The following is a 56306-nucleotide window of genomic DNA, read 5'->3' as shown; positions in this document are numbered from 1 at the left end:
CGCGGAGCTGCAAAGAACCTATGAAGCGCTCACCCGACTTGCCGAGCTTCCAGAAATCATCCGCACCGAGATGGAAGACGAGTTGAACGGTCTACTCGACCAGGAGTTCGGGGACATCCTCGCCACGATTGAGGCGATCAAGACTGGGGATTTCTCCGGCCTGTCCGGTTCTGGCGCAGGCGAGATCGAAACCCAGATGGATCGGGTGCTGGCCGATCTCGGATTTGACGATGACACCCTCTCGGAAATGGCCACGAGCGGCAATCCCGGGGCCAACCGCGTGGCGACGCAGGCCACCACCGGTGCCCTTGTCTCGGCGGCGGCCCAGAACAGCTATGAGGATGCCGGCCAATCGCTCGAGCGGGTAGACCGCCTTGTCGGGCTCATTGACGACATGGAAGAGCTCAAGCAAAGCGTCGATCTCAACACGCGCGTGACAGCTGAATTGGCCATCGCTCTCGTGGCGATGTGGCAGCTGGAAGCGATTCAAACGGTGGGCGATGGCACCGGCGGCGTGATCGATGCCGCCACCATCGCCGAAGAGCAGCGCTTCATGGATTTCACGCTACCGGACCTCCGGGCAGACTGATCGTGGGGGCATGAATGGTGGCGACTGAACAAGAAATCATCGAGGAAGAACTGGTCTATGGTGCCTTACGCCGCGAACGGCTCTGGCAACGCCTTGGCCTGATGGGCCTTGTCTTCGGTATCATCGGCTGTCTGAGTGCCGCGGCTGTCTCGATCCTCGATGTCGACCCGCCCCCCGTCGTTGTTCCCTATGATCCCGCCACCGGCTTTGCACTCCCCGAGGCCTCGGTGGGCGCTTCCTCGGTGACCGCCAACCAGGCGATCATCGAGGCGGAGGTCTTCCGCTATGTGACCGACCGGGAGGTCTATAACCAGCTCGACAACGATCTGCGCATCCGCAGCGTTCTGCGCCGCTCGGACGGGGCCGCCGAGAGCGGGTTGCGCCAGATCTGGAACAGCGCCAACGAGAATTACCCGCCGACCGTCTATGGCCCCAACGCCAGGCTCGACGTGGAAATCCTCAGCATCAACCGGATCGGATCCAACCGCGCCACCGTGCGCTTGCGCAAGCGGCTGACCTCCATCAACGGCACCCAGACCGGGCTCTTCACCGCCACGCTTCTCTTCGAGTTCCGCCCCGAAACCCGTCGCTCCATCGATGAGGTCTGGACCAATCCCTTCGGCTTCACCGTCCTCGAATATTCCATCCGCTCCGACAGATTGGAGAATTAGTTTGATCAATAGGGTCTTTGTTGCTGCCATGTTTGTCTTGCTGCCCAGCCTTGCCTTTGCCGAAGCCATCCCGCGCGGTGGCCCAAATGACAGCCGCGTGCGCTTGGCCACCTACCAGGAGGGTCAGGTCTACCGTCTCAGCGTGTCGCTCACCCATGTGACCAGCATCGAGTTCGGCGAGGGCGAAAGCATCCGCTCGATCATCGCGGGCGACACCGAGGGCTTCGAGATCGACGGCGTCCCGGGCGGTCAGGCCTTCGCGATCAAGCCTGTGGCGCGCGGTGTGCATACCAATGTGACAGTCTATACGAACCGCCGGAGCTACTATTTCAACGTCGAGGAGGTCCGCAGCCCGACCTTCTATGTGGTGCAGTTCCGCTATCCTGATGACGCTGCGCGCCCGACCCGGGCCATCGCCGCCCAAGCACCAAACTACAATTACGGTGCCAGCGCGCGGACCGAGTTCACGCCAACCCGCATCTGGGATGACGGGACGTTCACGTATTTCGCCTTTCCAAGAAACGCGCCTGTGCCCGCGATCTTCCGCTACGCGGGCGGCCGCGAGCGCACGGTCAACACGCAAACTCCTGAAGACGGCGTGATCCGCGTCAGCGGCGTGAACCGCCAATGGGTCCTGCGACTGGGCGAAGAGGTGGTCTGCATCGAGGCGATCCCGCCCGCGGAGGCCACCTCATGAGCGATACCGGGAACACCGAGCTGGAAAAACGCCTCGCCGCCCTTGAGAAAGGCAGTGCCCGCGCCCCCACGGCGGCGCAGCGCCGGTCGCCCCTTCTCGCGCTGATCGTGGTCCTCGTCATCGGCGCGGGTGGTGCCCTGCTTTATCTCCTCTCACAGCCCGACGAAGAGGTAGCCTTGCCGACGGCCACCCCGGACGTCTTCCAAAACGAGGGGGACGGCTTTGGCGCCATCGAGACCTTGGCCCCGCCCGAGCCCGAGGTTGTGTTCGTCGGACCAGACCCCGTTGAGCCCAATGCCGAACTTCTGGCGCAGATCACCGCCCTGCAGGCCCAGATCGAGGAGTTGCGCAACGCCCCCGAACCGGTCGTCGAGGAAGACACCGCCGCCGCAGAGGCGATCGACGCGCTGACCGCTCAGATCGCTGCGCTACAAGCCGCCTCGGAAGCCGCACAGCAACGATTCCAGGACGAACTGACGGCGCGGGATCGCAGCCTTGAGCAACTCCGCATGGATCTGGAATTGGCCCAACTCGAGGCCAGCCGACCCCAACCCGCCCCAGCGGGCCCCACGGAGGATGAGCTGCGCGCACGCGAGCAAGAGCGACTGCGCCGCGAGGAAGAAGCCCGGCGCATGGCCGAGCTGGAGCGCCGCGCCGCGGAGGAACGCGCCTTCCAGGAGCGGCGCATCACCTCGCCCACCATCGCTTTTGGCGGTGCCTCCGGAGCGAATGAAACGGCTCTGACCGAACGCACTTTTGGCGAGGTGACGGATTTCGTGCTGAACGGGGCGCTGCCCTCGACGGTGACGCAGGCCGAGGTGATCGCCAATCCCTCCAACACGATTCTACAGGGCACCATGATCCAAGCCGTCATGGAAACTGCCCTTGACAGCTCGCTACCCGGCCAGACCCGTGCCGTGGTGTCCGAGGATGTCTACAGCGTCGATGGCGTGCGCCTCTTGATCCCCCGCGGATCCCGTCTCGTCGGGCGCTACCGCGCTGGCGTCGATATCGCGCAGCGCCGCGTCACGATCGCCTGGGACCGGATCATCCTGCCCGACAACCAGACCGTTCAGATCAGCTCCTTCGGAGGTGATGAACTGGGCCGTTCTGGCGTCACCGGTTTCGTGGACACACGCTTCGCCGAGCGTTTCGGGTCGGCCGCCCTGATCTCGCTGATTTCGGCAGCACCCAGTGCCGCCGCCTCCGAGGTCCAGGATGAGACTGCCGCCGACGTTCTCGAAGACGTTGGCGATGATCTGGCAGATGCCACGGACAGCGTCATAGGCGATTACCTCTCCATCGGCCCCGTCATCTATGTCGACCAGGGCGCGCGCGTCACTGTCATGGTCGACCGCGATCTGGAGATATTCTGAGCCCATGTCGCTGAGCTATCTTGAAACCTCGCTCGACCGGATCGACGCCGCCGCCCGCGACGATGTCATCGAGATTTGCATCAACCCTGACGGCACCTGCTGGGGCGAATTCCAGGGTGATCACTTCATGCGCGCGCTGGACCAGAGGCTGACGGGCGTTCAGGTCAGGGACCTCGGCAACCAGATCGCCTCCTCGGCCAATACCACGATGAGCAAGGACCGCCCCATCGTCTCGGTCTCGATCACCTACAAGGGGCGCCCGATCCGCGCACAGGTCATCACCCCGCCCGCCGTGCTCTCGGCCATGTCGATCAGCCTGCGGTTCTTCTCAAGCCTGCCACTCGAGGGCATTGCGCTCAATTTCCTCTACGGAAAAGAGCGCAAGCTCGAAGACCTGCGCGTCGAAAAAAAGCGCGCCTTGCGCGCGGTGGTGGCCGCGGGTTTGATCGATGATGCGCTGGCCTTCTGCGTCGAGAACAAACTCAACATGATCGTCTCGGGTGGCACCTCCACCGGCAAGACCGTGGCCGCGCGCAAAATCCTCTCTCACGTACCGTCCGAGGAACGCATCGTGACCATCGAGGAAGCCGCCGAGCTTCTGCCGACCCAGCCGAATGCCGTGACCCTCATCGCCAATCGCGACGCGGAATTCCAGACCGCCGATGTGCTTCTCACCGCCACGCTGCGCATGCGCCCCGACCGGATCATCCTGGGCGAGGTGCGCGGCAAGGAGGCCATGACCTTTCTGGAAGCCATCAACACCGGCCATGGCGGCTCGATGACCACGCTGCATGCCGAAACCCCGCAACTGGCCGTGCAGCGGCTCGCGATCGCGGCACTCAAGACCGAAATCCCGATGACCTATGCCGACATGATCCAGTACATCGAAAATTCCATCGATGTGATCATCCAGGCCGGTCGCCATGACGGCAAACGCGGCATCACCGAATTCTACCTCCCCGGCGCAACTGAGATTGGAATTTCCCAATGAAGACCTTTGAATACGTTATCTTGTCCTTTCCCATGACCCGCAAGACCAGCCTCTCCGACATGCAGGCCAGCCTGAACGAGAAGGGCGCAGACGGGTGGGAGGTGGTGTCGATCAGCACTTCGGAGTTCGCCAATATCGGGCACACCGTTTTCCTGAAGCGCGAAACCACACCCGCTGGAGCCACGGCATGAGGCAGGCGGGCTGTACCCTCGTACTGACCGCGCTGGTCTTGGGCCTGACGTCGGCACCCGGCTTCGCTGAGCGCAACCTAGTGCCAACCCTCGATCGCAGCTTTGACGTCTGTCCGGACCGGCCCGCCGAGCCCGTCTGGATGCAGGAGATCCCCCTGCGCCAAGCCTATCAGCGGGTTCTGGTTCAGGACATCTATCGCGCCCAGAATCTCGAGCGGGTCGTCGAGATCGGCAACTGCGACTGCGCGACCCGGTTCCCGTCCTGGGACGCAGCCGAGGCCGTGTTTCGGGAGAGCTACGCGAGCGACGAACGATGGGAAATGCTCGAAGCCTCGGACGCCTACAACCGCCGCGCCAACGCCGCCCGCCCTGCCGCCCAGGCCATCTGCGACGCCGCAGGCAATTGGTAAGGCAGCGCCGCGATGAGTGTCGTCACCTACTTCGTTGAAACTTCCCAGGGCTACCTCGACACCGCCGCGGAATCCCAGTTCGGGTCCGTCGCTGCGACCGTGGGCACACTTTTGGTTGTGGGTACAACATTGGTGGTGATCCTCGTCTTCCTGAACATGATCTACCAATACAAGGCGATGGACGGCAGAACGGCCTTTTGGCTGGCAGTCAAGATCGGCCTCATCGGGATATTCGCGACCAACTGGGTGCAGTTCAACGCGCTCTCATCTGCCATCCTGGCCGGCATCGACAGGATTGCGGGCGCGCTTGTAGCCTCGGTCGGTGGCGGCACCCCGGGTCCCTCTGGGACCTTTGCCGAAGAGTTTGACCGGCTGATCGCGGAACTCGGCGACTACCTCAATGCAGCCGGATCAGAGCTGAACTGGATGGCCGGGGCCATGCTCGACATCGTCGGGGTGCTTCTGCTCTCGATACTCGGCGGGCTGGCCGCTTTCATCCTCGTGGCCTCTCGACTGATGATCGCACTCCTGATTGGGATCGCTCCGGTGATGATCTTCCTCACCCTCTTCGAAGTGACCAAGGACTATTTCGCGCGCTGGCTGTCCGCGCTGATTTCCTTTGCACTATACCCCATCGTCGTCGCAGGCGTGTTCGCAACGATCACAGGCGTTTCCTCCGCGCTCATCGGTGAACTAGGCGATCCCGAAGGGGCCTCAAACATCGGCGCGCTCATTCCCTTCTTCATGATGGTGCTCATGGCCAAGGGCTTCATTATCGCCACGCCCTTCATCGTCCGCGCGATCTCCGGCAACATCATGATGCCCGCCCTCTCCGGAGGTCTCGGCGGCGGCTACAGCTTTGCCCGCGCCGCCATGGGAAGCCAGCAGGCCTACAATCGCTACCTCATCGGCGGGGCCAGTGGCGCAGAATACGCAGCCCTCAGGGCGCGGCAGTTCTTTGGCGTGCAGCAGATGCCAGCGAGGCAAGGCATGGGTCAGACGGGTTCCACAGGCGGCACAGGATCCACTGACGCAGGGTCAAAAATGCTGGCACAGCTGGCGAGACTGGGCCGGCTTGGGCGACGGTAACGGCCCTAATCGGGCACTGGGAACGGTTCTCTCATGCTCCGCTTGGAGCTCTAACCGCCGCCATTCGTAGCAAGTTCACTTTCCAAAACTGCTTGTAAAAAAGACAGGCGTTTGGTTCGGCATAGCCGTTGAAAATCAGTCTTAAAATGGACATCTTGTAGTTGTGGGATTGTGAACAAGAGGTTTGATATGAATGTGAGCGCGGGCGTAGGATATGGGTATAATGTTGCAATTGAGAAACTTGCGGAAGAATTGGCAGTGCCGCAAGATCGCTTCGATCAAGCCGAAAGGCGCTACAAGGATCTTGGCGAGTTTTTGCATCGAGATGACTCCAAGGTTCGTGATTATGATCCCGATGTCTATATCCAAGGCTCTTTCGCGCTCGGCACACCGATCAAGCCGACATCCAAGGACGAAGACTACGATCTCGACATCGTTGTCTCGTTCCGGTCTCTGACGAAAGCGCAAATTTCGCAAGCTGATCTGCGCGCTCTTCTGCTGGCTGAGCTCAAGGCGTATCGCGATGCGCGAGGGATCAAGAATGAGGTAAGTGATGAGCCTAGAAGATGCTGCACCTTGATCTACGCAGATGGTGCGCAATTCCACATGGACGTATTGCCGGCTGTGCCGAACGAGGCAAACATGCGTGCCGTTCTTTCTTCTTACCTCGCGGATCAGGCGCTTGCGGAAGGTGCGATTGCCATCACCGATAAAGACAAGACTAGCACATACCGTATCATCACGGATGATTGGCCCCGAAGCAATCCTAGGGGCTTTGCCGCCTGGTTCAAGTCAAGGCAGATCGAACAGCTGAATGAGCGTCGCAGGGCATTCCTCGACGCCCAAGGCAAAGTGACAGCGAGTGTGGAGGACGTCCCGGTATTTCGGGTGCGAACACCTCTCCAGTCAGCCATCATGATCTTGAAGCGTCACAGGGATGAGTGGTTCGCGGAGCGGGATCCGGAGCTGAAGGTTATCAGTGTGATCCTCACGACGCTCTCGGCCCATGCCTACGCAGGCGAAGCAAGGGTGTCAGATGCAATTGCCAAAATCCTGAAGGACATGCATCTCGAAGTCAAAGAACGAAATGGTGAGTCATGGATCGCCAACCCGACTGACCCTTCTGAGAATTTTGCGGATCGGTGGAAGGACTTTCCCGATCGTCGAAAATCCTTCTTTGAGTGGCTTGAAACCGCTCGATCAGATTTTGGCGCCGTTCAAAAGTTCAGTGATACGAATATTGTTTTGAATGAACTGTCACGAAATCTTGGCAGCACCCTTGTTGAAGGTGTTCGCTCGAGGGTAGCGGCATCCGCGGGTTCACGTGCGGCGTCCGTGGCTCCTGCCGCTGCGGCCGGGGCTTCTGCGCCGGGTCTCGTTTTTGGTGGTGAGGATCGGAGGCCGACGGAGCCAAAAGGTTTTGGTTGATGGAGTTCACAGCCGGCGAGGCGAGGCTAATCCGTGAGTGTGAAGAGCTCGCTAGCCTAGCCGCGGCATCAGCTTGGCTAGAAGAACCCCAATTCGGCAAGAACGCCGATGGCCTGCTGACGTGGTCGTTTGTTCTGCTCGCCGGTGATCGTCGCATTCCATTGCGGCTGGTTTTCCCAGCACTCTTTCCAGATCTGCCACCATTCGTACTTCCAGCCGACAGCTCCGTCCGTTTATCGCAGCACCAATACGGCGAGGGTGGTGAACTATGCCTCCAGTATAGACCGGATAACTGGCATCCCGACTGCAAGAGCGCCGATGTGGTAAGGAGTGCCAAAGCACTTCTCGAAGCAACCCCAAAGGACGATGGTTTCTCGGACGTGGAAAGCGCTCATCCTACCGACTTACCCTCGCTGCTCTCGGGGTGTTCCCGACGCTTCATGCTACCGCCTGACACCGCCCGCCTGTTAAGGTTGCGCCTTGCCGGACACGCAACCGATATTCATATAACTTTGGAGCGCCGGGTTGGGGCTTCCGAAGTCCTTGTTGCTCGCATTGCGAGCATCGGGTTGGACTCTGGCTTGCGCGTGCCGATTGATGGTGCGGGATTTGGGGGAAGGGTGGTCCCTGGGGTCCTATATCGATTGCCCGACATTCGGCATATTCCAGATCTGCAGCCCGAGGAACTGAAGGGGCTCTTGTACCAGTACCTGCCTTCATGGCTCCGTAAATGGGTAGAAGGCGCCGGCGACATGTTGGTCGTCATTTCAAATGGCAAGCAAGAGGTATTGCTGCGCGTTCTCCACAACGGGTCGAAACGAAGGATTGACCTGTTTCATACCTTTGAGCCACCAACGGCAAAAGAACGCCGGGTTCACGGGAAGATGTTCCGAGAATCTAGCATCTGCATCATCGGTGCAGGCTCGCTGGGATCAAAGGTGGCCGCCAGTCTTGCGCGCGAAGGCGTCGGTCAATTCATTTTGTTCGACAATGACGTTCTTTGGTCCGACAACTTGGTTCGAAACGAACTCGATGAAATGGATGTGGGGCATCACAAGGCGGTTTCGCTTAGGCACAGATTGCTACGAATAAATCCGGCAGTGAAAGTCGGTGCCTTGGGAATGAGTCTGACGTCTCAATCCGCTGTCCAGCATATTGCTCAGTTGAGCGAGATCATCAGCACTTGTGATCTCGTCATAGATACGACGGCTGATAGCGGAGTGTTTCGAATGGCAGCGGCCATTTGCACGCAGAAGCGTAAACCTCTCGTTTGGGGACGAGTCTACGCCGGAGGACTCGGAGGACTGATTGCACGAAGTATCCCGTCTGAAGATCCGCCACCACTGACCGCTGCATCTCAATTGCGAGCATGGTGCGAGGAGAAAGGCATGGCACCGCCAGAGGGCCGCGAACACAATTACGGGGTGCAAGGTGATGACGACGATGAGCCCTTATTCGCCTCTGACGGCGACGTAGGGGTCATTGCCAACAGGCTGGTTCGTCATGCCCTAGACGCCCTTTCAACAACGGAGATTAGAGTTCATCCGGAACCTGCATACTTTATCGGCCTTCGCAAAGGCTGGATCTTTGATCATCCCTTTGACACCCATCCGGTCATTTTCGGTCCTACCGACGGATGGGTAATAGACAGCACAAGTTGTGCAGAAGAGGGCGTTGAACGCGTCATGACTCACCTTGGAGTACAAGATGACGCTTAGCCTCACAGTCCCACGCTCGCAGCTTGCGAAACTGCAGATCCACCTTAAGCAAGGCGGCAACCGCGAGATCGGCGGGTGGTTGGTTGCAGAACAGACAGCTCCGGGAAAATTTGAACTCGTCGGTTTCACCGTCGATCTTGAGGCGGGGTCACGAGATCGTTTCGATAGTTTGCCTGAGCCGCACTCACAACAGATGGATCGGATCTTGCTGGAAAATAGTGGTCGCGCTGGTCGGGTTGACTATCTTGGCGAATGGCACTCGCACCCGACATTCCCACCAATACCTAGCGAGATCGACGTGGCCTCGATGACGGATATGGTCGAAAACAGCGGACCTTCGTTTGCAGCGTTGGTCATTGTCCGTCTAATGGGCAACGCCTCGATTCAGGCGACTATCACTACGTTTCAACGTGGCCAATTGCCCGAGACCGGCCAGCTGATAATTGCGAATGCAGTTCCCGAAGCTGGACTTGGCGAAGGTTGGAAACCGTCGGAACACTAGCATCATTCGATAGCCGGAAATCGGTTGACTACTCGTCTGACCATCCAATCGCAACTCGCTGTGGTAGCGCTAATCAAAATGGAGCAAAAAATTGTCTAGTTCAAATATCCCGGCCAAGATTCAGACCCAATTATGGGCTTTGGCGGCGGGTCGATGTGAATTTTCAGGATGCAACAAGCTCCTTGTCGGGGATCTAATCGCTGGCAAGGAAGACGGAAAGTTCGGTTTCATCGCGCATATTGTGGCAGATAGCGATAATGGTCCAAGGGGTGATAAAGTCCGTTCGCCACTCCTCGCCCGCGACATCAGCAACCTGATGCTGATGTGCCCCGTCCATCACAAGGAAATCGACGTAGACCACGTGGACGACTATCCGGAAGAAACGCTCGTGGCAATGAAGCGCGAGCACGAAGAGCGGATCGAGACTGTTACAGATATGGACGCTGACCGCGCGGCGCATGTGCTCCGTTTCGCGGCGAATATCGGCCAAATGGACTCTTTGGTTTCCACCAAAGCCATTTTTGCCGCTATGCCGCCCGACAGGCATCCGGCGGAGCGACGAACCATCGACATCGAGCTGAATTCAGAAATCAAGGATGATGAACCGGAGTTTTGGGGCATGCAAAGCGCGCATTTACACCGCCAATTCCAACGCAAGGTGAAAGAGCGGATAGAACAGAAGGAGATTCTACAGTTGAGTGTGTTTGCGCTTGCGCCACAGCCGCTTCTCATCGAACTGGGTACATTACTTGGTGACATCATGCCTGTATCTGTTCACCAAAAGCACCGCGAGCCATCTACTTGGAAATGGCAACTCCACCAGCCGTCGATAAATTTCAAAGTTGGCGAGTATTCTGGGCCGAAAGACGTACCAGTCGCCCTCAAGCTGGCGCTCAGTGCGACCGTCGATGATCAGAGAATTCGCTCGGTTCTCGGCGACAACACGGCCATCTGGTCAATCACGGCAGAGGATCCTCACAACGACATCATGCGAAGACAGGACGATCTTGCAATCTACAAGGCCCACCTTCGCAGGCTTTTTGATCAGATCAAAGCCCATCACGGCGAGGATGCGATTATTAACATGTTTCCGGTTCTTCCCGTTTCCGCAGCGGTCGAAACTGGCCGCACACGAATGCCTAAAGCCGATTTGCCGCTAGTCATCTACGACCAAAAGCCGGGGAAGGGATTCGAGCCGATAATCACGGTAAGTGCTTAGGCCCTCATAAATCGTCAGCCGAAGGTTCGTCATTCCAACGCGCTATTGGCCGCTGACCTCCCAACCTTAAGGATTTTCTAGCTAGCACGGCAAGTGTTTGCTCATCGCCCAGCCAGACAAGCCATCCTCGCCACCCTATCGCGCAACCAGCCTTTCACCATCCTCCTCTCTCAGCATCGCTTCCATTTCGTCCAAGCCATCGACTGCAGAGCGCATCTGCGCCTCATCAGCTACGCTCGCAGCTTCAGAATCCACGACGCTGCTGCCAAAATCCATCTCCATCTGGCGCTGTTCCTCGGCGATGACGGCTTGAACGACAGGCGCGGTCTTCTTTGGAGCGGCGTCGGCTTGGCCTGACGGTTGACCATCGCCAGCCTGGCTCGCCCTCTCCATATCGGCTTCTGTTCCCCCTGGCCCATCCGACGGCGGCGTCATCGGCATGGCGCGCACACTGAGCGGCAGGTTCCCCTGCAGCCCCCCTCCCCCCGGCTCCGGAAACGGCAACTCGCCCGTCTGTGCCGCGTGGATCGCCTTGAACAGCCGATCATCAAAATACTGGATCCGCTTTGCCCGGACCGGCATCTGGGCATCGATCACCATGACAATCTCGTCGAGGGGCAGACGGCGCGCCTCATCTTCAGGGAGCAAGGAACTCTCTTCGGTCCGTGTGGATTGGCTGCGGCCCTCAAAGGGGTTCTTGCCGATGGACTGTGAGCGCGTGACCACGGTCTTTGTGGTCTTGCCGACCGCCTTGCTCAGCTCCTCGACGGTCTTCTCATCCGAGGGCGTCAGGTAGAGCTTCACGCCGGCATTGCCCTGCAGGGCGCGGCGGGTGTTCTCGCCATAGATTTCATCGAGGGCGGGGATGGTTTGCGTGACCACAGCCAGGTGGCCGCGATAGGTGCGCAGGGTCTCGATGCTCTCGACCACGATGGGCATTTTTCCGAGGCGATTGAACTCGTCGAGCATGATCATCACGGGCCACGGCTCGTCTGGCCCGGGATCCTTTTCCTGCATGGCGGAGAGCAGGTCGGAGAAAAACAGCCGGATCAGCGGCGCGAGCGGCTTCACCATCAGCGGCTGGACCACGAGATACACTGAAAAGGGCTTCTTGCGGATCGTGCGGAAATCAAAGTCCGACACCGCCGTCGCCTCATCGATCGCGGGGTTCTGCCATTGATCGAGCCCCGAGGTCATCAGGAGCGAAACGTAAGACGTCAGCGTATCGTTGTTGGTCGAAGCCAGCCGCGTGAAGATCAGCTTGGCCGCCCTGTTGTCGACCTCGTGGCCCCGCGCGAAATACTCCTTCTGCTTGTTCCCGCCCGAGGCCGCGATGCGGTAGATCTCGCCCAAGGTCGGGCGCTTGCGCTGGAAGGCCAACAGGCCTGCTGCCACGAAGAGATCGATCCCGCCTTTGAGCAGCCCCTGCACCCGGTCATTGTCGCTTTGCAGGAAGAGCGTCGCAAGAAGCTGCAATTCCATCTGCTGGCGCGCGGGATCTTTCAACTCATAGATGCGCAGGAGCGGGTTGTAACGATGCGTGCGCTTGCCCTCCCAATCGGTGGGGGCAAAGCGATAGACCTTGTCGCCTTGGGCGGCGCGGTGCCGGGCCGTGGCCTCGAAACATTCGCCCTTCACATCGAGCGTCACGGCGGAGCCTTGCCAGGTCAGCAGGTTCGGAATGACAAAGCCCGTGGTCTTGCCGCGGCCCGTGGGGGCCACGATCAGCGCATGGGGGAAGACCTTGGAGCAGATGTAGTTGGCGCGGGAGCCCGGCGGCCCCAGCTTGCCGAGGATGAACCCGGTCCCGGGCGCCCCGAAGAAGCCATTGGCCTTCATCTCTCGCGCGGTCTGCCAATGGGTCTGGCCAAAGCGTGTCAGAGCGGACCCCGAGAGGGCGAGGCTCAGCATCAGGCCGGCGGCGGCGAAGCTGCCGACGATCAGGTGAATAAGTTGGGCGTCCTCCGGGCGGCGATCGAGGATCGCCAGATAGTTCTGCGCGATATAGGCAAAGTCGATCTCGGCGCCGAAGCCGAGATCCTGGTAAGTCAGCACCGCCGAGGCGATGGTATAGCCCATGGCCCCGGTCACCAGCGTCACAAGCAGGACGCCCGTGGCGATCCGCGCTTTTCCCATGGCGGCGCTCAATGGACCTGACCCCGCTCGGTCTCGCCATCCACGTCTGTCGCGCGGTGTTTTTCGTATTCGGTGTCGGCAAGATCATCGACTACCTGGCGCAAGGCCTCCGTATTGGCCGTCGCGGCATCGGATTGCAGATAGACCTTGGCGACATAGAGCCGGTCGAGGCGGTCCTCGAGAACCTTTTCCAGCGCATCGGCATCACCGGATGTGAGCCGCTCAAGTTGACGGTCATCCAGCACCCGCGCGATCTCGGTTCGGAAAGCGTCCCGCTCCGCCTCGGTCTCGAAAGGCGCGGACAACTCCCCCGCCCGCTCATGGTCCAGAACACGCGCAATCTCGTCTGCGAGGCGGTCGGTACGGTCAGACTGCGGCGCAGTTTCACCGCGGGCTGCGAGGAGTGCGTCGCGCGGGCCAACCCCAAGCCCCTCGCGCATCTCGGTTTCGCGGCGGACCTGATTGATGACCTCCGTGTCGCGTATCTCGACGACGGCCGCATAGGTCGCGCCGAGCCCACGGGCGAGATGGGACGGCATGTCCGGATAGCGCGCTCGTAAGTCATCCGTGACAGCATCTGCAACAGGCGTGCGGAGGTCGCGTCCCTCCATGATCCGGTCGACCTCGCGGGTGATCTCGCTGGCGCGGGCCGCATCGGTGATGGTCTCCCTGTAGGGTTCAGACCGGTCGATCACATCGCCGGGGCGTGCGAGCAGGTCCCGGTGTGCTTCGAGATACGTGCGCTGCTCCGTCTCGATCCGGCGCTCCGCCCGTGAGACAACCTCCCAGTCCCGGTCCTCGATCTGCTGCGCAGTCAGGCCGTCTGCGCGCATCTCCTGACGGATTGTCCCTTCCATCTCCCGCACCGCGCCCTCATGATAATGGAACCGCTCGCTGACCGGTTCCGCTTCCATGACACCATCCCGGCGCAGCACGGTCTCCCGCTCCAAGAGCGTGCCAAGTTCGACGTGCACATCGTTGAGAATGTCGCGCGCCTGTTCCAGATCGGCGCGGCGTTCGAGGTTCAGATCGCGCGCCTCAGCCACTTTGGAGAGATCATTGGCGATCCATTGATGCTCGAGCGCTGCATTTGAGGCGCCCGTCTCGATCCGGGCCACCACTTCCGATGTGCTGATCCCGGTGCCCCGTAGTGCCGCGTCAATGCGCGATCTCAGGTCGGGCTCGGCCAGTCGCTCGCGCTGGCTGGCGTCAATATTGGCTTCGGAATAGATCCCGCCCTCCGAGGGGGTCTCTGACAGCGTGGATGATCGCAAACCGAGAGGCTGCATGTGCTGGACCTGCGTCTGGATCTCGATGAGACGTTTTTCCAGCACGGGACGTTCCGCGTCAGACTTCTCGGCGATCATGCCCTGCACCCGCGCGAGCTTTTCCGCATAGAGGCTTCTCAGATCCTCGAAGCTTTGATCCTCGGCCATATACACATCTCCTGTTCGGTCCATCTGTCCGCCATGCGCCAGCACCTCGCCCGCGCGGAAGAGTGCCGCGGCGATGTCTTCCCGGGCCTCCCGGGAGGCCTCTGCGGCAAGCGAATGGTAGACGGTTCTGGTGTTGGCGATCTCCGCCAGAGTCCGGGTCAGGTCGGCCCCCACACGTTCCCGCTCGCGGGGTGCCCGCCCCTCTTCTTTCGCGGCGTAGACCTCGCTGGTCCGGGCTGGGTAATGTACAGCCCCGCGATCCACCCGGCGCGTGGCCTCCAGGCGCACGCCATACTTCTCGGCCTCCTCGACCATGGCGAGGCGGAAGTCGTCATAGTTGAAGCGGTGATTGCGGCCGAGGAAGAAGAACTCGCCTTCTTGCGAGCGGCGGTTCAGCACCAGATGCGCATGCGGGTGATCGCGGTCCTCATGCACCGCGATGATGTAATCGAAATGCCCCTCGTCGGTCTGGAAGAACCGCTCGGCCACATCCGTCGCAATGTCGCGCACATCCTCCCCGCGCGTGCCGATGGGGAAGGACATGAGCATGTGTGTGGTCTGGCCCAGCTTGGGCTTGAAGCCCGCATCCCACCGTTTGGCAAAGCGCTCGGTCAGGTCCTTGATGTCACCCGCCTCGAGCTTCGCTTTGCCATCCAGGAACCCGCTACTGTCAACGATATGGGTGGACTTGGTCGTGAGGTAATCGAGCTGGTTTGCGAGCTGCGATTTCGTGTGCGTGCCCCCGCTTCGGATTGCCTTGAAGACCGCCGGCCGATGCCCTGCTGCCGCGCGCACAAGCTGGGTCTGCTTGGCCACGTGCAGCCCTTGCATCGAGCCCCGGACGCGGCTCCAGCCATCCCGAAAGACCTCGCCCGTGACGGCATGGACAGCATCATTCAGCCGCATGGGCAAACTCCCTCAGCGCGGCCGTGGCCTCCAGCTGCATGACGTCGCGCCGACGCCGCAGCAGCAGGTCGATCTCGTCAGCGGAATCCAGAATGAACCGCGCCAGCCCGCGCATCTGTGCAAGGCGCAATTCGGTGAACTCGGCACTCGTGCCGCCCCCTGCCCCCTGCCCCCGCCGGTTGGCCTGCGTCATCTGCTTGGCGATCTGCGCGACCCCATTGCCGACCTCGTGCAGCGAGGCGCGATAGCGCGCCATCTCAGCCGCCATCTGCGCGTCCGGGACAAACACGCCACCTGCCGCCTGGATGAGCCGCCGCAACCCCTCGGCCCGGCTCTCGATCCCCGCCTTCGCCAACACCTCGTCGAGCGCCGCCAGCTCCGCAGCCGTGACCTTCACACTGACTGCTGAGACCGGGATCGCGGCATCGGCCTGGCGCTCGGCATCAGCTTTCAGGACGTAGCGCACGGCCCGCGATGTGACCTCGAAACGCTCAGCCAGCTCGGACGTCGACACACCCTCCGCGGCCTCGCGGACGATCTGCATCTTCTCGATCTCTGTCAGGCGTTTTGTTCGGGACATGCGGAAGAAAGACCCCCTATTTCCTGCCACCTTCCACCAAGGCTGCCCCTACCTTACGATAATATACCAAGCTGTCAATTATATACTTACGTCGCATTCAGGCTCAGGCAGCCTTGGTGTCCGCTTCCCCCGCGGCCCGCAGGGACGCGGCTCTGCCGCCCTCACCACCGGGCGACCCACCTGTCCAATGGGTCCTCTTCCCCAGCACCGCCCGAGGCTCTGGCCGAACACGCATGTGTTCGGACGGAACCGCGGGCGGGCGCAAACCCCTCCGACAGGGCGGACAGGCAGGGTCAAGGAGGGCCAGATTTGGCTTGCCAAATCTCTGCCGCAAAAACCGGGAGGCCTTGGCCGATAGGTTTTTGCGGATGGCCCCCTTGAGGCTGACTGGCCGGTCTGTCGCGGCCTGATCATTCCGGGGGGAGTGCGTCCGTTGAACGCGCAGCGAACGGCACCAAGAAGGGTCGCTGCCGGCGATCACCCGCGCCGGTGACGGCATCCCTGGAACAGGGATCGGGCCGCCCCAAGATCGTCCCGGGGCGGCCCATCCTCGTCAGAGGATTCAGTCCTGGGGATCCTTCGCGCTCGGCGGGAACATCACCAGCTCCGAGACCGCGACCGGGAAGTCGAGCTTGAGGCTGAAGAACTCCGAGCCGTCCCCGTTGCGGGTGTTGCGGAACATCGCGCCCACGCGCTGAAAACGGGTGCGCTCCTGGCCATCGGTGTCGGTGAACTTGACGGGGACGGTGGCGACGTAGTGGTTGGTCATTTGGGTTACTCCTTGTTGCGATGGGGATCACCCGGCACGGGGGCAAGAGGCCCGGTCGCAAGCGCAAATGCCGAGGGTCCGCGGCTAGCCGTGGAAGCCGTATTTGTGCTTGCCGGAGCGAAGCGCAGGGCACGATTGGGCCGACCCCGTGCGATCCACATCTATGAGCAAAAAGGAGAGACCCGATTTTGTGCCGCCACTTTGCAGTCGCGTTCCCACCCGTCGATACCGGTCTGAGGTGGCTTGGTTCGTTCTGATCCAATGCATCTGGATAATGATCCGTCACGCGCACCACACAGCGGGTCAGCGTTCAGCCGCGCGCGAAGATTCGTCGTCTGTGTTGGGTGAGTGCCCCTGCTATCGGCACCAGGGTTGAGGGGGTGGGGGACAGCTGGTGCGGCCACATCGGTATGGCACGGCCAAACCTTCAGCAATGAGCGTACTGCCCACGTCCCGACCGTCAACGAACAACGAGCCACAAAGCCGCCCGAAATTGCATCGATCGGTGCCTTCAGTCCCGGGCCGGCAGGAACAGGCCACGCGCTCAAACTCAATTAACGCCGCACCCCGCACCAATTGACCAAGACGCGCTGTTGCCTGTTCCCCGACCTGGCGCTCTGCAGTGCAGGATGGTCTCCATGTCTCAGGCGCGTTAAACCCGACGAGACGCACGTTCGCTGTCATGCCTCGAATATCAATCGTATCACCATCAATGATCCGCACATCGCTGGCTCGAAGCGACCGGTCTTGCGAGGCGGGTCGCTCTGCAGGTGGCGCGACCGGCGATAGGAAACTGGAAGACATCCAGCCCACTCCCAAGTTAGACCGAATTTGGGTCCATTGCCCTTCATCGCGAAGCATTTCGACGCGAGTCCCTTCGCTCAAGACGCCCATCACAGCGTTCGCGGTAGACGGCTCAGAACGTTGGTTGACACGTGTCCCTGTCACATAGACGTAAGTGGTGTTTGTCGTTTGCGATGTGGGAATTGCTGACGGACTGTAGGGTGTGGATCGCGAATTCGACGTCTCAAACAATGATCCAACCAACGCGAAGAACCCGACAGCGATCACCAACGGCACCATGATTTGGCGTTGAGCCTTGCGCACGGCACGCCGAGGTGCGGTGATTGCGCGGCTCACGGAGATCGAACGGGGTCTCGCCTGAACGGCTCTGGGGCTGCGCTTTGGTGCTGGTTTCGAAGTGCCGGCGTCGGCAGCTGCCCTTGTCTGGGCCGGTTTTTCCCCTTCCAGTTTCAGGACTTTGTGCAGGCTGGCGTACTGAGCTTTGCTCAGGCGAGTCTCCGTCCCGTGACGCTCAAACCGTTCAGCCATGTTTGTGAGAAAAGACACTTCCCAATCGTTTGCCTGCCCGGACCGCAAACGCGCATCAATGCGTGATTGGATCTCTTTGGTGCGTTCCGGAGAAAAAGGCATCGAGGAAAAACCTGTTCGGGTGTTGAGCTGCGCAACAAATGTCTTCTGCCGCACGGCCACATTAAGCTGTGATTGCATCGAGATACCATCCAGCCATTCCCAAAACCACATTGGCCGTGTTGCAGTCATCCAGACTTTTTCTACTCATTGCTGGAGTTCGCTGCGACACCCCTGAGGTTCGCAAACATTTGAGAAACGACGAAAGGGCCGCCCGAAGGCGACCCTCTATGTTCACGTATCCGCAGTCCTCTTAGCCGGGTCAGCAACCCGCATGACCGTCAGGCCTTTCGCTTCCGCCTTCTGCCCGAGGTTCAGCGCGACCCCGTTGCCGCCGAAGAGGACAACCCCCGTCGCCGCGAACTTGTCGTCGAGCATTTCGTCGTTGCACTTGAACGGTGCCGCCCGCCCATGCGCGGACCAGCGAGGATCAAAGCGCGCCTGCGCGACCCCGCGTGCCCGGGCCCACCGAGCCGCAATCATCTCTGCCCCGCGCTTGCCACCCTTGTGGCAGAGGAAGATCTCCTGGTTGCGGTTCTGCTTGATCCGTTCGCGAACCTTGTCGAGCGTGTTGAAGATCACATCGACATCGGTCCAGTCGGTGGCGCCTGAGACGATCAGGGGCACCCCCTCGACTTTCGACTTCTCGGCAGTCTCGCGGTCGTGCTGTTCAAGGAGCTGCCGTGCCTCGAAGACTGCCCCGGTCTCCTGCGCCCGGACGCTTGCCCGCGATCCGGCTGCCGGGATGAAAGCGTGGCCCGTCTCGATCTCGTAGCATTCCGCCGCCGCCTCGCTCATCACCTCGATGGCGCTCACAATCTCGCGCAGTTGCACAAAGCGCGCCTGCGCCTCTTCGAGCGCGGTCTCGGCGATTTCCGATCCGTCGTGGGATTTTGCCAGCGCGCCGATCTTGTCGGCGGTGCGGTCGACCTCCTTGCCGAGTGCCACCTTGCGGCGCTGCAGGATCGTCGCGAGCCCATGGGCCAGCGGTTCGATTTCTGCTTCAAGCCCGGTCCCGCGCAGCTGGCCGAGCAAAGCCTCGAAGCTCTCGCGGACGATGTGGTCGGTCAGAACGTGATCCTCCGGGATCGGCAGCTGCGCGTCCTTTTCAGTCAGTCCGAAAAGTTCGATGGTCTCGTAGGTGTTTGCAGTGTCGTAAGCCATGTCTGGTCTCCAGTGTTCGGTTCCAAGGCCACCACGTGAGTGTGGGGGCATGGCCGAATGCCTGGTTTCCGAATCTGCCCGGGTCAGGGACGGCGTAGCCGCCGGCTTGCCGGGCGCAAAAGTTTTCCGCGCGCAGCACCCGACACATGCGCGCGCTCACGCACGGGACCGCCCTGTACCACTGGCGCCGCCCTCGCCGAAAAGTTTTGCGATCCTTGACGCGGGCTGATTTGGGGGCCATCCGGAGGATATGCTTCCGCGCTCATGTGTGTGTGTTTTGACGGTAGGTTTGCCCGACCCGAGCAGGCAAACGGCCTGACCGGACGCGGGAGACGGATGGAGCGGCGGGATCGTTTTGGCCTCGGGCCAAAACAGACCAGAGCGCAATCCGGCGGAGCGGCCGGGGACGGACGTGCTCGCGAGGCGGGCAAACCGGGGGCCTGGGTGCGACGCCGCGGTGAGGCCGCATGGCCGAATGCGCGACGGACCGAAGGGCCGTTCTCCCCTGCGACACGCGAAGCCGAGCTGGGGAGGCCGCAAGGCTTAGCCTAAGGTTGATGTGCTGGCGACGCCGCTGCCGACTATAAGGATTGCTTTTCCAAGCATTCGACGTGATGGGCGAATTGTGGTCATTCGTTGCGATCTGCGCGAGTCTGTTTAACGCAAGTACCTGGCAACCTCCTCTCACGCGGCGCCCGCTCGAGGATTTGGATCCGCTGAATCAGACCTAGCCGCCGAGGCATTGGCGTGAGATATAGGGGCAATAGAGGGTAGGTGGTAAGCCACGCATTGTTAGTTGGTCGGCTACCATTCGCACTATGTCAGTTCTCTCTACGTGCGTTCGGCCAGTAGGATGAATTGGTCTCAAGAATCGACTCAAGATGCCGCATGTAAATAGAAAGTAACGTAGTATCATGGAAGTTCTGTTCTCAACAAATCTCAAGCCAATGGCCGACTTGGAAGTGGGAGAAATCGGTCTCTGTAACTTTGGCAGAGGGGCAGAACTCGCCATGCTTGTTGTAAAACTCGATGAAGACCTTGGCTTCGCGACACTGAATGGCCAAGGCGACGACCTATTCAGTATTCACTATGTAGATCACAGACCTGACCTCTGCCTCTCGTATGGCCAAGACTGGAAACTGGTGCTCGACCCCGCTGGAGATATCCAAGTGGGAAGCTACGCCTCACCTGAAATTGGCGACATCGTCATGTGGAACGGTGCCTTTGGCTTATGCGCATTTCAGTCCCGAGGGCCTATGAGGAACAAGATCAACTGTCCACTGGCAGGTACTAAACCCGACAGATCACCCATCGAAGCAGTATTTAGGTCCTGGAAAATTGTCCTCAACGAAAATGATCCCGAGACTGGTCTCGCGCCCGTGATCTTCCGCCATTCTGCCAAGAAGGTTTCGCAACCTTGATGGAAGCATCGTCAAACAAAACCAGACACCCGTAAAGTTGCTGATGCGGTTACTGAAGTGGCTTCACAAACATCTGCCAATAAGTTTCTGCCGCACCCTCGAACGTCAGCTTCTGGTCTCTGTTTTGGCCAAAGTGTGCCATCCCCATACTCCGCAGATACAGGGTTTGCTCATCGGCCTCGACGGTTAGGTTCTCATTGAACCCGTTGGTGTCTGCATTTTCGGTCGCAGTGTAAGCAATGCCCCCCATATGCCGCCCCCCCATGAACACGGTGCAGCGGCTAGCAGACTGACCGTTATGGTAGGCAACAGCGCTGAAGCGATTTGCGTCAAGCCTGCGGAACGACCCGTCAATCTCGGGATTGCGAGCCGACAATTCAGAAAGCGAGTTCTCGAAATATTTTGCCATGAACTCAAACGCCTCGGTCTGGAAAGCATCACAATCACGGTCTGTGAACGTTTTGGCCACCCGCAGATTACTTGACCGGATCACTTGAGCCGGTGTCGATCTGTTGACTGACTGCGTGTTTTGCATGATGGCAGGTGCCGCTGACTGCTTGGTGACCGATTGTGGACTACCGTTGCGCTTTGCTGCCGCCTGAACGGCTTCGGCGACGAGACGGAACGCATGGTCGATGTCCGGCCATTGCGTGACCGGACGACCGTCCGTTGGCGTGGCCATCAGCTTGCCGAAGGGTGCGCCATGCCAGAGGCAATCGCGCAGAATGACCGGGATCACGATGGCCTCTCCCACCTTATGCCGTTCCAGCGCACGAGTCATCTCGATCTCATAACAATAGTCAGAGTTTAGAAAATCCGGGCTTACCAGCAGCAGGATGATCTCATCGGCTTCAATGTGCGCGTCGATCTCACCGGCGAAGTCCTGCCCCGCCTCAATCCGGCGGTCGTGCCAGGTCTCTATCAGGCCTTGACGCTGAAGGATTCTGAGCTGGCATTCCAGCTGGTCTCGTAGTGCCTCGTCAGCGTGGCAGTAGGAAAAGAAAACCGTCGTCATGTTAACCCATCATTGAAAATCAGTGAGCCTGGTTGCGCGCCAGGATTTGCTGCTCGGTGCCTTCACGCCCCATGAGAGAGGCCATCTTCTTAGCCTTCTCGTATCCCTCGGGAAGTTTCGCGATCTCTGCCCTAAGTTTATGACGTTCTAGGTGCTGAACGTTTGGCATGAGAAGCGTTTGATCTCGCACCACCACGCCCGTTACGACTACCGGCGCATTAATCTGACCGATTTCCTTTGACGCTTTGAAGCTGTGACCATGGTGAGCAAGCCGCTCCTTGATCGCATGAACCAGCATCCCGGGAACGTTTTGCCCTGAAACTGTTATGTCATCGACATACACGCTAACCTGGCATCCGGCATCACGGGTCAGCTGATCAATCTCGTCCCACATGTCAGCGTAGGCCCAAAAGGCCAGCGATGGGCTGGCAGGGCTTCCGGCTGGCAGAACCCCGTTCAGCGTTGTGAGATCAAGGAGGACCTTCACTACGTCGGGAGGGCACCCAAGATATTTTCCAAAGAACCATGCTACCTTGCTGGCTGTGCAGCTCGGATAGAAATCTTCGATGTCGAGAAGATGGAACGCTGCTGCACCGCGATGCCGTGCGGCATTGTCGATGTTCGAGCGACCGCGCACTGGCGACATCAGGTAGTCCGGAGTTTTCACCCGCAGCAGCAACTCTCCGATCCGCCGTTGAATACGCTTCAGATCGCCCCGTGGTGCAAGGACAGGACGGAATGTTCCGTCTTTTTTCTTCTTGCGCAGAGGCTTGTAGAGATCGGGTGCGGCCTTCAACTCAGCAAACTTCTCGGAACTGGTCTGTAATAGTTTGAACAACTTTTTGCGTGTGCTGCACCGATAGAGGGCACATTGATCGAGGGCATAGGACTTGTCGCGGCGCTTCGTCATGATGACGCTCGCTTCCGCTCGATCATCCTCAGAAAATCAAGTATCTTGTCAGCGACAACCCCACGCGCTTTCTCGATAGCGCCCGGCGTCGTGCCTTCTGTCAGCTTCTCGTCAAAAAACCAGATCGAACTGACTGGCAGATCAAACTCTTCGGCGTATCGTGCAACGATTTCCTGACTTGGCACTTTCCGGCATCGTTCGATATCAGAAAGGTGCGATTGGGAAATATCGAGGCGTTCCGCCAACTCGTTCTGTTTCAGGTCATGGAAGACCCGGATCAATCTCAGTGCTTCACCTAGCATTCTCGGTCCTCCTTTCGCCAAATGCGAACATTAAGGGTCGCGCGGTTAGTCGCCGGACAACCGGGACAGCCATTCGATGAGGTCAAAGAGTTTCCCCATCCCCCAGGCTACCCAGAATGCGCCCTTTAACAGGCGAGACTTCCACGTCGGCTTGCGCTTCCGTTTTGTCTCGCGTGTCCCACGCTGGCTGATCTCGTCGGTGTCGTAAGCCATGTTATGGCCTCCTCTGCTGGCCCTGCCGCAGGATTGCGGAAGGGTGTCGCCACCAGCGCGAGGAACGGAGAGACCGTCCTTATCCCTTATGCTGGCCCCCCGGGGTCGCCCGGGGGGCCGCCGCCCCGCCGCCGCCACAGGGGCCGCTTGGGGGGTAGGCGTCAGAGGGAACTAGCCCCTCCACGGATCGGTGAACCGACCCTAAGTACAGCGATTTTATTCCGAACCGAACCGAAGCCCGGCATACCGATAAGACATAGATAGGATCTTCCTTGCGCGATACAAGATCGCTGTAGGCGATTTTTTTGCAACTTCCCTAAGGGACACCGTTACGAACGAAGACGCCGTCATCGAGGCCCTGAAAGTCCAAGAAGGTCGCTTCCGGACCTTCGCTGTATCCGTCACCGATGTCCGGTTTTGGCCGAGTGCATTGCTTCAGTCCAGATCGACGCCGCCGAGGCGCGGCACATGGACATGCGTTCGTACAAGAAATGCAGCGGCCGCGCCGGCCAAAGCGCCGAAGAGATGCGCCTCCCACGAGACGCTGGGTTGGCCTGGAAAAACGCCCCAGAGAAGGGAGCCATAGAGGACACCGACCACCAGTGCCGCGCCCAGCGTGATCGGGGAGCGATCCACGAGGCCGCGCGCGACGAGGAAGCCAAACCAGCCGAAGACGAGCCCTGACGCGCCGATATGGATGGCCGAGCTTCCGAACAGCCAGACAAGACCGCCGCCGAGGCCGATCACCACGGCGTTCACGGCCAGCAAGGCCCGCGTGGTCGTAGCCACCAGCAGCCCACCCATCACCAGGAGCGGCGGCGTATTGGCCATAAGATGCGCGAAGCTTCCATGCAGGAGGGGCATGGCGATGACACCATCCAATCCGCTGACATGCCGGGGGATCAGGCCGAAGGCCGGGTTCAAACCGTAACCGAAGATCCAATTGACGACCTGGACCGCCCAGAGCAGCGCGACAAAGGCGACAAGCGCCGCGGTGCGCCGAAAGAAGGCGCGCATGTGATCCCGGTTCATCATGTTGGCGACAGTAGACGTCACCACAGCGCCTTCAATGGTTTTCGCGCGCTGCACTGGATGCCGCCGCCTGCAACGGAGTTCGGGGCGGCCAACTTGGTTACAGCCCAAGCCAAGAAAATGGCCTCGATCTTACACGGTGTTCCCCGGGCGAAAGGGCTGCGGTTCACGCTCGGGGCGCTTCAGGGCTTCGGCGTATTTGCGGGCATTGCCGTCAATCGTGCCGTGCCAGAGCTGCGAGACGAAGGCCCGGGCGTTTTGGACCGTCATGTCTTTCAGCGAAGGGGACAGCGCCATGAAAAGCTCATCCTCGCTGATCGCAGCGGCGCGGTGCATGGCGTCCGCGTAAAATGACGGGTCGTTGAAAACCTGCTGGTTCAGCGGCATCCGCGCGAGGTTCTCTTCCGGGATCGCCATGAAGATCGTGTCCTGCAGGTCGGTCAGATACGCACGCCGCGATGTGGATACCGGCTTTCCAGCTGCCTTGGCCTCCAGATATGCCTGCCTTGTCCTGTCGAGCTTTGCCCTTGCATGGGTCATGAGGACATCACGCTTGCGGTCAGGCAGCGCAAATCCGGTGCAGCGCTCGATATGGGCGAGGAGATCTGCAACCTCTGACTCAACATTAAAGCTCTCGAACCATGGATCCGTCCCTGATCTAGCCGCCACGCGCCCGCCCTCGATATTGCGGTAATATATTATTGTATCGCATTTACACCAGATCGCAAGCGGGTGGCGTCCTTCACGCAAACGGACATGAAAAAAGGGGAACCGTGGTCCCACGGCTCCCCTTTGGGTTCAGATCGTCTCCCCCTCGCGCGCCGATTAGGCGACCAAGGAGAGCCCCGCGCCCGCGTCCTGCGGCTGCTCACCGCTGTCGATGAACGGGATGATCGAGAAGGTCTGCCCGCCGCGCTGCTCTTCGTTCTGCACGGCGTTCACGCGCAGGTCACCATCGGGCGTGTTGATCAGCAGCGACAGGTAGTCATTGCCCGTGCGGCTGCTTTTCGCCATCCACGCCGAGCCGACGCGGATCGGTGTGCCCCGGGGCGAGCTGACCTCGATGCGGTAATCGGGGTGGGTCTCTTCGGATTTGTAGCTGTTCTCGATCAGCATGAACTCCAGATCGAACATCATGTTCGCGATGTAGCCGGTGAAGGCGTTGTCGGCGTCCATGGCGGTGAGTTCGCCCGAGATCGAGCCGGATTTCATCAGGCCGTTCGAGACCAGCGGGATGATCTCGAACGCGCCGCTCTGGGCCGCGCGCGCCTCTTTCGTCTGCACCGCGTTGACCCGGAACGGGCCCAAGCCGACATCGATCTGCATCGAGATGTAGGGGTTGCCGCTGGTATTGCCGGTCTCGTTCCAGGCCGTGCCGATGCGCACCTTGCGGCCTGATTTGTTGACTGCAGTCACGTCAAAATCCGGGCTGCGTTCGGATATCTTGGCCCGCGCCTCCAACTGGATGGCGATGTCAAAGCGTGCCCCGTGAATCATGCCGGTGTACTGAGCGGCTGCGGTCTCGACATTGCGGGTGAGGGTTCCTGCGAACATGGGATGGTTCCTTTTGGATTGGCCGGTGCCTGACGTTTTTGCCAGCGCATCCGGGATTGCTTTCTCGACCCCTTGAGGGATCACAAATCAGAAAGCCTGCTTTCCTTTCAGCCCCGCCCACGGGTCAGGGCTGCCGTCCGAGTGGGAATGCCCCCGCGCCTCCGCGTGCTACGCCCCTCCCCTGCCCGTCTGGTCTTGATTGGCTGCCCGGATTTTCCGCGCCGTCCTCCGGTCGCGCGATGAAGAACTCCGCCTCTTTGCCGTTCAACCGGTGCCCTTCCTGGTCGGTCAGACCGATGCAGCTACCATTCGGCACGTAGGTAATGAGGTACTGACCGAGCCGGTCCTTGTGGACAACGTAGCCGGTATTGGCCCAGTGCACGGTCTGCCCGGCATCGACGGCCGCCTTGATGTCATCGAGTGTCATGTGATCCTCCTTACGAAGAGTGGTGGGCAAACGACACAAGAAGCCCGGTCGTCCAACCGGGCTTCCATGCAGCATTCGTTTGGCAAACGGCCGAGACCTGTCAGGCGCTTTGCGTGGCTTGCGTCGCACGCGCCGCCATCCAATCTTTCAGGCCAAGAACCGTTCGGCCGGCGGCGACCTCGGAGGCCCAGGCAACCCTTGGGTCGCCGCAGGGCTCATCGCCAGAATGCCGGTCGATGTGGCCATTGGCCATCCATGGCTCAGGTTGTATCCGTCGCAGCCAGTCTGCCATGGTCGGGATGCGGCCCTGGCAGTCTTCGCGAACGTGTTGCTCGCCGATCCAGCGCACGGGAATGTCCCGACCTGCGCTATTGGTCAGGGTCAGGCCAAAGACACGTTCGGCATCGAACAGGCCTTGGGCATGGTGGCGCATGGCGCGGTGCGTGAAGAGCGCGAGGTGCTCTTTCGAGGCATCGAACCAGTCGTGGATCGCCTGATAGTCAGACGGCACCCCGCCGAATTTCCGGGCGGAGCTTTCGGCATGATGAAGCGGATGGGCCATCTCAAAGACCCTCGTCATAGCTGTGCGAGCATTCGACATAGCGGTCCGCGTGATCGAGCGTGATGCTGTCTGCTGCAATGTCCCAAGTCAGCGTGCCATAGCCGCCCTCATTGTTTTCGAACCCCGGGTGATGGTGATAGGCCAGCGACCAGGCGAAGTCGCCAACCTCTGCGGCAAGCGCCTCCGGCAGCTGGACCTCTGCAGGCTGCACCGTCACATCCTCGACATTGCCGGAGTCGCCATAGCCTTCGTATTCGGCAGTGACCCCGCTGATGCCAAGCGCACGTAGTTGCGCGAGCAGCTCCGTTCGGGATGCCTTCAAGGTGGTTTCGCGCTCCGCGCGCCACTGAGCCGCCATTGCGGCATAATCGATCTGGGGATTGGTCATGGGTCCGTCCTCTTGTCTGTAATTGGGGGGCCGGGCGTGGCATTGGTCAGCGCGCGGCCGGAAAGCGCAGACCGGTGAAACCCAGATCCGCGACGCCCGGCCCAAAGCCCTCTTTGACTTTTCAGGCGGCTTGTTCTGACGTCATGGCGGCTTCCTGCCCCACGATCCGGGCCAGAATGCTTCCCGTGTCGATCCCGTCCCCATGCGGCAGGAACACCCGCAGCTGGAAGGCGATGATCTCCGTGAAACACCCCATTGCCTTGAGGCCATCAATCATGCCCCGATCCGCGCCGCCCAGCTCGAGGCGCATCTCGCCTGCGACACGGCGACGGGTCAGGGTCAGACCCCGGCCCAGATCGACAGGCGCGGTGGTGCCGAGGGCGGCGGTCAACATCTCCTGCGGTGTTTGCGGGTTGGAGACGAGGAAGCGGGCGCGCAGCGCGGCCGCCCCTTCCTCGCTCAGCGTGCGCCCGATCATGGCGGTCGCCCCATCGGGCGTGACCCGGTAGATGCGCTCATTGGTGGTCGGAATGTCCTTCCAGATCGGCAGCAGCAGCCCGGTCAGCAGGTAGAGCTTGGTCGTGGTGGTTTTTGGCAGGGACGCAGCCTCTGCGTCCCAAAGCTGGGTGAACTCGCGCCGCTCAATATCTTCCCAAGCCGAGGACTCGAACCGCGCCTCTTCGAGATAGCTCGACCCGTTTGGCCGCACCACCTTGCGCATCAGCGTGACGATGTCCTCGTCATACATCTGCATGGGCCGCGCCGAGATGAGCGCCGCGCGACCGGAGGCGCGATTGACCATCGGCAGCTTGTCGGGGTTGCGCGATATGGCCTCTTCGGCGCCCAGGACATACACTGGGTCCGTCACCTCAAGTCCGATAATCCTCGTCACGGCGCCGGATTTCGGGCAGGTCCAGAGATCCTCTGTGGAGACCTGCTCGATCTTTTCGCCGCGCAGGGTTTCCACGCCGAGATCGAGCGTGCCTGCCGCGCGCGCGCGTTCGGTCTGATCAGCGATCCGGCGCATGAACTCGCCAAAGAGCGCGTTCTGCATGTGGATGGGCAGGGCCAGAACTCGGTTGAGAAACCGCTGGATCGGCGGCAGCTCCTCAAGGAGCACCCCGTCCTTGTCGATCAGCCGCAGGGCTGTCCAGTCGGTGAAGCTCTCGTAGCTCATCGCCTCAGCGCGCCCGGCGGCAAGATCGGCGAAATACCCACGCAGCGCCGCCCGCGCGATCGGGCTTTCGAGATTGTCCTCCTCCCGGAACATGCCCTGCGAGCCGGTCTCGCGCTGACCCTTGGTCAAGGCCCCCAGCTGGTCGAGGCGTTTGGCTATAGTCGAGGTGAAACGTTTTTCGCCATGCACATCCGAGGTGCAGACCCGGAAGAAGGGCGCGCTGACCTGAGCCGAGCGATGCGTGCGCCCGAGCCCCTGGATGGCCGCATCCGCGCGCCAGCCGGGCTCCAGAAGATAGTGCCGCCGCCGTTTCTGGTTCTTCGCCGTTTGCGCCGCGTGATAGGACCGGCCCGTACCGCCTGCATCGGAGAAAATAAGGATATCCTTCTCGCCGTCCATGAAGGCTTGGGTTTCGGATGAATTGCTGCTGGCGGCGCGTTTCTCGATGAAGAGGTGGCCATCCTCGGCCTTGAGGGGCCGGATGGACCGGCCCGTGACCTCTGCTACAGCCTCGTCGCCAAAGGCCCAGAGGATCTGATCGAGCGCCGAGGGGATCGGGGCCAGCGTCATCAACTCCATCATGGCCGCGTCACGCAGAGCGAGCGCCTCGCGCGAGACGACCAGCGCGCCAGTTTCATCGCGGAGCGGCTCGGCCACCATATTGCCATCGATCTCCACGAGCTTTTGAGCATGGATTGGGAAGGCCTGTTCGAGGTAGCCGAGAACATAGTCGCGCGGCGTCAAGGCACCCTCGACGAGTTCATCCTCGGGATCCATCGTCTCAAGTCGACGTTTCAGCAGGCTCTCACCCGTCGAGACCACCTGGATGACGCAAGCCTTGCCCGCCGCCAGATCGTCCTCGATGGCGCGGATAATGCTTGGAGCCTTCATGCCCATCAGGAGATGGTTGAAGAAGCGCTGTTTCGTGCTTTCGAAGCGGGACTTGGCCGAGGCGCGTGCGGCCGACGCATTGGTCTCGCCCGAGGCGTCGTTGACGCCGGTCGCCGTCAGCGCGGCTTCGAGATTGTGGTGGATGGTGCGAAACGCTCCAGCGTAGGCGTCATAGACCTCGATCTGGGCCGGAGTGAGCGCGTGTTCGAGCACGTCATACTCCACCCCATCAAAACTGAGGGCACGCGCCGTGTAAAGCCCGAGCGTCTTGAGATCGCGCGCGACCACCTCCATGGCAGCGACACCGCCGGCTTCCATCGCAGAAACGAAGCTCTCGCGGCTTGGGACGGGGTATTCGGGGCCCTGCCCCCAGAGCCCCAGCCGCGCGGCATAGGCCAGGTTGTGCACGCTCGTGGCACCCGTGGCCGAGATGTAGAAGACGCGAGCGCGGGGTGCTGCCAGTTGCAGCCGCAGGCCAGCAAGGCCCTGCTGGGAGGGTTTGACCCCCCTGCCCTGCTCGGACCCGGCCGCGTTCTGCATGGCATGGGCCTCATCAAAGGCCAGTACGCCTTCAAAGTCTTCGCCCATCCAGTCGAGGATCTGGCTCAGTCGTGTGGTGCCGCATTTGCCCGCGGACCGCAGCGTGGCGTAGGTGACGAAGAGAATACCGTCACCCATAGGGACGGGCTGCTCCGGTTTCCATTTTGAGAGCGGCTGGATGTCGGCTGGCGAGCCGCCGAGATCGGTCCAGTCGCGGATGGCGTCCTCGATGAGCGTGGCGGATTTGGAGACCCAGATCGCCTTTCTGCGACCGGCCAGCCAGTTCACGAGAATGAGCCCCGCGCATTCGCGCCCCTTGCCGCAACCGGTGCCGTCGCCGAGGAAATAGCCAAGGCGATAGGCACGTGCATCCGGGTCATCATCGGCGCGCGTCAGCTTGGTCTGGTCGTCATCGATCGCGAACCGACCCGGCAGGTCGCGCCGATGGGCGTCATGCGCCATGATGATGGTTTCCAGCTGCGCCTCGGAGAGATGTCCCTCCTCGATCAACCGTGCGGGCAGGCGCAAGTCATCACGGCCCGTATTTGAGGGCATGGGCGGGGCAACCGAGGCCATGGCGATGCTTTCAACGAGCGGCGTGGGATGTTCCTGCGCATCCGCAATCTTGATCCGTTGCGGACGGTAGCGCGCATAGATGTCCGAGATGGGCATGTTGTTGCGCGGGGTCTGAAGGCTCGTGAAGCTGAGCGGACGGACGGCATTGGCCCTGGCTGTGGGGGCGGTGATAACACCGGCAGCGGTCTTGCGCGGGACAGATGATCGAACGGTCGGCCGAGCATGAGGGATCGCTTCAACCCGTTGGGCCGGGCTCATCTCGGTCCGTGTTGCGGCCACGGCATCGACAAATGGAAGGGCTTCATCCAGATCGCACAAAGTGGCGCGGATCATCTCGCCGCCCTCCTGCACCTTGTCGAAGACCATGAGCTGGGTTTCGACAGAGGTGCCGAGCTTGCGGTAGACCTGCCTCGGCATCGTCAGCGCCAATCGTGGCGTCAGGAGACCGCAGGCGCGGGACCAATGCGCGGCATCGCGTTCGGGCGTGAACCCCGGCGGCATGATCGCCACCAGGCGCCCACCTGGTGCCAGGCGCTTTGCAGCCGCAATGAGATGTTTGGCAGCGATGTGCTTGTCGCGGGATCGGTCGACCGAGGAGGCGAAGGGCGGATTCATCACCACGACGTCGGGTAGAACCGGCGTCTGAAGCAGATCGTCGATATGCTCGCCGTCATGGCCCGTCACATCGCCACCAAAGGCCGCGCGCAAAAGGCTCTGGCGAAAGGGGTCGATCTCGTTGAGCACAAGGGTGGCACCGGCCCGGGCGGCGAAAGCTGCCAGGGCACCGGTGCCAGCCGAGGGCTCCAGCACGGTCTCGCCCTTGCGAACGGCTGCCGCCCGCAAGGCCAGCGCCGCAAATGGCAGCGGCGTGGAAAACTGCTGTAGCCGGATCTGCTGCTCTGACCGGCGGGTTTCCGTAAGGAGACGTGAGGCGAGGAGTTTTGCGTTGGCGATGTCTGCTGTGGCACCGGCCCCACGCAGAAGCACCTGGATGGCCGCTGCCTGCATCATGTCATAGGCCATGCGCCAGTCCCAGGCGCCACCGGCATCGCTGCCATGAAACGTCTCGCGCATGATACGCGCGAGCGCTGAACTGCGCAGGGGCTGGTCATCGACCTCCGTGCCGATTTGCGCGAGGGCAGAGGCGAGATCGGCTTCGGAGATTGCGAGAGCCGGGTTGGCCGTTCTGGGTTTGGACATGGGGATTTTCCTTTGGATCAGGGTCTGAGTTCCAAAGGACAAAAAGCCCGCTTTCGCTTTTCAGGGTGACGGGGGTCAGACCGCGCTGCCCCCCAAGGCTTGGTCAGGACTTGGGTTCGACCTGCCGCTTCGCATCAATCAATGCCTGTGCGGCCTGCATCACCTGAACCTGAGATGTTCCCGAGCGTGCATCCTCCAGCGCGGCCTGCACCTGCGCGCAAAACCACGTATCATACGAATTGACATCAGCCGCCACGGAAATGCTCCTCGAGCCCGATATCCAGCAGCTTGCCGAGGTCATCGGGCATGTCTGCAACGCGCACAGCAATTGGGAAACGGTGCCCCGTCAGGTCAGGCGCGCATTGCTCCTCTAGCCCGAGGTGCTGCCTATCCTTTTCCGTCTCAATCATTGTGCTTTCTCCGACCGTATTATCAGCCGATGCTACATATTCCAACTAGGCGTCGTAAACGATAATGCCAAAGGGTCACAGCAAGCTGGCCCACTTACCGATCGGGCACCGCTTCAAGGGAAGTTTCGAACCGCTTGCCCGCCGCTGCAGCTTCTTTCAAGAGCGCGTCGAAATTGTCAGGTGGATTGCCATCTTCCAGCATCCCTTTGAACGTCGCATAGGCATCCGTCTTGCTGCCGTAGGCGCGCAGGGTCTTGTCGTCGTTCACCCAGGCCACCACGATGACCTTCGCATCGCTGTTGAACCGATAGAACAGCCGATACTGCTGGAAGAATTTCGCCCGGAACCAATGCTTGCGGTGATCGCCGAGTGTGCCGCCTTGCCGGAAGGCGGCGGCACCCGGATCTGCCGGTATGGCCTCGGTGACCAGCTTGAAGATGGCGGCCAGCCGTTTCGTCGGGTTTTTCTTGCGCCAGGTCTTAGGATCGCGTGCCTTACGCGCCTCGACCTCTTCAATCAGCCCTTCGAGCTGATCCAGAAAGAGCGGATGCGCATAAATCGACCATCCGTTTACGACAAGGGGCGCTTGGGCGGGCACGCTATCGCCGCTCATTCATCCTCGAGCGATAGCGGCGCATCGAGATCGACGTCAACGTCTCCGACCAGTGCTGCAAGACGGTCATGCAAAGCCCCATCGAACGCCCGAATGCGGTCCGGATGCGCCTTGATATCGGCCTCGACAAAATCGAGAAAGGCTCCGAGCACGGGATCTTCCTCGTCGCTGCGCACGGGCTCGATATAGACCCTGCCACTCGGCTCGGTGCAGTAACGAATCTGGTCGCCCTTGCCCAGCTTGAGCTGTTTGCGCACACCCGCCGGCACGGTCGTCTGATACCGATCCGTGAGTTTCGAGACATCTTGTGCGAGGGCTGTCATGGCAGTCTCCTGAAGAAAAGGTTCTTTGCTGCCCGCGATAGGTAATGCATTTGCATTGCCTTGTCAAGACAAGCCGCAGCATCTGCTGTCGCCGGGCAGGTCGATGAACCGTCCGGCGCAGGACCTAATTTCGCCCCGCCAGGAACTCCGCCAGCACCGGGCTAGCCGCACCTTTCGCGGAGCTGAGCAGCTCCGAGCCCGCAAGCGAGGCCTTCGACAGGCGTACGAGCCCACCAGTTTCCTCGATGCGGTAGCAGCGGCGCTTTTGCCGCCCGCGCCTGTAGTGGGTCGCGGTGACAATCTGGCAGGTACTGCCATCGGTGAGCGTCACAGGTGCTGCGAGCTTGATCTTGTCGCCTTCCTCGTAGTCCGGGATCGCAGCCCAGTCCTGGCAGCGCTGGCGCCAGGCATGAGCATAGCTGTCTGGGTCTTTCAGCTCGGACAGCAGGGCCAATAGGCTCAGTGGCGCGCGGGATTCGACCGGTCCCGCGCTTTCCTCCATGTCCTTGTAGCCCCAGCAGCCGTCATCATATCGGGTAAGGAATACGGCGGCGAAAGTGATGGAGCCATCCGCATCGGTGACATAGGTCGTGTCTTCGACAGGGGTGCCGTCGATATTTGTGACCTTTGCCGCCGCGTACCAAGTCGAACCCACCTTGCAGGCTTTGACCAGTTCCGTCTTGCGCCTTTCGCCATGAGAGGTGCAGAGCCGGGCAATCTCCGCTTTCTCATCCGCGTAGGTCTGGACGCGGCCGTCGGTGTAGAAGAGCCAACCCATCACGCCGCCCTCCGGTCATCGATTTCCATCAGCGCATCGAGCGGCACGCGGTAGGGCTGCATGGCGTCGAAATCCTCGCAATTGCCGCAGTTCTGCACGATCGCGAAGGTGTCGCAGGCATCCTTGAGGATGACCCGGAAGGTGCCGCCGAGGCCCGAGGGCACCTCGTAGGTCCCGCCGATGAGATAGTCCGAGGCCCGGCGTTTGAGGACGCGGATGCTGTGGCCATCGGTGGCGAGCCGGATCGCACCCCGCCCCCGGTCGATGAGCACCTGCACGTCATCCAGGATGTCGGTGTAGAACTGGCCGGTCAGATCGCGAAACGCCATGCGGCGCTGCGCCATCCAGTCGGTGTCCCGAAACGGGTTCATGCCATCGGCGAAAGCAAAGGACGGATCGGCCTGCTCGGTGGTGACGATACGGGTGGTCGTGCCATCGATGCCGTTTGAGCGCAGATGCACGCCATTGCCGACGATGAGGATCAGGGCGGGCCTGTCCACGGGCCCGTTCCAGTTGGGCAGGAAGGTTTTGCAGGCGCGTGCATGGGCGATCTGCGCCGCAACAGCGGACGCAGAGAACTTGAGAATAGCCATGGGGATGTCTTTCTGTTCGGTTTGGAAGGGTCGACCCGCGCGGGTGGCATGGCCCACGCGCGGGTCGCGTGATGGCTCAGGCCGCTTGCGCGACCTCGCTGTCAGGCTCCGGGGTTTCCACAGTGGGCTCCGCCTCGTCACAGGCGACACCGGCGGTCTGCATCATCGGCGGGCACCAGGCGGCCACGGCAGCGCGCTGTGTATCCGTGAGCGTGGCGAAGGGCTCGGCGAAGAGCTTGTCGCAGAAGGCCACGATCTCCTTCTTGCTCGACGAGGCCAGCGTCACAGCCTCCTGGGCCAGACCCAGATCCTCGCCGAGGATCTTCAGGAGCCAGGCCTTCTTGAAGCGGTTGAAGAGGGCCGCATTCGGCGTCCAGTGGGCGCGAATGTCGGGCATGATCTCGATCTCGAACGCATGCATCAGGCTGTCGCGCTGGCGGTCCCGCGCGAAGCAGGACTGCGTGGTGCTGGCCGTGGCATAGGCCACGAGCTTGGCCTTCTCGCCGGCCTCCAGCGCGCGAAACGCCGCGAACTGATCGGCGGGCGCGCGGGTGTCATCGAGCCAGGACAGATCAAGCGCATCATGCGCCGCCGCCACCTGCTCGAGCGAGGTCTCGTCGATCTCGTCCATCTTGGCATGGCTGCGGTATTCCTTGCGGGCATCGATCTTGATCGCCTGCGTGACACTCATGCCACTGGCCAGAACGTCACTGACCAGCTTGAAGAGCGTCAGATCGAGCGTGGCTTCCGGATGCAGCGCCATCGCGGCCCCGAGCGCCATGGCGCGCTCGGTCTTGAGATCCTCGGCCAGTGAGGCTGGATAAGTGATTTCGCCGGCGTCTGGGGCCTCCTCCCCGGTCGGGCTAGCCGAGGAGCCGCGCGCGCCCTCCTTTTTGACGGTGTCTTCCGGGCGGACGAGGCCAACATGGAGGGTCACCTGCCCGCCCGACCAGGACGCGATTACCCCAGACCGCGCGAGGTCCTCGGCGCTGTAGGCCTCCTGCAGGTCGCGGGCTTCCTCTTCCAGAGCGTCGACGCGGTCGTAAAGGGCATTGTAGGCACCGTCCTCGAGCCCCTCGTCCTCCATTTCGAGCTGCAATTTCTCAAGCTCGGCGGTGATTTCATCCACGCGCTTCTGGGCGGCCTCGTCGGGCTCGATCGGGCCGGGATAGACGCGGCCGTAGTCGGCCATTGTCGCGTAATCATACCGCACCATCGCATCGGCCCAGGCAAAGCCCAGCCTCGTGCGGGCCTCTTCGGCAGCCGCACCGAGCTTCTCGAGCAAGATGGTCTCGACCAGTGCTGCATCCTCGAGCACGGAATGTTCTTCCAGAAGATCGGCCGCGACGGCGCCGCCCCGCGCCTCGTAGTCCGCGCGCACGAAGGCCCCGATATCGTCGCTGACCTGCACGCCGCGGGATTTGAGCGCCTGTCGAACGGTATAGGCCTGCAGATAGCCGCCGTCCTTCGTGAGCGCCTCGAAGACCTCGCGCTGCGCCTCCTGGCTCGGGTGCTCGGCAAAGGCTTTCATCGTGTCGAGCGTGATCACCTTGCCCCGTGCCGCGGCGCGGATGTCGGGGTGGATAAGGCCATAGCGCAACCGGCCTTTCACGGCGGCGACGGTCGTGCCGAAGGTCTTTGCGATGGTCTCGGGCGTCTGGCCGTCGACCTCCATCATCCGGGCGAAAGCCTCGAACTCGTCGATGGCATTCATCGGCGCTTGGGTGATGTTCTCGGCGAGCGACAGTGCCGTGGTGACGTCGCAGTCTTCCGGCACGAGGCGGCAGTCGACATTGGTCTTCGCCGTGAACTCCTTGGTGGCCTTGTCCGCGACCAGCTCCTTCAGCGCGGCATGGCGTCGGCCACCGGCGAGCACTGCGTATTTGCCGTCGAGCTTCTGGACCAGGAGAGGCTGCAGGAGACCCAGAACGGCGATGCTGGCCTTCAGATGGGCGATGTTCTCGGGATCATAGGTTTCCGGCGCGTTGCTGCGTACATTGGCGGGATGCGGGACGAGATCGCCGATAGCAACGGTAAGGGGAGCAAAGCTTGTGGTCATGGGATATCCTTCCAGGAGGGTGAGGTGTGGCCCGCGCGCTTGCGCGTGACCAATCCCCGGCTTCAGGGATCACCACGACAAAAGGCCCACTTTGCCTTTTTGAGGGGTCAGCGGGCCTTCATCGTCTCAGATGTCAGGGTGAGGAGTCCCCTGCCCTACCAGTCGCGCGCCAGCATGATGGTCAGCACGCGGACGGTGGTGGCAGGATTGTCCGGGGTCTCAGCCCCGTAGCGGAAATCCGAGTCTGCTTCATAGAGATCGATTTTCCAGAACACGGTCTCGCCCCGGATCTCGACCGCGCCAAAATCGTGCCAGCCTTCAGGGTCATTCTCGGGCTCGAATGTATCGAACGCACCGGTGGCCTTCACCGCCTCGGCCATGAAGCCGTCATCGGCTTCCATAAGCGCGCGAGTGACATGCATGCGGCCCTGAATGGGCTGCACGGGCGGCACCCCAAGGCACGCGAGCTTGCGAAACGCGTCGTTTTGCGCCGCGATCACGGTCGGATCTGGACGGTCTGGCTGGGGTTGAACGGTCATGGACATGGGGATCTCCTTTGAGAAGTTGAAACACCCTTCCCAAAGCCCGCTTTCACTTTTCTGCTTGGCGAAAGGATCGAAGCAGAAGGCGCCTTACCCGAACAGCCCTCTGGCTCTGTAGTTCGGGTTGGGGATGGTTTCGATCCAGCCGCCTTGGTGCTTGATGCTCTCGAGCGCTGCCGAGAGCGGATAAGCGCCCTCGGACGGGCTCCACCAATAGGCACCGCGCTTGAAGACGATGATCTTGCGGCGGCCGTCGTTGAAGCAGGCCACCCGCAGCGTCTTGGGTTCCTTACGTGACATGCGAGTCTCCGTTCTCTGTGTGGTCAGGCGGCCTCGGCACTGCGCCCTGCCCTGCCCGTCTCCGATCTGGCGATCAGATAGTCGCAGGCGCGCTGCGCATCTGCGGCGTGCTTGAAGATCGCACCCTTGTCCGACCGAAGAACGCGCAACCAGTTGTGGAGATAGGCGGCATTCATCTCGAGCGTATGCGCCGTGAAGCCAAGCGTTTGACCCAGGAACACCGAGGTCAATTCTGCGACGATCTCTTCGCGCGCGTAAGAGGTGTTGCCGAATTTCGAGAGACCGAAATCTCGGTTCAGTCGATGCGGGGCTTTCGTGGCATGGGCCAGCTCATGGGCCCAGACCCCGTAGAAATTGCGCGGGTCCTGGAACCGCGTGATGGACGGCATGTAAACCTTGTCCACGGGCGGCAGGTAGTACGCTTCCGTTCCTGTGAAGACGGTCGTGATGTCGATGGCATCGAAAAACGCCTGCATGTGCGGGATGGGCTCGGACGGCGGATGCTCGGGCACGGGCTCCGGGTCAGGGTAGAAGCTGTCGGGCAAGCCCTCGATCTGGCAGGCATTGAACACACGGTAGGATTTCTGGAAGCGGAAGATACGGGCTTCCTCGGAGTGATCATCCCCGTCGCTGTGATCATGCTCATCGCCGGCGTCTCTCCGGCTTTGACCGTAGTAAACGACGACAGAGGACTTCTCGCCCTTGCGGACCTTTGCGTCCAACGCATTGGCCTGCGGCAGCGTCATCCAGAAGGGAGAGCTGTGGCCCGCCATCACGGTCCGCATCGTCAGCAGAAAGTTGTTCACCCCCTGGTAGGGTTCACCGCCCACGCGCAGGGGACGAGAGCTGCCACCTGCGGTCCAAGGCTTGCGCCACGGCAGGACGCCGCGCTCAATAATACGGATGATTTCGTTTGTGATGACCTCGGAGGCATCGAATTTGGGCGTGCGGGATCGGGCCATGGCTGGCGTCCTTTCGAGTTTTGGTAAGAGGGAGTGGTGACTAGGTTGACCGACAGGGCCGCGGATCGTTGGTGATGCTCGCGCCGAGCTGTTCGACCATGTCGATGTAGGTGGTCAGCGACACGGACCTGCCGGGACCCGAAGGTTCAGGGTCGTCCGATCCGTCCCGCGTCACCCGCGGCAGGTTCGCGAAGGCAATCACATCGGTGACGGGTCGGATATCGATAAACGGGGTCCCTCGTGCTACCGCAAGAGTGGCCAAGGGAAAGCGCTCGATTGGCGCGAAGGTTGAAACGGTGGTCCAACCGAGATGGAGGAATGTCCCACCCTCTCCGCAGATCACATGCGCGTTAGGCAACAGCGCCGCCTGCTTCAGATAACCGAGATCACGTAGGACGGTCTCGCGCTCGCGCCGTTGTGCCTGCCCCGTCTGGCCGGTTCGGCGTAGTTCCTTGTGTCGCCACCACGAGGCAGCGGTCGCGCGCAATACGCGCAAGACACCTGTTTGCATGAGAATGCCCTTCATCAGGAACGGCAGACCGGAATCCGGCCCGGACCCATCCGAGGGACCCCAAAGGCCCTCATCCGTCAGTCACAAAACCCGAAGGACACTTTCACTCTTTGGGGAACTGATGCCGGAGAATGTTGAATGCAAAGCTCATGAGAACCTAGGATCCTGCACTTTCCGGCATCAGACCCCATTGAAGAACAGGGGCAGGCCCGGACACGCTCTTTCGGGCACCTCAAAGGCCTGATCCTCCCCGACCCTCCTCTTCCTCTCAAACCCCATGATTTGCGCAGGCGGCTTGCTTTTGTTCCTGTTATGTTCTATTCTGAAACCAAGCTATGAAGGGAGAGCCCCGATGGAAAGCACCACTTACGCCCTGCCCGCGACGCCAAAGCAGATCGCCTATGCGCGCGCGCTGGCACTGCGCAACCAGACGCTTTTGCCGTGGGAGGTTCAGCAGGACCGCCGGTCCCTGAGCGCCTGGATCGACGCACAAGCCAAGCTCACATCCGCGACAGCGCTGAACAGCCTGCCCTCGTCCAAACAGGTCGCCTTCGCCGAACGCCTCGCCCGGATCAAACGCCGCGCCGTGCCGGATGAGTGTTTCCGCGACAAGGGGCTGATGTCGAAGTGGATCGACGGGAACAAATGAAGCTGGGCTGACCCTGCGGTGATCGAGACTACTTCAGCCGATCAACAACCGATGCCCCGCCCGACTTGGCAAGCGCGATCAGGCTGGACTGGATCCTGGATGTGAAGGCGGAACTGAACGTGCCGATGGGCGTGCGGTCCTCCCAGACATAGGACCGCTCCAGAATATCGGTGTTGATCTCGTCCAGCATGACCCATTTGCGGACATGGGTTTCTAACCCCACGCGCTGCGACTCGATCTTTGGCACCTCGATGATCAGCACGATGTTGACGAGCGTTGCCGCAACAAGCAGCCGGAGCGGGGTTCGGGTACACCCCATTGACTCTAGCCTACGGCGACCCCGAACAGCGCACCGACCCCGGCTGTCGCGGCCATGGCAAGCGCGCCCCATAGCGTGACCCTTGCGGCCCCACGAACGATGCCTGCGCCGCCGGCGGAAGCACCCAATCCGCCAAGAACCGCAAGGCCAAGGATCGTCGATCCCGCCACCAGGGGAGCGATCTGCGCCTCCGGGACCAGCATTACGACGATCAGGGGCAGCACCGCCCCAACGGCGAAGGTCAGTGCGGACACCAGAGCGGCCTGAATAGGGCGGGCGGCAACGGTTTCCGAAATGCCAAGTTCGTCGCGCGCATGCGATCCGAGCGCGTCACGTTCAGTCAGTTGCACGGCAACCTTTTCCGCCAGGTCGCGGTCCAGCCCCCTTTCAACATAAATCCGGGTTAGTTCCTCGAGCTCGGCCTCGGGCGTTTCCTCGAGCTCACGGCTCTCTCGGGCGAGGTCCGCCTGTTCGGCGTCAGTTTGCGAGCTGACCGAGACATACTCCCCCGCCGCCATGGACATCGCGCCAGCCATAAGCCCGGCCAGCCCGGCGATCATGACCTCGGGCTTGCCGGAGCCTGCGGCCGCGACGCCGACGACGAGGCTCGCAGTCGAGACAAGACCATCATTGGCCCCGAGAACGGCGGCCCGCAGCCAGCCGATGCGATGCACCATATGGATTTCAGAATGTGATAGACGGCTCATGGCGTGGCTCCTTGAACGATGTCAGCTTGCTCTGACATGATGGCCTGTGGTTTGCCCGTAGCTGGCTCCTGTGGCGCGATGCGCAGCGCGCGCAGGGCGTTCAGGATAACAGCGACGTCGATGACCTCTTGCAGAAGCGCCCCCTGCACCGGGGTGAGATACCCGAAAGCGGCGGCAATCATGCCGAGAACCGACAGACCGATACCCGCGACCACGCTTTCGACAGCGATCCGGCGCGACGCCCGCGCGATCTCGATCCCGGGCCCAAGCCGGTCGATCCGGTCGACGAGCAGCACCACGTCCGCCGCCTCGGCCGAGGCCGCGGCGCCCCGTGCCCCCATTGCCACGCCTACATCGGCTGCGGCCAGGGCGGGCGCGTCGTTGACACCATCACCCACCATCATCACCGGCCCGTGTTTACGCTCGGAAAGCACCAGTAACACCTTTTGATCCGGCGTCAGACCGGCCCGCAGCCCGTCGAGGCCCAGCCCCTCGGTCACGCGCTCGGCCACGTCCGCGCGGTCGCCGGTGGCGAGCAGAATGCGCGAGATGCCTTGGCGGCGGAGACCTTCCAGCATGGCGCTCGCGCCCTCGCGCAGAGGATCTGACATCACCAGATGCCCGGCCATTCGGCCATCGACCGCAACAGCGACCAAGACCGATCCGGCGCCCTTGGCGGGGTGATCGCCCCCCGGTCGCCCGACCCGGGAAGCCACAAAACCGTCGCCCCCGACGATCACGCTGCGGCCCTCGACATCGCCCACGACCCCTTCGCCGGGAAACTCGGCGACCTCGGCCGGCACGGGCAGCGCAAGGCCCCGCGCCTTTGCGGCAGCGACGATGGCCTGCGCCACGGGGTGTTTCGATGCCTGATCGAGCGCGGCGGCGAGGCGGAGGATGTCGTCCTCGGTCATGCCATCGTGGCTGTCGATCGAGACGATCTGTGGACGGCCATCCGTCAGCGTCCCCGTTTTGTCGAGGATCAGCGTGCGGATCCGCGCCATCGTCTCGAGCGGCCCTGCGCCCTTGATCAGCACGCCAAAATGCGCCGCACGCGACAGGCCGGCGACCAGTGCGACCGGCACGGCGAGGATCAGCGGACAGGGCGTGGCGACGACCAGAACGGCAACCGCGCGGATCGGATCACCGGTGAACCACCACGCCACGAAGGCGATACTGACGGTGACGACCAGAAAGCCCAGCGACCAGCGGTCGGCCAGCCGGGACATCGGCGCTTTGGAGGCCTGCGCCTCCTCCACCAGGCGAACGATCCCGGCATAGGTGCTGTCCTTGGCTTCGCGCGTCGCCGTCAGGTCGAAGGCCTCGCCCGCATTGGTCGAGCCGCTCATGGCGTCGGCCCCGCGCGCCAGCCGGACTGGCAGGGACTCGCCGGTCAGCGCCGAGGTGTCGAGGAAGGCCGTGTCGGAGGCCACTGTGCCGTCTACCGGCACCACGTCGCCCTGCCGGATCAGCAGGCGATCACCGGGGGCGAGTTCGTCGAGCGGCACCTCCTCCAGCGCACCGTTGCAGTGCCGGGTCGCGGTCCGGGGCACGCGGGACAGGAGGTCCTGCATCGACCGACGGGCGCGGCCCTCTGCGAAGGCTTCGAGGAAGGTGCCGCCCGAATACATCACCGCAACGACCGCCGCTGCGAGCGTCTCGCCGAAGACGAGCGCCGCGGTCATGGAGAGCGCGGCGACGATATCGAGGCCCACCTCGCCGCGCCCAATGCTCCGGACGATTTCGACCACAAGCGCTGCGAGCGCGGGAACAACTCCTGCAATCCAGATCAGGTTCGCGATCTCTGGTTGGCCCGCAAGGTAGAATGCGAGTCCCACGATCAGCCCGGTTGCGGCCATCAGCAGGAGTGCGGTCTTGAAGCGATCGGTACGGGTCTGTTCCATGCGGCTCATCTTCCCCCGGCTGAGGCGATTGCCGCTGGTTCTTCGGAAAAAAGACGCCCGACTCCCACGCCCATTGCATTGCCTTCATCATCGCACAGAAGAAACAGGGCGTCGAGTCCACGTTGTCTCGCGAGGTCCGCACCCCTCTCCGCACCGAGCACCATGAGCGCCGTCGCCCAAGCATCGGCCTCGGCACAGGTGCGGGCCACCACGGTGACGGAGGCCGGCGAGGCGATCAGCGGCGCGCCACGTCTCGGATCCATGGTATGCGACAGGCGGCGCCCCTGAACCTCGACCCAATGGCGGTAGTCACCGGAGGTCGCCACGGCGGCGTCCTGCAGCGCCAGAACCGAATGCGGCGTCCGGCGATCAGGGTCCGGCGCTTCTACCGCGATGATCCATGCCTCGCCATCGGGGCGCAGGCCCATGGCACGCATCTCACCGTCGATGCCGACAAGGGCGTCGGCAATCCCATGATCGCGCAAGGTCTCGGCGAGCCGGTCGACGCCATAGCCCTTGGCGATGCCGTTCAAATCCAGCGCAATGGGCGCGGTCTTGCGCAACTGCATCCCCTCGATCTCCAGCACCTCCTGCGCCGGGCGGCGGGGGGCGTCCATCACGGCGCGGATACCCTCGGGCGCGGCGGCCCCGGGCCCGAAACCCCAGGCCGTCACCGCATCGCCCATGCCGATATCGAAGGCCCCGCCCGAGGCGCGCCCGATCTCGAGCCCGAGGCGCAGGACCGCCCGCAGTTGCTCCGGCACCACCACCCAATCGTCCACCGGCGCCGCATTGATCCGCATGAGCGCGCTCTCCGCGTTCCACGTCGACATCTGCTTGTCCACCTCGTCGACAGCCGCCTGAAGGGCGGCACGGATTGCATCCGTGTCGCGGCCCCGATCCGCGAAGAACAGCGCCGACCAGCGCGTGCCCATGGTGGGGCCGTTCAGGGCGATGCGCGCGCGCTCAGTAGACATCTTCGACATACCGCCCCTCTGCCTTTAGGACTGCGGGCGTAAGCCCGGCAGGTGCGAGGATCTCGGCCAACGCATCGCTCACGCCCGTGGCCATGTCGCGCCCGCCGCAGACCATCACACGCGCCCCGTCGCAGATAAGCCGGGCCACCTGCGCCGCGTCGGCGCGCAAGGCGTCCTGCACATAACTGCGCCGCGCGCCGCGCGAGACGGCGGTGACAAGCCGGGTCAACCGCCCCTCAGCCTGCCAGCCGGGCATCTCTTCGCCATAGAAGAAATCGCTGTCCGCATGCCGCATCCCGAAAAACAGGTGCACGGGCCTGTGCCGCGCATTGCCGCGGATGAAGCCCGCCAGCGGCCCGATGCCGGTGCCCGCCCCGATCAGGATCAGCGGGGTGCGACCGCGGTCGGCGTGAAAGCCGGGATTGCGGCGCAGGAAGGCCCGGACCGTATCGCCCGGTTCCAGCGCGGTCAGCTGGCCCGAGGCCAGACCGCCCGGATGCTTGCGCACCACGATCTCGACGAACCCGTCGCGCCGGCCCGAGGCAAGCGAGTAGAGACGTGGCACGGCGCTGCCCTGCGGCAGGACGCCGATCAGGTCGCCCGCCTGGAACCGTGCGAAGCCCGCGCCCGTCAGCCGCTGCCACGGCGTTGCGCTCGGCAGGGCAAAGCGCAGGATCGCGGCCCCCGCCTGCATCTCAGCCCCGTAGTTGCGCCGCGAGACGAGGGTCAATTGTTCGGTGCGCGGCAAGACGGGTTGGTGCGCAAGGTCAAGGGGTATGCCAAGCATCTCGCCAAGCGCGCGGCCCCAGCGCGCGAAATCCTGTGGCGATTGCCGGTCGATCGTGTCGAGCGGCAGAAGCTCGGGCCAACCTTTCGCCTTTGCCGCTGCCGTGACGTCCTTGGCGAAAGCGCAATAGGCCGGAAAACTCCGGTCGCCGAAGCCGAGAACGGCAATCGGAAAGTCGGGCGCTCGGTCTGTGGCGTTCAGCCGGTCGAGAAAGCCCTTCGCCGAGGCCGGAGCGGCACCATCGCCATAGGTCGCGGCGAGCAGGATGATGCGCTCGGCACGGGCGTAGCGCTCTGGCGCGAAGCCCGACATCGGGCCAACATGGACGCCCTGCCCCGCTGCCGTCAGCGCGGCATGCAGGGTCGCGGCGAAGCCCCAGGTGCTGCCACCCTCGCTGCCGACAAGAATGATCGTCTCGGCACGGCCCGCGGGCTGGTTGCCCCGGATGCGCGGCCGCCCGCGCCGCCCGGCAAGCCAGATCAAGACGCCGGTAACGCCCATCGCCGGCACTCCGAGCGCCATCATCCCGAGCACAAGGCCGAGCGTCGCGGCCCCCTGCCCCGTGTGCAGCATGTAAATGGTTTCCGAGACGCGCTCCCACCCGGTCAGGTCGGCCCATGCCACGAGCGCGCCGGTTCCCTGGTCAAGATAGCCGGTGCCCCAGTCGGTCTTCAGTGTGAACACGTCCGTCGCGTCGCCGGGATAGGGAAAGCTCAGTTCGCGCAGCTCGGCGACGGGGGTCTGCAGCAGCGTGGCCATCTGATCGAGAGCGAACCCAATTTCTCCGCTCACTTCGGTGGGATCAGCCGGCAGGACGCTACCGTCCGGCAGAAGATCGAAGGTGGAGGCTGTCATCCAGAGGGCGGTGGTGGAGGACAGAACGAGGCCGATGACGGCGATCCGGGCGATCTCGACATGCAGCCTGCCCGCGAACGGACCGCGCAAGGACGCGAACCAGTGCCGCCATCCGCCCGCCCGTCGCGCGACCAGCATAGCACCCGAGAGCGAGAGGACCAGCATCGCCGCGGCCCCGGCGGCCATGGCGATGCGCCCGCCATCCCCGAGGAAGAGCGAGCGATGAAAGTTGGTGAGCCAGCGAAGGGCCTGGTTCGGGTCGGCCGAGGCCACGCCCGCGCCCGTCGCCGGGTCGATCACGGCAGCACCCGGCGCGCCCTGATCGAACCAATAGGCGGTGATCCGACCGGAGGGCGACCGCCGGATCTGCTCGACGCCCGGATAGACGACCTGGATGCGGTCCGCGAGGGTGGCGACTGTCAGGCCAGTCTCCACCTGCGGCGCGGTGATGCGCTCGACTGTCGGAAAGACCGAGAGCGCGGCGCCGCTCAGGCTCAGGATCGTGACGAGCGCGAGTGCCAGAAGACCCGGCCAGCGATGGAGTGTACGGATCATGGCCCTGCCCCTCACATGTCGTAGGAGAAGTTGGAGATGTAGCGCCGCCCGCTCACCGGCGTGCCCGCGCCCGCCGTCGTCAGCGGCACGGCCACCTCGTTCGGGCTGTCGCGCATATCCTCGACCGCCGCGTCGATGTGCAGCGTGTAGCCCGTATCGAACAGCGCGTCGGCCAGATCGAGCGTGATCTCGAGACTGCGGCCCGCGCCGACGCTGGCGCCGGTGATACCGTTTACCTGCGCGGTATCGCCGCCCGTGGCACGGTACCAGTCGCTCAGATGCTCGTAGTACTTGGACTTGCCACCAGCCATCCAGAGACTGCCGACATAGGCGCCCGAGGCGTCGGTAACGTAAAGCGCGAGGTAAGCGCCGTCGCCACCATAGTTGTTAAGGGTGGTTGTGAGCGTCACGGGCCGTGCCATAGCGAGGCCGGGAAGCGTGAGTGCGGTGGTAAGCGCGAGCGTTGCGAGAAGTGATTTCATGGGAATGATCCTTGTTCAGGGTGCTTCGGAGCTGTTCAGTTCACCTGAACCTGCGGAGGGGCGCCGTTTCCGAAGAGGCCGTTCTGCGGAGGAGCGACCGTTCCAGCGGGCGCGGGATTGCGGGCGCCACCGCGGTCGTCGTCATCATCCTCGTAGTCCATCTCGACGATCTGCAGCGTCGCCGGATCGAGCTTCACCTCGATCTCGCGGCCATCCTGGTCTCGGCCTTCGATTTCGTAGCAGCCGTCGTCGATCTCGAAGTCGCGCACCGTCCAACCGTTCTGTTCGGCCATCTGCATGGCGGCCTCGCGCGGCTGCCACTGGTCACGGGGCGCATTGCAATCATCGTCGTCGGCCAGCGCAGCGCCGGCGGGCAAGAGTGCGATCAGGGCAAGGGCGGTCAGGGTCTTTTTCATGGCAAGGGGTCCTTTCGTTTGATGAGACCAATCTGGCACCCCGACCTGAGGGCATCCTGACGCCCCAGCGATTCCTGCTTCAGCTTGCCGTCAGGAAAATGGCCCCGCCGATGATGGCGGGGCCAAAAAGATGCGAGCGCAGGCTACAGGGCTGGCATGGCTATGCGCCCTGCCCCGCGTTCAGGCGAATTCGAACAGCTCGAAGCGGACACGGCGAGGCGTTTGGCCTTGTGCTTTCAAGCCCTTGAGAACCCCGTCCTTCAGACCGGTTGGGCCGCAGAACCACAGATCGGCTTGCCGGATCGCGAAAGGGACCGCGCCAATCAGGCGCTCGGCCGTGAGCCTGCCATCGCGCGTCGTGACGACCACCTCGAAACTGAACCTCGGGTTGCGGGCAGCCGCAGCGCGCAGCGTCTCTACCCCAATCGCCTCTTCTTGTGTCGGAACGCAGTAGATGAGGTGAATGTCGCGACTCTCCGCCTCTGTCAGGCTTTCCGCCCAGGCGAGGAACGGCGTGATACCGATGCCGCCGGCAAGCCATATTTGGCGCGCACCGCCCTTGCGGAAATTGAACCGTCCATATGGCCCTTCGACCTGCACGCGCGTTCCGGTCCGCAAGATGGCGGGCAGGCTTCGTGTCCAGCAACCCAACCCCCGGATGGAGAACGTCAGGGTGCCGTCAGGGCGCGGGGCGCTGGCGATCGTGAAGGGGTGCGGCTCGGACAGTCCTGCCTCTGGCGCGCGGAAGAAGGCGAATTGCCCCGGCCGCCACCGCATGGCCCGCCTCTCGGCGCGGAGGGTTAGCGTGGTGGTGTCCTTGGTCTGGCTGATCTCTGTGACGGTGAATTCTCTACGCCGCAGGTATGGGGCGACCAGCTCGGTGAATATCCACGCGATCACTCCGGCGATGCCGAATGTGTTCAGAAGCACCGAGAGCGATGGATCTACCTCTGTCGGCATGTCGACGAAGAACTGGTGAAAGACCACGATTGCAAAAAGGGCCCCCATGAAACGATGGCTGAACCGCCAGATCTGATAGGGGATTTCCAGCCCGATGAAGGGCAATCTCCGGAACCAGCTGACAGCAACCAGGGCGAGAAGCGCATTGAAGGCAAGTTCGCCCGCCTCTTCACCAAGTTCTCCAAGGGAGGTTTCACGCACCATACGCTCGAAATCCGGCTCGATCTGCTGGTGCAGGATCATCAGGACCATTGCGGAAATGCCGAGCCACTTGTGGACCCGGTACATGCGATCGAGACCGCCGAACAATGGTTCCACTAGTGGCGGCCGTGCGGCGAGGATCAGGGTCTGTGCCATCGCGACAACTGCCGCCGCCCCGACGGCAATGCCAAGTGCTGCATCCGCGCCATAAGGCGCATAGGTGTTGAACCCGAGCAGTGCCGCCAGCAGGCATGGCAGCGCCACCAGAACCGGGCCCGTCAGGGCTAGAGGAGAGTTGAGGGAAAGCCGGTGGAGTGACGGAAAGCCCGGCACCGGGACATTACCGTCGCGACGCGCTGCATCAGTCATCGTCGCGTCTCTCGTGATCCCGCTCGCGGCGATCATCCTCGTCGTCCTCGTATTCGAACTCGATTACCTCCAGCGTGGCCGGGTGGACAGTCACCTCGATCGCACGCCCCTCGGCATCCCTCCCGTCGATCTCGTAGCAGCCGTCATCAATCTTGATCCGGCGCACCGTCCAACCATTTTCTTCGGCCAGCATGGCAACAGCATCGCGCGGCTGCCAGTCGGCCATCGGCACGAAGCAATCGTCGTCAGCCAGCGCCGCGCCGACCGGAAAGACCGCGAGAAAGCCGATAATTGTCAATGTCTTCTTCATGGGGCACACTCCTAGTGGCTCGCCTCTTGATGCCATTCATGCGCCGCGAAGCTGACGGCAGCCTGAAGGGGCTCGACCCACAAGCTTCAGCTTCGTGTCAGCCAGACGGATCATGGAGGGACATCAGGAAAGGACGGGTACGACCATGCGCATATTGCTGATCGAGGACGACACGACTCTTGGCGCTGCCGTGCGCGACCAGATCGCAGCTGATGGCCAGTCAGTAGACTGGGTCACGCGGCTAGACGCGGCGGCAGACGCGATGAGCACAACCTCCTACGACCTGCTCCTGCTCGACCTCATGCTGCCAGACGGACGTGGTATCGGGTTCCTCAAGGGCCTCAGGACGCGTGGAGACGTGACGCCGGTCATCATCCTGACGGCGCTCGACCAGGTGTCCGATAGGATCGAAGGGCTCAATGCGGGCGCTGACGACTATCTTGTGAAGCCCTTCGACCTGTCGGAACTGTCGGCACGGATCGGATCGGTCGCGCGGCGCTACAGCGGCAACCCCAACCCGATCCTGACCCACGGACCGCTCGACATCGACCTTGCCGCGCGCAGCGTCCATCGGGATGGCAGACATGTGCCGCTGACGGCGCGGGAATGGGCGCTCTTCGAGGCCTTCCTGGCGCGTCCCGGGCAGCTCCTATCCAAGGCGCAGTTGGAGGAGAAGCTCTACGCTTTCGACGCCGAAGTCGAGAGCAACACCATCGAGGTGCACGTAAGCCGCCTGCGCAAGAAACTGGGGAGCGCCATCATCGAGACCGAGCGCGGCATGGGTTACCGGCTGGGCAAGCCATGATGTGGCCATCCAGCCTTCAGGTACGGCTCGGCTTGTCACTCGGCCTTGTGCTGACGATTCTCTGGCTCGCCGCCGCCACGGTTACCGCGGTGATCGTTCGGGGCGAGATGGATGAGGTCTTCGACAGCGCCCTGCGCGAAACCGCCGAGCGCATCCTGCCGCTGGCCGTGACCGACATCGTCGGGCGGGAAGATCAGGGTATGACGCAGCGTCTCGCGCCGATCCGTGAGCATGACGAGTTCTTCACCTACATCGTACGCGATGCCGAGGGACGCATTTTGCTGCAATCCCATGCGGCGGACCCTGCCGTGTTCCCTCCATACGATGGTCCGGGATTTGGGCAGAACGCCACACATCGCCTCTACAGCGACGCGGTGCTCCAGGGGACGATCAGCATCACCGTGGCCGAACCGTTGGCGCATCGCGCTTCGGTTGCTCGGGAAATCCAGATGGGCCTCGGCCTGCCGCTGCTGGTTGTGCTGCCGTTGGCGCTCGCGTCGATTATTCTCGCTGTGCGCTTCAGCCTCGCCCCTCTCCATCGGTTCCGTACGCGGCTTGAAGCGCGCGGCGTGCGCGACCTGTCAGAAGTACCCGCGGCCGACCTGCCGACGGAAATCGGCCCGCTGGCCGCAACCTTGAACAGCCTTTTGGCTCGGCTGCGCGACGCGTTCGAGGCTGAGCGAAGTTTTGCAGCCAATGCGGCTCATGAACTAAGGACACCATTGGCGGGCGCTATCGCCCAGGCGCAGCGACTGCGGTCAGAGACCAAAGATCCGACCATCGACGCGCGCGCCGCCGAGATCGAGGCGACGCTCAAGCGTCTCACTCGGCTGTCCGAGCGTCTCCTGCAGCTTGCGCGGGCCGAAGGCGGTAGACTTCGGATGGACCAGAGCTCTGATGTCAGAACCATCACTCGGGTCGTGGTGGAAGATATTGCGCGCAGCACAGAGAACGGGCGCCTTATGTTGAACTTGCCGGACACGCCTGTCTTGTCTGATATCGACCCCGACGCATTGGGAATTCTGTGCCGGAATCTGGTGGAAAACGCCCTACGCCACGGGGCGCAGAATGCCCCAGTCGAGGTTACACTCACGAGCGACGGGCAGTTGATCGTGGCGAACGAGGGCCCCGCGGTAGCAACCGAAACACTCGAACGCCTGACAGGGCGCTTCGAGAGGGCAGATGCAAAAACTGATGGTAGCGGGCTTGGCCTCGCTATCGTTGCAGCAATCGCAGAACGGATCGAAACCTCTCTCTTGCTCCAGTCACCACGTCCCGGTGAAACTTCTGGATTTCAGGCATCCGTCAGATTGCCAACTGATGCTCCAAATGCCCATGTGAAAGATCGGGAGCACTGACCTTGAAGTCTCACGTCGCAGCGCCCCGAAGGGCGCGGTGTCGATGATGGTTGTAGCAGACATGATTCCTCATTCCGAATGTGAGTAATCGCACTCATCTTATTGATATTGTTATATTATAGGGTGATTGGGGGCGGAATGCCCGCCCCCCTGTTGGAACACGTTACTCTGCGGCCAGCATCGACGCGCTTTCAACAGGCAAGTCATCCGTCAGGAATGCAGGAAGGTCAGCCTCACTGACGCTGTCGGCCATTTCGGCATCGACATCCGGCCCCTGCCCTTCGGCATGGTCCTCATCGTCCAGCGCCACGAGATCGACACGGCGCAGGACCTCGGGCAACCAGCCGCTGCCCTTCAGCAAGCGCTCGGCCTCACTGGCCATCTCGCCTTTCTTCAGGTGATCGAGGAGTTGGGCAGTCCCCTCCCCCTTGGCCTCACGTACGGCCTCGAGGATCCGGGTCTTGGGCACGCGGTTGAGATAGGTGTCGACCGTCGGCTCCCAGCCTGCCTCGACCATATCGAGATCGACTGCCTGTGCCACGAGATCGGAATGCGCCATACGCCGGGTCAGACCGCCAGCAGAGATGCCTGCCCCGTAGGGGTTCACCTTTTCATGCAGCGCGTTGACGCCGAAGCTGAGGCAATGCGCCAGCAAGGCCAGCCGACTGCCCTGGTCGAGGACCGTCAGATAGTCCCAGAGCGCTGCATCGTCGCCAAGCGGCAGATCGGCTTCCCATTCAGCGTGACGCTCGTCGACCAGCTTTGCCACCACGCTGTCCGTCAGATTGGGCGCCTGCGCCGACATGTAGACCGGACGCACGGATGCCTCGAGACAGCTTCCCGAAGCAGAGGAGGTGCGGAAGGTGTCCGTCACCAGCTTCAGCAGCAGCAGCGTCAACGCGACATCCGGCGAGCGCCCGATCGCTTCACGCAGCGCCAGCGTCCGGTGGGCCGTCAACTCCATGACCAACCGCTCGGGCAGTGGCTTCAGCGCTCCGTCATCCTCATCATCCGGCAAGTCAGCTCCGATCGGCTGGCCACCCGACATGATGACGGTTCCGCCATGAGCGGCACTGCCATGGCCATCGGTGAGATCACGATAATCCCCCTGCCCCGCCACCGCAGGATCAGTACCGTCCTGGACCGCGGTCTCCTCAACGGGCTCATCCTCTGGACGCACATAGCCGCGATAGACTGCCAGCGCGCCGTAGCGGTCGAGCGTGACGAACGCCCCTGCCCGCCCGATCTCCTCCGCGTGGAAGATCAACGGCCGGGTCTCGATCTTTTCCATCTCCGTTTCCAACACGCCAAGCCGCGTGTCGATCCCGTCGGGGATTTCATCCTGACCCGCGTATTCCTCTTCCAGCGCCCGGTATTCGGCGAGCAGCTTGGCATGGGCCGCGCCTTCGTCATCCGTCATCGGTGCCGGATCACCTGACAGGGACCGCAGGCCGTGGCTGTAGCCGTAGGGCAGGTCAAGCGCGACCTCGATCCACTTCCAGCCCTCAACGGCAACCGTCTCAGCCTTGGCCTGGAGTTTTTCCGTCACCAGCCGATCGAGCAGGGCAGGGTCCTCGAGCCAGCCACCGTCATCGCCCTGAAAGAGGTCATGCAACATCGTGCCGCCCGCCGCTTCGTAGGCCTCAACACCCACAAAGACCGCGCGTCGGTCGGACGCCCGGACCGAGGTCTCGGTCAGCATGCGCCGGATCTGGAATGGCTCCTTGTTCCAGGATGAATGGATCACATCCCAGACCTGAACCTGACGCGCGTGATCGGGGTTCACGGTGAAGGCCATGAGCTGCTCCAGCGTCATGCCATCCTCGGCATAGACCTCAAGCAGGGCAGGGGCGACGGAGGCAAGTTTGAGGCGCTGCTTCACGATCTGCGGCGTCACGAAGAAGGCGGCAGCAATCTCTGCATCGCTCTGACCCTTGTCCCGCAGGGCCACAAACGCGCGGAACTGGTCGAGCGGGTGCAGGGCGACGCGCTGCATGTTTTCTGCAAGGGAATCGTCCTCGGCGAGGATGTCGGACGCTGCATCCCGCACGATGCAGGGAATGGGTGTCGTCTTTGCCAAACGCTTCTGCTTCACCAGCAGGGACAACGCTTGGAACCGCCGCCCACCGGCCGGGATCTCGAACTTGCCGGTCTCGGTCCCATCGTCAGCCAAGACGGGCCGCACGCTTAGGCTCTGCAACAGACCGCGGCGAGCGATGTCTTCGGCCAGTTCCTCGACAGACACGCCAGCCTTGATGTGCCGCACATTGGACTGGCTCAGCACCAGCTTGTCGAAAGGGATATCCCGCGAAGGGGACAGGGTGATTTTCTGGACAGCTTTGGTCATCAGATATTCTCCACGACGGGCGCCGGAAGCCACTCTCCCGATCTCACTTCCCGTCACCCTCAAACCAACACCCCTTTCCCTCTCGATGATCGTATGGTTGCCAAGAGGCGACTTAACAGCTGTTAAGTCATGCCAACTGAGCACCGCGGCGTTGAAACTTAACAGCTGTTAAGCCGCACTTCGCCGACCGATCAAAGCCATGACCATCGGACCGCAAGAGAATTCGCCCGCCGCGGCCTTGGACGTCAGCGCCCGCAAGTATCCACCCGGTGATCTGATGTCGGAGAAACGTTCCAACATGGCCACAACGACGATCGAGGCTTGCTCTGGTCCCATGAAGCGTTGCGCTTCTTCCCAAGCGGAAACACTGATCCCCATGGCCGGCCGTACATGACAAGCCGCGTCGAAAAGTTGGTGCCAGTGTCGAATGTCGCCCTGATAGAAAGTCTTGAGCGACGGGCAGCCGGTGATTACCAGGTGGAGTGGGATTTTCGGCACCCGCCTCGTGTCAGGCTCTTCAAGGTCAGCCACGGGCTCACCCGTATCATCATCAGGCGCGCCGTCCGCCGCCCCGCCTTTTTCTAAGGCAGGTTCAAGATCTATAGATTCTTTATTTGAATTATGATGGTGACGCTCAAATTGGGCATCATTGGTGTTCATTTCTTCTGTTTCAGGACCGTCAATCACATTACGCGCCTGGTCAAGAAGGGTCTCCAGTTCAGTCCGAAATGCCGACAGATCCTCAAGCGAGAGTTTGCGGCGAAGAGCACGGGCGGTGAGGGCTGCCTTGTCGCGGAGCTGGTCCCATAGGCCAAGCCCGGGCTGGATCTCTTCGCCGAACTCCGCCAGAGCGGCCAAGTCGCGACGCATAAGGCTCACTACCTCCCTCAGTCGCCGCACACGGTCCTCGGCCTCACGCACAGCCTCTGCAGCCCGTGCAATTTCCTCGGCCCGGCAATAGAGCGGGGAGAGATCAAAGCCGAAGGCCACGCGATCTTCACCACGCTTGCGCACATACCGCTTCCCATTGGGGCTATCGCGCCGCATGAGCAAGCCTGCCTCTACCAACCGGGCGAGGTGACGGCGCATCGTCGAGCAAGGCATGCCGTTCAGCCGCTCGCAGATCGCCTTGTTGGATGGGAAGACGACCATTTCGGCGTTGCCGCCGAGTGCATCGTCCGGAAAGAAGCTGAGAAGTCCCTGAAGAATGGTCAGATCGCGCTCGGAAACCCCAAAGGCGGCCTGTGCCTTGGACAGCTCGCGGAGGAGCTCCCACTTGTTGACGGGCTTGCCGGGAACAGACGCCTCGGGACGCTCGACCACGCGCAGATGGGCGTGCGAGATCGGCCGCATAAACGGCGAAATCGGTGTGTAATCCATGATGTCATTCACGAAGGCAAAATTTCCCTGGCCCGCGAATCGCTTTGCGCTTGCGGGAAAGGGGCCAGATCGCTACATTCAGAGGTGCGAAAACTGAAGTTTTGTAGCGGGCTGGTCCCGTGCGAAACCTAAGAAAGGTCTCGTGAAGCTTGCTTCTCGGGGCCTTTTTCTTTTCTGCCTGTCTCGTGCCTCCTTTTTGATTGTTGCTCTTCCTCAGTCTTCCGAACGCTTCCAGCGCTCGTGAAGCTCGGCGATCAGCTGCGGGGCGTTGCCCTCAAGCCAGCTGACAAAATCGCTCTCCTCAGCCTTCAACTCGAGCTTGAGTTGCTTTCCACGACGTCCGGTCGTGACAGTGGCGGCACCGACCCCCGGAATCACCGTGCCGGGCCGCCCGCGAGGGCGAGACGAGGATGTGGTCTGTTCGGGCTTCCCTGCAGCAGAAAGGACGGCCAAAAATGCATGATCGGATTTCTCGTCAATACCGCCTTGGTAGGATGTCTTGGCCTCACCCGCCAAAGCTGCAAGCAGTTCGCGATCGGCATCCGTAGCCCCCAGCAACTTCTTGAGCTCTTCCCACCTGGGCCGACCAATGCCCGGAGCGGCACCGATGGCGAGGACCAGGTCCTCCCCAACGGTGCGGACCACGCTTAACAGCTGCGACACTCCTGCCTCGGTCAGATTGAGAACCTCGGCGACACCCTTGTTGGTGCGTTCGGATGCGCTCAGATGGTCACCGTCGAGCAAGGCTGCGGCAACAAGCGCTCGTTCGATGAAGCTTAGATCCCGCCGCTCCTGGTTCTCCAACAGCTGATCACGAAGTGCCTGATCGCCCTCCATCTCTGTGACAATGGCGCGGACCTTGATCCCAAGTTCTCTACAAGCTTCGAGTCGACGACGGCCATAGATCAGGCTGTAGCGATCACCCTCAAGCGGCCGGACGAGGATTGGTACTCGCTGTCCGTTCTTGGAAATTGACGCCTTGAGGCCTTCAGTCTCGATCTGCAGCCGGTCATCGAGCCGACCTGTGGTTTCGATTTGGTCAGGCTCGATTTCGAAAACGCCGCCGCGCAGCCTGCGCCCCTCAAGAGCGTCGGGCGCGTTGCGCAGGGTCTGCAGTGGCAGTCCCAGTTTAGGCTTTCTTGCCATTGCGTCCCCACGTGTTCTGGATGATCGCCGCGATCTCGTCGTTGACGGCGTTCATGGATTCGATTGCACGATCGAAAGTCTGACGCGTGAAGTCCTTCTTGTCGGCCTCGTAGAGCGTCTGCTTCGTCAGCCCTGCATCAGAGATCGCAGTCGACTCAACCATGTGGTTGGTCAGGACTGACCTGCCGAACAGACCCCGGATGAAAGCAATGACCTCGGTCTGCGGGGCATCACCCACCTTGTAGCGGGTCGGCAGAAAGCGCAGCCAGTCGAAGCGAAGGTTTGCGCCAGCATCCCGGATGACGCCAAGCAGATCAGCGGTCATTCGCAGAAACTGCGACATGGACATCAGATCGAGCATTTGCGGGTGAACGGTAACAAGCACCCCTGAAGATGCTGAAAGGGCGGACATGGTTAAAAAACCAAGCTGCGGCGGACAGTCGATGACGACGACGTCATAGTCCGCTTCGACACTGTCGAGCGCATCGCGCACACGGGCAAAGAATGCGCGGGCGCCGCCACGCTGAATGGCTGCCGGTGTCTCATGTTCGAATTCCATGAGCTCGAGGTTCCCGGGAATCAGATCAAGACCACGGATGTAGGTCTTGCGGATCACGTCCGAGATCGGGACCGGTTCATCGTAGCGAACCGCATCATACAGCGTGCCACCCTCCATCAGGTCCAGCTCAGGCTGGATGCCATGCAGCGCGGAAAGGGATGCTTGGGGGTCCAGATCGATCGCAAGGATACGGTATCCCTTGAGAGCCAGGCGCTGTGCAAGGTGAGCGGATGTTGTCGTTTTCCCGGACCCGCCCTTGAAGTTCACAACAGAAACAATCTGAAGCTCGTCACCGGCACGACGTCCCGGAACGTAAGTTCCAGGCTTCTTCGCGTTTGCCTCAAGGGCGTGGCGAATCTCCCAGATATCATCGAGGGTATATCGCCGGTGGCTGCCCGCAGTGGTTTCGACGTCAGCGATCTTTCCTTCTCGATGAAGCTTGCGAAGGTAGGTATGATCGACGCCAAGCAACTCGGCCGCCTCGCCGCTGGTCAGGCTGCGCATGACTTTTTTGGCGTCGGGAGGGAAGTGGGCAGCACGTTGCGCATGAAGATTGGACGCAAGAAGCTCTGCGTAGTGCCCGATGGCAATGTCCAGGTCCTGCTCAGCTTCGCTCAT

57 protein-coding genes (1 of these 57 running past the window's edge) are annotated in these 56306 nt (G+C 62.0%); 16 read left to right on the top strand and 41 right to left on the bottom strand.

What is annotated here, in order from left to right; all coding sequences use genetic code 11:
* The 12 genes from P73_RS23055 to P73_RS23010 form a co-directional block, all read left to right on the top strand.
* Window positions 1-589, top strand: the 3' portion of a protein-coding gene (locus P73_RS23055; protein WP_043872294.1) for a type IV secretion system protein. Its footprint begins 221 nt before the window's first position; 589 of the gene's 810 nt are visible here — the last part of the coding sequence; the start codon falls outside the window, past its left edge; its stop codon occupies window positions 587-589.
* Window positions 590-603: 14 nt separating this feature from the next.
* Entirely contained in the window at window positions 604-1260 is a 657-nt protein-coding gene (locus tag P73_RS23050; RefSeq protein WP_036783978.1) for a VirB8 family type IV secretion system protein, read from the top strand.
* Window positions 1261-1288: 28 nt separating this feature from the next.
* Window positions 1289-1957 (top strand): TrbG/VirB9 family P-type conjugative transfer protein, encoded by a 669-nt coding sequence (locus P73_RS23045; RefSeq protein WP_052453651.1) that lies wholly within the window; start codon window positions 1289-1291, stop codon window positions 1955-1957.
* Window positions 1954-3333, top strand: coding sequence for a TraB/TrbI/VirB10 family type IV secretion system protein (locus P73_RS23040; protein ID WP_043872269.1), 1380 nt, complete (start codon window positions 1954-1956; stop codon window positions 3331-3333). Before P73_RS23045 ends, P73_RS23040 begins: the two co-directional genes overlap by 4 nt.
* Before the next feature lie 4 nt (window positions 3334-3337).
* Window positions 3338-4324, top strand: a complete 987-nt coding sequence (locus P73_RS23035; protein WP_043872268.1) for an ATPase, T2SS/T4P/T4SS family — start codon at window positions 3338-3340, stop codon at window positions 4322-4324.
* Window positions 4321-4515 carry a DUF4177 domain-containing protein gene (locus P73_RS23030; protein WP_043872267.1) on the top strand — a complete coding sequence of 65 codons (195 nt, stop codon included), beginning with the start codon at window positions 4321-4323 and terminating at the stop codon, window positions 4513-4515. The genes P73_RS23035 and P73_RS23030 overlap by 4 nt, the downstream gene beginning before the upstream one ends.
* On the top strand, window positions 4512-4925 hold the full coding sequence (locus P73_RS23025; RefSeq protein ID WP_043872266.1) for a hypothetical protein: 414 nt from the start codon (window positions 4512-4514) through the stop codon (window positions 4923-4925). Before P73_RS23030 ends, P73_RS23025 begins: the two co-directional genes overlap by 4 nt.
* A gap of 12 nt (window positions 4926-4937) precedes the next feature.
* On the top strand, window positions 4938-6014 hold the full coding sequence (locus P73_RS23020) for a TrbL/VirB6 family protein (protein WP_043872265.1): 1077 nt from the start codon (window positions 4938-4940) through the stop codon (window positions 6012-6014).
* Between the two features lie 189 nt (window positions 6015-6203).
* Complete coding sequence (locus P73_RS23015; protein ID WP_052453650.1) at window positions 6204-7442, top strand: nucleotidyltransferase domain-containing protein; 1239 nt, start codon at window positions 6204-6206, stop codon at window positions 7440-7442.
* Complete coding sequence (locus tag P73_RS25280) at window positions 7442-9160, top strand: ThiF family adenylyltransferase (protein ID WP_074743314.1); 1719 nt, start codon at window positions 7442-7444, stop codon at window positions 9158-9160. The genes P73_RS23015 and P73_RS25280 overlap by 1 nt, the downstream gene beginning before the upstream one ends.
* Entirely contained in the window at window positions 9150-9662 is a 513-nt protein-coding gene (locus P73_RS25275) for a Mov34/MPN/PAD-1 family protein (RefSeq protein ID WP_074743312.1), read from the top strand. Before P73_RS25280 ends, P73_RS25275 begins: the two co-directional genes overlap by 11 nt.
* A gap of 91 nt (window positions 9663-9753) precedes the next feature.
* On the top strand, window positions 9754-10881 hold the full coding sequence (locus P73_RS23010; RefSeq protein WP_043872264.1) for an SAVED domain-containing protein: 1128 nt from the start codon (window positions 9754-9756) through the stop codon (window positions 10879-10881).
* A gap of 135 nt (window positions 10882-11016) precedes the next feature.
* On the opposite strand, the gene P73_RS23005 is transcribed toward P73_RS23010, so the two are convergent.
* From P73_RS23005 to P73_RS22985, 6 genes are all read right to left on the bottom strand, one after another.
* Window positions 11017-13017, bottom strand: coding sequence for a type IV secretory system conjugative DNA transfer family protein (locus tag P73_RS23005; RefSeq protein ID WP_043872263.1), 2001 nt, complete (start codon window positions 13015-13017; stop codon window positions 11017-11019).
* An 8-nt stretch (window positions 13018-13025) separates the two neighbouring features.
* Entirely contained in the window at window positions 13026-15359 is a 2334-nt protein-coding gene (locus P73_RS23000) for a relaxase/mobilization nuclease domain-containing protein (RefSeq protein ID WP_043872262.1), read from the bottom strand.
* Window positions 15346-15939, bottom strand: a complete 594-nt coding sequence (locus tag P73_RS22995; protein ID WP_043872261.1) for a transposase — start codon at window positions 15937-15939, stop codon at window positions 15346-15348. The genes P73_RS23000 and P73_RS22995 overlap by 14 nt, the downstream gene beginning before the upstream one ends.
* A gap of 562 nt (window positions 15940-16501) precedes the next feature.
* Entirely contained in the window at window positions 16502-16708 is a 207-nt protein-coding gene (locus P73_RS22990; protein WP_007120662.1) for a hypothetical protein, read from the bottom strand.
* A 357-nt stretch (window positions 16709-17065) separates the two neighbouring features.
* On the bottom strand, window positions 17066-18271 hold the full coding sequence (locus tag P73_RS25815) for an SH3 domain-containing protein (protein WP_139267178.1): 1206 nt from the start codon (window positions 18269-18271) through the stop codon (window positions 17066-17068).
* A 102-nt stretch (window positions 18272-18373) separates the two neighbouring features.
* Window positions 18374-19303: a DUF2493 domain-containing protein gene (locus P73_RS22985; RefSeq protein WP_043872260.1), complete on the bottom strand. Its 930-nt coding sequence runs from the start codon at window positions 19301-19303 to the stop codon at window positions 18374-18376.
* 914 nt (window positions 19304-20217) lie between these two features.
* Here P73_RS22985 and P73_RS25810 point away from each other — a divergent pair.
* Window positions 20218-20724: a hypothetical protein gene (locus P73_RS25810; protein ID WP_139267177.1), complete on the top strand. Its 507-nt coding sequence runs from the start codon at window positions 20218-20220 to the stop codon at window positions 20722-20724.
* Window positions 20725-20773: 49 nt separating this feature from the next.
* Here P73_RS25810 and P73_RS22980 read toward each other — a convergent pair whose 3' ends face one another.
* The 22 genes from P73_RS22980 to P73_RS22885 all read right to left on the bottom strand — a co-directional run bounded on the left by P73_RS22980 (window position 20774) and on the right by P73_RS22885 (window position 38617).
* Window positions 20774-21739: a toll/interleukin-1 receptor domain-containing protein gene (locus P73_RS22980; protein ID WP_043872259.1), complete on the bottom strand. Its 966-nt coding sequence runs from the start codon at window positions 21737-21739 to the stop codon at window positions 20774-20776.
* 19 nt (window positions 21740-21758) lie between these two features.
* Window positions 21759-22649 (bottom strand): reverse transcriptase family protein, encoded by an 891-nt coding sequence (locus tag P73_RS22975; protein WP_043872258.1) that lies wholly within the window; start codon window positions 22647-22649, stop codon window positions 21759-21761.
* Window positions 22646-22951: a helix-turn-helix transcriptional regulator gene (locus tag P73_RS22970; RefSeq protein WP_037240913.1), complete on the bottom strand. Its 306-nt coding sequence runs from the start codon at window positions 22949-22951 to the stop codon at window positions 22646-22648. The genes P73_RS22975 and P73_RS22970 overlap by 4 nt, the downstream gene beginning before the upstream one ends.
* A 45-nt stretch (window positions 22952-22996) precedes the next feature.
* Window positions 22997-23164, bottom strand: a complete 168-nt coding sequence (locus P73_RS26090; protein WP_156108168.1) for a hypothetical protein — start codon at window positions 23162-23164, stop codon at window positions 22997-22999.
* A gap of 435 nt (window positions 23165-23599) precedes the next feature.
* Window positions 23600-24181, bottom strand: coding sequence for a rhomboid family intramembrane serine protease (locus P73_RS22965; protein WP_043872291.1), 582 nt, complete (start codon window positions 24179-24181; stop codon window positions 23600-23602).
* A gap of 147 nt (window positions 24182-24328) precedes the next feature.
* Window positions 24329-24736, bottom strand: a complete 408-nt coding sequence (locus P73_RS22960; RefSeq protein ID WP_043872257.1) for a hypothetical protein — start codon at window positions 24734-24736, stop codon at window positions 24329-24331.
* Window positions 24737-25021: 285 nt separating this feature from the next.
* Window positions 25022-25750, bottom strand: a complete 729-nt coding sequence (locus P73_RS22955) for a DUF736 family protein (RefSeq protein WP_043872256.1) — start codon at window positions 25748-25750, stop codon at window positions 25022-25024.
* Between the two features lie 124 nt (window positions 25751-25874).
* The gene (locus tag P73_RS22950) at window positions 25875-26177 is read right to left on the bottom strand and encodes a hypothetical protein (protein ID WP_043872255.1); all 303 of its coding nucleotides are present in this window, start codon (window positions 26175-26177) and stop codon (window positions 25875-25877) included.
* Window positions 26178-26277: 100 nt separating this feature from the next.
* Window positions 26278-26739: a DUF6915 family protein gene (locus P73_RS22945; protein WP_043872254.1), complete on the bottom strand. Its 462-nt coding sequence runs from the start codon at window positions 26737-26739 to the stop codon at window positions 26278-26280.
* 1 nt (window position 26740) lies between these two features.
* Window positions 26741-27127, bottom strand: a complete 387-nt coding sequence (locus P73_RS22940) for a DUF6878 family protein (protein WP_043872253.1) — start codon at window positions 27125-27127, stop codon at window positions 26741-26743.
* 121 nt (window positions 27128-27248) lie between these two features.
* Window positions 27249-31511 (bottom strand): strawberry notch family protein, encoded by a 4263-nt coding sequence (locus P73_RS22935; RefSeq protein ID WP_043872252.1) that lies wholly within the window; start codon window positions 31509-31511, stop codon window positions 27249-27251.
* Between the two features lie 103 nt (window positions 31512-31614).
* The gene (locus P73_RS22930) at window positions 31615-31767 is read right to left on the bottom strand and encodes an antitoxin PaaA2 family protein (protein ID WP_043872251.1); all 153 of its coding nucleotides are present in this window, start codon (window positions 31765-31767) and stop codon (window positions 31615-31617) included.
* Window positions 31757-31921, bottom strand: coding sequence for a hypothetical protein (locus P73_RS26210; RefSeq protein ID WP_169747688.1), 165 nt, complete (start codon window positions 31919-31921; stop codon window positions 31757-31759). Before P73_RS26210 ends, P73_RS22930 begins: the two co-directional genes overlap by 11 nt.
* Window positions 31922-32015: 94 nt before the next feature.
* Window positions 32016-32534 (bottom strand): type II toxin-antitoxin system YhaV family toxin, encoded by a 519-nt coding sequence (locus P73_RS22925; RefSeq protein ID WP_008282927.1) that lies wholly within the window; start codon window positions 32532-32534, stop codon window positions 32016-32018.
* On the bottom strand, window positions 32531-32857 hold the full coding sequence (locus tag P73_RS22920; RefSeq protein WP_005668772.1) for a type II toxin-antitoxin system PrlF family antitoxin: 327 nt from the start codon (window positions 32855-32857) through the stop codon (window positions 32531-32533). The genes P73_RS22925 and P73_RS22920 overlap by 4 nt, the downstream gene beginning before the upstream one ends.
* A 124-nt stretch (window positions 32858-32981) precedes the next feature.
* Window positions 32982-33635, bottom strand: a complete 654-nt coding sequence (locus P73_RS22915; RefSeq protein ID WP_043872250.1) for a DUF6927 domain-containing protein — start codon at window positions 33633-33635, stop codon at window positions 32982-32984.
* Window positions 33635-34228 (bottom strand): hypothetical protein, encoded by a 594-nt coding sequence (locus P73_RS22910; protein WP_043872249.1) that lies wholly within the window; start codon window positions 34226-34228, stop codon window positions 33635-33637. The genes P73_RS22915 and P73_RS22910 overlap by 1 nt, the downstream gene beginning before the upstream one ends.
* 76 nt (window positions 34229-34304) lie before the next feature.
* Window positions 34305-36287: a ParB/RepB/Spo0J family partition protein gene (locus tag P73_RS22905; protein WP_043872248.1), complete on the bottom strand. Its 1983-nt coding sequence runs from the start codon at window positions 36285-36287 to the stop codon at window positions 34305-34307.
* A gap of 155 nt (window positions 36288-36442) precedes the next feature.
* A complete protein-coding gene (locus tag P73_RS22900; RefSeq protein WP_043872247.1) occupies window positions 36443-36832 on the bottom strand; it encodes a DUF3768 domain-containing protein in 390 nt (129 codons plus the stop codon).
* Between the two features lie 87 nt (window positions 36833-36919).
* Window positions 36920-37129 carry a DUF6330 family protein gene (locus P73_RS22895; RefSeq protein WP_043872246.1) on the bottom strand — a complete coding sequence of 70 codons (210 nt, stop codon included), beginning with the start codon at window positions 37127-37129 and terminating at the stop codon, window positions 36920-36922.
* A 23-nt stretch (window positions 37130-37152) separates the two neighbouring features.
* Window positions 37153-38091, bottom strand: a complete 939-nt coding sequence (locus tag P73_RS22890; protein ID WP_043872245.1) for an ArdC family protein — start codon at window positions 38089-38091, stop codon at window positions 37153-37155.
* Window positions 38092-38131: 40 nt separating this feature from the next.
* On the bottom strand, window positions 38132-38617 hold the full coding sequence (locus tag P73_RS22885; protein WP_043872244.1) for a hypothetical protein: 486 nt from the start codon (window positions 38615-38617) through the stop codon (window positions 38132-38134).
* Window positions 38618-38954: 337 nt separating this feature from the next.
* On the opposite strand from P73_RS22885, the gene P73_RS22880 reads away from it, so the two are divergent.
* On the top strand, window positions 38955-39251 hold the full coding sequence (locus P73_RS22880) for a hypothetical protein (protein WP_043872243.1): 297 nt from the start codon (window positions 38955-38957) through the stop codon (window positions 39249-39251).
* Window positions 39252-39279: 28 nt separating this feature from the next.
* On the opposite strand, the gene P73_RS22875 is transcribed toward P73_RS22880, so the two are convergent.
* The 9 genes from P73_RS22875 to P73_RS22835 form a co-directional block, all read right to left on the bottom strand.
* A complete protein-coding gene (locus P73_RS22875) occupies window positions 39280-39570 on the bottom strand; it encodes a hypothetical protein (protein ID WP_245629305.1) in 291 nt (96 codons plus the stop codon).
* Window positions 39571-39575: 5 nt separating this feature from the next.
* Window positions 39576-40277, bottom strand: a complete 702-nt coding sequence (locus P73_RS22870) for a VIT1/CCC1 transporter family protein (protein ID WP_043872242.1) — start codon at window positions 40275-40277, stop codon at window positions 39576-39578.
* Window positions 40274-42181, bottom strand: a complete 1908-nt coding sequence (locus P73_RS22865) for a heavy metal translocating P-type ATPase (RefSeq protein ID WP_043872241.1) — start codon at window positions 42179-42181, stop codon at window positions 40274-40276. The genes P73_RS22870 and P73_RS22865 overlap by 4 nt, the downstream gene beginning before the upstream one ends.
* A 5-nt stretch (window positions 42182-42186) precedes the next feature.
* Window positions 42187-43167 (bottom strand): FAD:protein FMN transferase, encoded by a 981-nt coding sequence (locus P73_RS22860; protein ID WP_043872240.1) that lies wholly within the window; start codon window positions 43165-43167, stop codon window positions 42187-42189.
* On the bottom strand, window positions 43148-45355 hold the full coding sequence (locus P73_RS22855; protein WP_043872239.1) for a PepSY domain-containing protein: 2208 nt from the start codon (window positions 45353-45355) through the stop codon (window positions 43148-43150). Before P73_RS22855 ends, P73_RS22860 begins: the two co-directional genes overlap by 20 nt.
* A gap of 11 nt (window positions 45356-45366) precedes the next feature.
* The gene (locus tag P73_RS22850) at window positions 45367-45837 is read right to left on the bottom strand and encodes a DUF2271 domain-containing protein (protein WP_043872238.1); all 471 of its coding nucleotides are present in this window, start codon (window positions 45835-45837) and stop codon (window positions 45367-45369) included.
* A 35-nt stretch (window positions 45838-45872) separates the two neighbouring features.
* Window positions 45873-46253, bottom strand: a complete 381-nt coding sequence (locus tag P73_RS22845; protein WP_009503876.1) for a PepSY domain-containing protein — start codon at window positions 46251-46253, stop codon at window positions 45873-45875.
* Window positions 46254-46433: 180 nt separating this feature from the next.
* Window positions 46434-47819: a ferredoxin reductase family protein gene (locus tag P73_RS22840; protein WP_043872237.1), complete on the bottom strand. Its 1386-nt coding sequence runs from the start codon at window positions 47817-47819 to the stop codon at window positions 46434-46436.
* Window positions 47776-48093: a PepSY domain-containing protein gene (locus tag P73_RS22835; protein ID WP_043872236.1), complete on the bottom strand. Its 318-nt coding sequence runs from the start codon at window positions 48091-48093 to the stop codon at window positions 47776-47778. Before P73_RS22835 ends, P73_RS22840 begins: the two co-directional genes overlap by 44 nt.
* 145 nt (window positions 48094-48238) lie before the next feature.
* Between P73_RS22835 and P73_RS22830 the strand changes: the two genes are divergently transcribed.
* Together P73_RS22830 and P73_RS22825 are read left to right on the top strand one after the other, a co-directional pair.
* Window positions 48239-48898 (top strand): response regulator transcription factor, encoded by a 660-nt coding sequence (locus tag P73_RS22830; protein ID WP_043872235.1) that lies wholly within the window; start codon window positions 48239-48241, stop codon window positions 48896-48898.
* A complete protein-coding gene (locus P73_RS22825; protein ID WP_043872234.1) occupies window positions 48895-50256 on the top strand; it encodes a sensor histidine kinase in 1362 nt (453 codons plus the stop codon). Before P73_RS22830 ends, P73_RS22825 begins: the two co-directional genes overlap by 4 nt.
* A 163-nt stretch (window positions 50257-50419) precedes the next feature.
* On the opposite strand, the gene P73_RS22820 is transcribed toward P73_RS22825, so the two are convergent.
* The 4 genes from P73_RS22820 to repA form a co-directional block, all read right to left on the bottom strand.
* On the bottom strand, window positions 50420-52603 hold the full coding sequence (locus P73_RS22820; RefSeq protein WP_043872233.1) for a ParB/RepB/Spo0J family partition protein: 2184 nt from the start codon (window positions 52601-52603) through the stop codon (window positions 50420-50422).
* Between the two features lie 168 nt (window positions 52604-52771).
* Entirely contained in the window at window positions 52772-53983 is a 1212-nt protein-coding gene (repC, locus tag P73_RS22815; RefSeq protein ID WP_043872232.1) for a plasmid replication protein RepC, read from the bottom strand.
* Window positions 53984-54196: 213 nt separating this feature from the next.
* Entirely contained in the window at window positions 54197-55129 is a 933-nt protein-coding gene (gene repB / locus P73_RS22810; RefSeq protein ID WP_043872231.1) for a plasmid partitioning protein RepB, read from the bottom strand.
* Complete coding sequence (gene repA, locus P73_RS22805) at window positions 55113-56306, bottom strand: plasmid partitioning protein RepA (RefSeq protein WP_043872230.1); 1194 nt, start codon at window positions 56304-56306, stop codon at window positions 55113-55115. Before repA ends, repB begins: the two co-directional genes overlap by 17 nt.

The sequence above is a fragment of the Celeribacter indicus genome (genome assembly GCF_000819565.1).
GTDB lineage: Bacteria > Pseudomonadota > Alphaproteobacteria > Rhodobacterales > Rhodobacteraceae > Celeribacter > Celeribacter indicus.
Note: the sequence above shows the minus strand (reverse complement) of the source record. Positions and strands in the feature narration are given on the sequence as shown.

What these genes read in the sequence shown, in the direction of transcription:
- P73_RS23035 (WP_043872268.1), top strand. Translation starts at nt 3,338, where the DNA reads ATGTCGCTGAGCTATCTTGAAACCTCGCTCGACCGGATCGACGCCGCC.
- P73_RS23040 (WP_043872269.1), top strand. Translation starts at nt 1,954, where the DNA reads ATGAGCGATACCGGGAACACCGAGCTGGAAAAACGCCTCGCCGCCCTT.
- P73_RS22835 (WP_043872236.1), bottom strand. Translation starts at nt 48,093, where the DNA reads ATGAAGAAGACATTGACAATTATCGGCTTTCTCGCGGTCTTTCCGGTC.
- P73_RS26090 (WP_156108168.1), bottom strand. Translation starts at nt 23,164, where the DNA reads ATGGCTTACGACACCGACGAGATCAGCCAGCGTGGGACACGCGAGACA.
- repC (WP_043872232.1), bottom strand. Translation starts at nt 53,983, where the DNA reads ATGGATTACACACCGATTTCGCCGTTTATGCGGCCGATCTCGCACGCC.
- P73_RS22970 (WP_037240913.1), bottom strand. Translation starts at nt 22,951, where the DNA reads ATGCTAGGTGAAGCACTGAGATTGATCCGGGTCTTCCATGACCTGAAA.
- P73_RS23020 (WP_043872265.1), top strand. Translation starts at nt 4,938, where the DNA reads ATGAGTGTCGTCACCTACTTCGTTGAAACTTCCCAGGGCTACCTCGAC.
- P73_RS22915 (WP_043872250.1), bottom strand. Translation starts at nt 33,635, where the DNA reads ATGGGTTGGCTCTTCTACACCGACGGCCGCGTCCAGACCTACGCGGAT.
- P73_RS22845 (WP_009503876.1), bottom strand. Translation starts at nt 46,253, where the DNA reads ATGAAAAAGACCCTGACCGCCCTTGCCCTGATCGCACTCTTGCCCGCC.
- repA (WP_043872230.1), bottom strand. Translation starts at nt 56,306, where the DNA reads ATGAGCGAAGCTGAGCAGGACCTGGACATTGCCATCGGGCACTACGCA.
- P73_RS25815 (WP_139267178.1), bottom strand. Translation starts at nt 18,271, where the DNA reads ATGACTGCAACACGGCCAATGTGGTTTTGGGAATGGCTGGATGGTATC.
- P73_RS22995 (WP_043872261.1), bottom strand. Translation starts at nt 15,939, where the DNA reads ATGTCCCGAACAAAACGCCTGACAGAGATCGAGAAGATGCAGATCGTC.
- P73_RS22905 (WP_043872248.1), bottom strand. Translation starts at nt 36,287, where the DNA reads ATGACCACAAGCTTTGCTCCCCTTACCGTTGCTATCGGCGATCTCGTC.
- P73_RS22875 (WP_245629305.1), bottom strand. Translation starts at nt 39,570, where the DNA reads ATGGGGTGTACCCGAACCCCGCTCCGGCTGCTTGTTGCGGCAACGCTC.
- P73_RS22940 (WP_043872253.1), bottom strand. Translation starts at nt 27,127, where the DNA reads ATGACCAATCCCCAGATCGATTATGCCGCAATGGCGGCTCAGTGGCGC.
- P73_RS22975 (WP_043872258.1), bottom strand. Translation starts at nt 22,649, where the DNA reads ATGACGAAGCGCCGCGACAAGTCCTATGCCCTCGATCAATGTGCCCTC.
- P73_RS25810 (WP_139267177.1), top strand. Translation starts at nt 20,218, where the DNA reads ATGGAAGTTCTGTTCTCAACAAATCTCAAGCCAATGGCCGACTTGGAA.
- P73_RS22980 (WP_043872259.1), bottom strand. Translation starts at nt 21,739, where the DNA reads ATGACGACGGTTTTCTTTTCCTACTGCCACGCTGACGAGGCACTACGA.
- P73_RS22945 (WP_043872254.1), bottom strand. Translation starts at nt 26,739, where the DNA reads ATGGCCCATCCGCTTCATCATGCCGAAAGCTCCGCCCGGAAATTCGGC.
- P73_RS22935 (WP_043872252.1), bottom strand. Translation starts at nt 31,511, where the DNA reads ATGTCCAAACCCAGAACGGCCAACCCGGCTCTCGCAATCTCCGAAGCC.
- P73_RS22925 (WP_008282927.1), bottom strand. Translation starts at nt 32,534, where the DNA reads ATGAGCGGCGATAGCGTGCCCGCCCAAGCGCCCCTTGTCGTAAACGGA.
- P73_RS25275 (WP_074743312.1), top strand. Translation starts at nt 9,150, where the DNA reads ATGACGCTTAGCCTCACAGTCCCACGCTCGCAGCTTGCGAAACTGCAG.
- P73_RS26210 (WP_169747688.1), bottom strand. Translation starts at nt 31,921, where the DNA reads ATGATTGAGACGGAAAAGGATAGGCAGCACCTCGGGCTAGAGGAGCAA.
- P73_RS22990 (WP_007120662.1), bottom strand. Translation starts at nt 16,708, where the DNA reads ATGACCAACCACTACGTCGCCACCGTCCCCGTCAAGTTCACCGACACC.
- P73_RS22820 (WP_043872233.1), bottom strand. Translation starts at nt 52,603, where the DNA reads ATGACCAAAGCTGTCCAGAAAATCACCCTGTCCCCTTCGCGGGATATC.
- P73_RS22985 (WP_043872260.1), bottom strand. Translation starts at nt 19,303, where the DNA reads ATGGCTTACGACACTGCAAACACCTACGAGACCATCGAACTTTTCGGA.
- P73_RS22910 (WP_043872249.1), bottom strand. Translation starts at nt 34,228, where the DNA reads ATGGCTATTCTCAAGTTCTCTGCGTCCGCTGTTGCGGCGCAGATCGCC.
- P73_RS22965 (WP_043872291.1), bottom strand. Translation starts at nt 24,181, where the DNA reads ATGCGCGCCTTCTTTCGGCGCACCGCGGCGCTTGTCGCCTTTGTCGCG.
- P73_RS22955 (WP_043872256.1), bottom strand. Translation starts at nt 25,750, where the DNA reads ATGTTCGCAGGAACCCTCACCCGCAATGTCGAGACCGCAGCCGCTCAG.
- P73_RS23015 (WP_052453650.1), top strand. Translation starts at nt 6,204, where the DNA reads ATGAATGTGAGCGCGGGCGTAGGATATGGGTATAATGTTGCAATTGAG.
- P73_RS22825 (WP_043872234.1), top strand. Translation starts at nt 48,895, where the DNA reads ATGATGTGGCCATCCAGCCTTCAGGTACGGCTCGGCTTGTCACTCGGC.
- P73_RS25280 (WP_074743314.1), top strand. Translation starts at nt 7,442, where the DNA reads ATGGAGTTCACAGCCGGCGAGGCGAGGCTAATCCGTGAGTGTGAAGAG.
- P73_RS22895 (WP_043872246.1), bottom strand. Translation starts at nt 37,129, where the DNA reads ATGTCACGTAAGGAACCCAAGACGCTGCGGGTGGCCTGCTTCAACGAC.
- P73_RS22840 (WP_043872237.1), bottom strand. Translation starts at nt 47,819, where the DNA reads ATGATCGCCGCGAGCGGGATCACGAGAGACGCGACGATGACTGATGCA.
- P73_RS22860 (WP_043872240.1), bottom strand. Translation starts at nt 43,167, where the DNA reads ATGTCGAAGATGTCTACTGAGCGCGCGCGCATCGCCCTGAACGGCCCC.
- P73_RS22950 (WP_043872255.1), bottom strand. Translation starts at nt 26,177, where the DNA reads ATGACACTCGATGACATCAAGGCGGCCGTCGATGCCGGGCAGACCGTG.
- repB (WP_043872231.1), bottom strand. Translation starts at nt 55,129, where the DNA reads ATGGCAAGAAAGCCTAAACTGGGACTGCCACTGCAGACCCTGCGCAAC.
- P73_RS23030 (WP_043872267.1), top strand. Translation starts at nt 4,321, where the DNA reads ATGAAGACCTTTGAATACGTTATCTTGTCCTTTCCCATGACCCGCAAG.
- P73_RS22920 (WP_005668772.1), bottom strand. Translation starts at nt 32,857, where the DNA reads ATGACAGCCCTCGCACAAGATGTCTCGAAACTCACGGATCGGTATCAG.
- P73_RS23005 (WP_043872263.1), bottom strand. Translation starts at nt 13,017, where the DNA reads ATGGGAAAAGCGCGGATCGCCACGGGCGTCCTGCTTGTGACGCTGGTG.
- P73_RS22890 (WP_043872245.1), bottom strand. Translation starts at nt 38,091, where the DNA reads ATGGCCCGATCCCGCACGCCCAAATTCGATGCCTCCGAGGTCATCACA.
- P73_RS22855 (WP_043872239.1), bottom strand. Translation starts at nt 45,355, where the DNA reads ATGATCCGTACACTCCATCGCTGGCCGGGTCTTCTGGCACTCGCGCTC.
- P73_RS22870 (WP_043872242.1), bottom strand. Translation starts at nt 40,277, where the DNA reads ATGAGCCGTCTATCACATTCTGAAATCCATATGGTGCATCGCATCGGC.
- P73_RS22850 (WP_043872238.1), bottom strand. Translation starts at nt 45,837, where the DNA reads ATGAAATCACTTCTCGCAACGCTCGCGCTTACCACCGCACTCACGCTT.
- P73_RS22960 (WP_043872257.1), bottom strand. Translation starts at nt 24,736, where the DNA reads ATGACCCATGCAAGGGCAAAGCTCGACAGGACAAGGCAGGCATATCTG.
- P73_RS23045 (WP_052453651.1), top strand. Translation starts at nt 1,289, where the DNA reads ATGTTTGTCTTGCTGCCCAGCCTTGCCTTTGCCGAAGCCATCCCGCGC.
- P73_RS22865 (WP_043872241.1), bottom strand. Translation starts at nt 42,181, where the DNA reads ATGGAACAGACCCGTACCGATCGCTTCAAGACCGCACTCCTGCTGATG.
- P73_RS23000 (WP_043872262.1), bottom strand. Translation starts at nt 15,359, where the DNA reads ATGCGGCTGAATGATGCTGTCCATGCCGTCACGGGCGAGGTCTTTCGG.
- P73_RS23050 (WP_036783978.1), top strand. Translation starts at nt 604, where the DNA reads ATGGTGGCGACTGAACAAGAAATCATCGAGGAAGAACTGGTCTATGGT.
- P73_RS22900 (WP_043872247.1), bottom strand. Translation starts at nt 36,832, where the DNA reads ATGTCCATGACCGTTCAACCCCAGCCAGACCGTCCAGATCCGACCGTG.
- P73_RS22880 (WP_043872243.1), top strand. Translation starts at nt 38,955, where the DNA reads ATGGAAAGCACCACTTACGCCCTGCCCGCGACGCCAAAGCAGATCGCC.
- P73_RS22830 (WP_043872235.1), top strand. Translation starts at nt 48,239, where the DNA reads ATGCGCATATTGCTGATCGAGGACGACACGACTCTTGGCGCTGCCGTG.
- P73_RS22885 (WP_043872244.1), bottom strand. Translation starts at nt 38,617, where the DNA reads ATGAAGGGCATTCTCATGCAAACAGGTGTCTTGCGCGTATTGCGCGCG.
- P73_RS23025 (WP_043872266.1), top strand. Translation starts at nt 4,512, where the DNA reads ATGAGGCAGGCGGGCTGTACCCTCGTACTGACCGCGCTGGTCTTGGGC.